We start from the raw sequence: 50,496 nt of genomic DNA, 5'->3' as shown, positions 1-50,496 counted from the left end.
GTAATCGCGGCGGTGAGCGTCGTCTTGCCGTGGTCTACGTGACCAATCGTACCGATGTTAACGTGCGGCTTGTTGCGTTCAAATTTCTGCTTCGCCATTATGATGCCTCGTTAAGAAATCATTACATAGGGCAAGCGCCCTAAGCTTCATGCACATGGGGCACAGCCCCAGCAACCGTACAATGTAGACCTAACACTCATGGGGATGGAAACTGGGCGACCAACAGGCATAGAGGGCTGCTGGCAGAAGGCGGGAAGACTGAGCCTCAGCAAGGGTCAACTCACCCGCACTAGTTGTGCCCAACCGTCCATCGAAAGCGGATGTCAGCACGTTATAGAGAGTCAAGGCCGACATATTGGTTGCATACGCACTGAGCAGCAGGCCAAGGGGCCGTTCGCTCAACAACTGAACACATTGAGCAACCAAGTGAGACATTTGCTCATGCAAGCGCCAGATTTCGCCTTTCGGGCCACGCCCAAAGACGGGTGGGTCGAGCAAAATCAGATCGTAGCGTGAGCCACGGCGGATTTCGCGGGCAACAAACTTTCCCACATCATCCACCAGCCAACGGATCGGGCGATCCATAAGGCCAGAGAGTTGTTGGTTATCCTGAGCCCAACGCAACGCCGGTTTGGAGGCGTCTACGTGGGTAACCCGAGCGCCGCAACTGAGCGCATAGAGGCTACTCAAGCCGGTATAACCAAAGAGAACCAAACAGGTAGGTTCCCGCCGTGTGGTCATCTGCCGCTTGAGCCAGGGCCAATGGGCACAATGCTCAGGGAAGACCCCCGTATGGCGGAAGGGTGTTAACCGAACCCAGAAGGCTAGATTGTCATGGTGCAACTGCCACTGTTCAGGCAGAGAGCGGTGAAACATCCAGGAACCGGGACTCTCATCACCGCCACGGGACTTTTCAAAGCTTGCATCGGCCTGCTGCCAAGCCGATGCGGGGAGGGTACTAGGCCAAATTGCCTGAGTTTCCGGTCGGATCAGGGTATATGGCCCAAAGCGTTCGAGTTTCATCCCTTGGCCCGTAGCGAGGAGCGTATACTCACTCCAGGGCGGGGGGGTCAAGAGATGTAGCTCGGGCAACTGCTTCATAATGAGCGACTAACCAGAGCTACGCTTCTCGATGATCTCTTTGGCGAGCGCATCGGGCAGCGGGGCATAGTGAGCAAACTCCATCGAGGATGTAGCGCGACCCTGCGTAGCAGAGCGCAGATCAGTGGTATACCCAAACATACTCGCCAGAGGCACAAAGGCACGTACCACCTGGGCATTACCCCGTGCCTCCATCCCTTCAACTTGACCACGACGCGAGTTGAGGTCACCGAGGACGGTACCAAGGAAATCCTCGGGCGTCGTGGTTTCAACCTTCATAATCGGCTCAAGCAGTTGAGGGCGGCCTTTACGCACACCATCCTTGAGCGACATCGAGGCGGCAATCTTAAAGGCCATTTCAGAGGAGTCAACCTCGTGGAAAGAGCCATCGTAGAGCGTCGCCTTAAGGTCAACAACAGGGTAGCCCGCCATCACCCCAGTCTGCATGGCCTCTTTGATGCCTTGTTCAACAGCGGGGATGTATTCACGGGGAATAGCGCCACCAACGATGCCATTGACAAACTCAAAGCCAGAACCAGCCTCTTGGGGTTCAAAGCGCAGCTTAACCTCTGCAAACTGACCCTTACCACCCGTCTGGCGAATGAAGCGGGTATGGATCTCAGCCCCCTGCGTAATCGTCTCGCGGTAGGAGACCTGGGGCTTACCCTGGTTCGCTTCAACCTTATACTCACGGCGCATACGGTCAACAATCACCTCAAGGTGGAGTTCACCCATGCCCTTAATGATCGTCTGGCCAGTCTCTTGATCGGTATAGACCCGGAAGGTCGGATCTTCTTCCGAGAGGCGATTGAGCGCAATGGCCATCTTATCCTGATCGGCCTTAGTCTTCGGCTCAATAGCCAACTCCACAACCGGCTCAGGGAAGCGGATGCTTTCGAGGACAATTGGCTTATCGGGATCGCAGATAGTATCGCCGGTAAAACTCTGCTTAGGACCAACCATTGCGGCAATATCACCGGCATAGACCGTGTCAATATCTTCGCGGTGGTTAGCGTGCATCTGCAGGATACGCCCAAGGCGTTCACGCTGACCACGGGTGGTATTGAGGACGTAGCTACCCTTCTCAATAGTACCGGAATAGACCCGGAAGTAGGCCAGCTTACCGACATAGGGATCGGCAACAATCTTAAAGACAAGGCCTGCAAACGGGGCTGCATCGGAGGTTTCGCGGGTAATCACCTCAGCACCCTCTTCGCCCATCACATGGCCGGGGAGCGTCCCGGCCACGCCGGGGCGATCAAGGGGAGAAGGGAGATACTCAGCGACCGCATCGAGAAGCTTCTGGACACCTTTATTCTTCAGGGCCGAGCCACAGAGCACGGGCACGAGTTTACCTTCGATGGTTGCCTTACGCAGACCACGTTTCAACTCATCAAGACTCAACTCCTCGCCCTCAAGGTAGAGGAGAGTCAATTCATCATCAGTTTCGGCGATCGCCTCAATCAGGTCAGCGCGCTGCTTTTGGGCTTGAGCGAGAACCTGTTCAGGCACATCGATCTCTTGAACGTCCTTACCAAGATCATCGTTATAGATGGTCGCACGCATCGTAAGGAGGTCAACCGTACCTTTGAAGGTATCTTCAGCGCCGATAGGCAACTGGATCACGGCAGGTTTAGCTCCAAGGCGACTGACGATCATCTCGACGCAGCGCTCAAAGCTAGCCCCGGTGCGATCGAGCTTATTGACAAAGCAGATACGGGGCACGCTGTACTTATCAGCTTGGCGCCAGACGGTCTCGGACTGAGGTTCAACCCCAGCGACCCCATCAAAGACCACCACACCACCATCAAGGACACGCAGCGAGCGTTCAACCTCAACGGTAAAGTCAACGTGGCCGGGGGTGTCAATAATATTAATGCGATAGAGCGTATCTCCGAGTTTCCACTGGGCGGTGGTAGCAGCGGAGGTAATGGTAATGCCGCGTTCCTGCTCTTGGGGCATCCAATCCATCGTCGCGGTGCCCTCATGGACCTCGCCGATCTTATAGGTGCGCCCGGTATAGAACAGGATACGCTCCGTCGTCGTGGTCTTACCCGCGTCGATGTGGGCAATAATCCCAATATTGCGTACCTTATCGAGCTCAAACTGGCGTGGCATACCGATTCTCATTCCTAGAAATCTATCGTAGCGCCTGCGGCAAGGTCTCAGAAGTTGTCTGAAAAGGCTCTGAACTGGTATTGGAGTGCCGGCTTCAGCCGGCTAAAGCCGGCACTCCAACGCATGCCCACTAACTTTTCAGACAGCTTCTTAGGGCTAGGGCTACAGCCCAAACCTCGTTTGTTGTTCCGTTTTGGCGGCTTCACCGCCAAAACGGAACAACAAACGCTCGCGTGGGAGAGGCTACGCCCCCCCCAAGCCCCACCGGGGGGCTTAACTTCATGCGTAGTACACCCCAGCCCCCGCGAGGGGCTAACGTAATTAGAGGCGACCATAGTGGGCAAAGGCGCGATTAGCCTCAGCCATCTTATGGACATCGTCCTTACGCTTAATCGTGCTACCTGTATTATTGAAGGCGTCAACCAACTCATTGGCGAGGCGCTCGTGCATAGGGCGACCACTGCGGCCACGGGAAGCAATGAGCAACCAGCGCATAGCAAGGGCATAGCGGCGGTCGCTCTTCACCTCAACCGGCACCTGATAGGTGGCACCACCAACACGCTTAGGCTTCACTTCAATCGAGGGGCTTGCGTTACGCAGAGCCTGCTCAAAGACCTCAAGTTGCGACTTGCGCGTACGCTCGGCGGCAAGGTCAAGAGCGGCATAGACAATGCGCTCAGCGACACTCTTCTTACCGCGCTCCATGACCTTATTGATAAACTTTTGAACCAAGACGCTATTGTAGCGCGCATCGGGCGCAGGAATGCGTTTTTGAATATCACCACGGCGGGGCATAGAACTACCTCTAGGTTATTTAGCGCTTCTTCCCAACGGGTTGGGCATTCTTCTTGGTACCATACTTAGAGCGGCCCTGCTTGCGCCCATTAACACCTTGGGTGTCAAGGGTGCCACGCACAATGTGGTAACGCACACCCGGAAGATCCTTAACACGACCACCGCGAATGAGTACCACCGAGTGTTCCTGGAGGTTATGGCCCTCACCGGGAATATAGGCGGTCACTTCAATCTGGTTCGAGAGGCGCACACGCGCAATCTTACGCAGGGCGGAATTGGGCTTCTTGGGGGTTACCGTTGCTACCTTGGTACAGACGCCGCGCTTTTGCGGCGAACCCTTCCCACGGGTAAGCTTCCCTTTCAGTGAGTTGTAGGTAAAACGCAGTGCGGGCGCCTTAGTCTTCTTCTCAACAGGCTTCCGCGGCTTGCGAACGAGCTGATTAATCGTCGGCATCCACAACACTCCTACATCTGATCACAACTTGACAACAAGGATAGTAAGACAAAATAATATCCGGGCCCTAGATCTGGTCGTGGCTGTTGCCACGCCTTAGAGTAGGCCGGTTTGGCACACAGAATATACATAGCGCACGTTTTGCGTGCGACGATACAGGAGTATAGCACCGTGTTGCAGGGTTGTCAACTGTTGACGTAGCCCAAAGCTTTAGGCAAAGATGTGATGATACTGGTAGAATAGCGACAGGGATTAAGGAGGGCATATGGCTGCAAACAAGAATGTCCGCCCGCGTCTGCTGGCGGTTTTAGCTCATCCTGATGATGAGAGTTTTGGCGCGGGGGGCACGTTGGCGCGTTATGCGTGGATGGGGGCACAGGTTGATCTGATCTGTGCAACAGGTGGCGAAGAGGGGGCAGCGGAGGATCGCTACTTGGTAGGCTATAGTTCACTGGCAGAGCGGCGTGCTGCCGAGTTGCAGTGTGCAGCTCAGGCATTGGGGTTGCAGCATGTGATTCGTTTGGACTACCGGGATTCGGGGATGGCAGGCACCCCAGCAAACCAGCATCCACAAGCCTTAGTGTCCCAACCACTTGCAACGGTCGTTGGGCGCTTAGTGGTACTCATACGGCAACTGCGCCCGCATGTCGTGATCACCTTCGATCCGATTGGGGGCTATCGCCACCCAGATCATATTGCGATCCATGAAGCCACAGTAGCGGCCTTTCATGCTGCGGGTGATCCAGCCTATCATAGCGAGGCTTTGCTCCCGTGGCAACCACAAAAACTCTACTATCAAACCTTTCCACGCCAGTTGTTGCGTACTGTTGTACGCCTCATGCCCTTCTTCGGCTATGATCCGCGCCGTTTCGGACGCAACAACGATGTTGATCTAGCGGCCTTGGCTAACGTAGATTTTCCGGTGCATGCACGGATTGACACCCTTGCCGTTATGGAAGCACGTATTGCTGCCGGGCGTTGCCATGCCAGCCAAGGGGGCGAAGGTTTCGCCCGCAGCCCCTGGGCACGTCTGATCCGCACCGTAGGCTTAGCCAGTGTTGAAACCTTCATGCGGGCCTACCCTGAAGCGCCCCCTGGTTTGCGCGAAGATGATCTCTTGGCGGGGGTTCGTTGGTAGCAGTGGGTGGTGCAATGCTCCACAGAAACCTAGAGCAATAACGCAATCCCGATAATCACCAGCGCGAGTAGAACGATCACTATCGTGATGATTACCAAAGGATGCCCTTGTTCAACCCGCTGTTGTTTGCTATAGGGTTTCAGATCAACATCAAGGAGGCTGCTGTAAGCACGTAGGGTGTAGCGCAATTCGGCGCGCGGAACATAGCCAAACTCCTCTTGCTCAATTGCCTGAAGAAACTCCCAACGCACACCACAGGCTTGGGCAGCGTCGTGGAGGCTGAGGCCGCGCTGCCGCCGAGCGGCGCTCAATTGGGCCCCCAGACGCGGCACCCGGCGCACTGGGGGCGCTTGGGTGCGTTGCTGCATTGGTGCAACTGACACAGAAGGATTATTCACCGGCGCATCAATGGCTGCCGGACGGGAACGCGATGCTACTGCATGAGTACGGCGTAGCACCGTCTCGATGCGTGCAATAAGCTGATTCTGGTTAAAGGGCTTGCCCATATAGTCATCGGCACCGCCAGTTAAGCCGCGCACGACATCATCATCGCCATCTTTGGCAGTGAGCATAATGATCGGAATGTTGGAACTGGAGCGAATTTGACGACAAAGATCCCATCCGCTCATCTCTGGCATCATGACATCAAGCAGAATCAGATCAGGCTGACGACGGGCCAACGCCAGCATCGCCTCATGAGCGCGTTGGAAGCTGGCCACTTCATAGCCCGCCCCGCCAAGTTGATATTCAAGCAGCCGACAGATCAGCGGCTCGTCGTCAATGACCATGATGTGGGCGTTCATAGAACCTTCCTATCATGCACAAGCAACTCGGCAGCCCAATGGCGGTGCAGCGGGTGCTGTTCAGGGGCTAGGGCTTGGCTGGCAAGCCAAGCGCGGGCAGTTTGGCTATTTGGGCGCTTGCTGTGAGCTATCGCTCCCAAGCTGACGACGCAATGCCAGCGTAACAGCAGCGCGGCATTGCTCTCGGACGCAAGGACGGTAGCAAGACTGGTGATTGCTTCAGCACTGCTTGCTTCACGTAAAATCACGGCAGCCGCCAAACGCAATTGATCGGCTTCGTCATTCGCGGCGACAAGCTGGGCCACAATGGGCGCATCAGGATTTGTACGCCCAACATGCTGCAACATCTGGAGCCGCAAGGCTAACGGATCGCTCATATTGGTCAGTGGATCGCTCAAGCGCGGATCATCGGGATGTAGCGCGGCCAGCGCGGTATAAGCCTGGAAGCGCAACGGTGGGATGCTGGCCTCAAGGTATTCGTAGAGCAGAGTGAGATAGGCTGAACCTTCAAGCTGCAAGAGGGCAATCACGGCAGCAAGGCGTACATTAGGGGGCGTTGTAGGACTCTGGCTGACACGCACCAACAAGGGCGTACTATTCTGGTCGTGTAGCTCAGCTAGTTCTTCAATGCAGGCAATTGCCTCCACACTATCTTCACTCTGGATGGTGCGGAGCAGATAACCCAAGGCCGTACTATCACCAGCACGGGCCAAAGCACACTGCAAAGCGGTCTTGAGCAGTGGGGCCATGCGTTCGGCGCGCAAAGCCTGGCGCAGCGTCACCTCTGCTTCAGCATTGAGGGTGGGAGGTAGCAGCGTAGCCGCACTGTGACGCAACGTGACAGGAGCGTCCTCATCGGCAGCAATGACCACCAGCAGGGCGTAGGACTCCGTATCCGCAAGACGTGCCAATGCCCTCACAGCCGCCATACGGAGTTGCAGATCGCCAACAGGATCGCGCGCAAGCTGGCGGAAGAGCGGGAGAGCCATAGTATCGGAATGGTGCGCCAACACGTCAACAAGCTGTATCTGAAGCAACGGCTCATCAGCACCCAAAGCCAAACGCTCACGCAGCACATCGCGGCTACGCTGATCGCTGCCCAAGATTTCCAGTGCAAGCCAGTGCAGTTCCAAACGCAGATCGGGATTAGCAAGCAGCCGATCCAATTCGCACCCCGGATCGCTCAGATGCCCCAAGGCATGAAGTAAGGCCCGCGCAACTTCATGCCGCAGCTCGTCGGCTAACGCTTGACGCACCATAGCCAACACTGGTTCGTGCAGTTGCACTACTGCGCCAAGCTGCACCAGCGCAGCCGCAGCGGCGCAGGCCAAACGAATGGCATGGCGTTCGGCCAACTCATCCAAACAACTAGGCGGATCAGCCAAGGTTTGGCCCTCAGCAAGCGCATCAAACAGCTTGATCTGAACATGCTCCGGCAGATCAAGTTGTGGCCAGACACTGCCGGGGTTATCGTTCAGGCTCGGAACCGCCCGCAACCAAGCCTCGCGGAGCAACGGTATCATACGAGGACTCAGCATGGCCCGCAGCGCCGCGAGTGCCACTGGTGCGCCACTCTGCCCCAAGGCAGCGATGATGATCTCACCCAAACGGGGATCGCTGGCCTTACGCCGTAGCCCTGCAACGAGCGCTTCAGCCGCCGCATCGCAGCAGGTGGGACGTTGCGCCAACTCACCCAAGGCTCCCGCCACTGCCCGGCGCAACAGTGGGGCCGTCGGGCCACACAGCAGGTGGGCCAACTCCGGCAGTGCTGCTACAATCCCTTTACGCCCAAGTTGCCATGCTACTGCGGCCCGCAGTGCTCCTGGAAGCTCGGTGGTAGCCAAGAGCCGCCGCAAGACCAGGGCATCACCAGAGCTACGTGCAGCGACGTGATCCAAAGCCTGCAAGCAAAGATCAAGCGGCAATTGATTGGCAACCGTAGCCCGCAGCAACAGTGCCGTGCCACCCTGGTGGGCGATGCTCGCCAAGGCATCAAGGAGTGCACGCTGACGCGCTACATCATCATCTGGCTGGGCCAACATGCGCCCAAAGGCGGCTAAAGCCACAGCGGGTTTGGCGTGGGCCAAAACAGCCAAGGCAGCCTGCCGCACCAGCGGATCGGCATCATAGACCGCTTGCTCAACCATGGGCAGACTATCCACCACCACAACTGCGAGGGCGCGCAACTCGGCGGGCAAGCGCACATCGGCCAGCAGCAAGGCCGCCACTGCTGAACGTCGTTCGCCCGCAGTCTGATCAGCCAGTAAGTGTTCGATAGCGCGACGCAAGGGCTGTTTGGCCAGCAGAGCCCGCGCCTCGCCACCTCCAACAGCGGCAAGATAGGCCCGTGCCGCGAGAGCCAGCGCATCAGCATTGACAGGCACAGCCTGCAACTGCATCAATTCAGAGGGGGCCAACACCAGACTATCCACCACCGTCCAACGCAAACCCGCCGTCGTCTGCGGATGATCAATCAAGCTCAACCAGAGTTGACGGGAATGAGGCAACACCCGCACAACATCATTGAGCAGCGCCAAGCTCCGCAATTCATCAACATGGCTCGCTGCGGCCAACAACGCTGGCAGCACCGGCACAAGCTCATGCAGCAGACTCCGCGTAGATGCGGGCAGATTGGGATCAAGCAAATATTCCACTAACCGTAGACCATACTCAGGGGCATAGTCGGGGTAGGCCCGTGTACAAGCAACCAACACCCGTAGCTGTAACTCTTCAGGGCCACGCTGCCACAGCAGATCCTGCAACGCGCACGGATCTTGCAGTAACCCTAAGGTCAAAGGAGCCACCGCTACCTGATCGTGGAGCGGGAGATCGGCTAGAGCTTCAAGCGCTTCCCCACCCGCAAAACCGCGTGCCAAACGATAATGGCGCAGCAACGCCCGCCCAATCGTCAACCCAGTCCAATAGAGGCGCGAGCGTACGTTGGGCTGGGTTTCAGAGGGATCAGCCTGCGCCAATAGACGTTGTTCTTCAATCAACGGTTGGATGAGCGCAAAGGCGTGAGCATAGAGCTGCGCACGGGAACTTGGCAAGCCACCGAGCGGATAGGTGAGGGCCATGAGGGCGAGATCGGCGAGGCTCGGTTGGGGATCAAAACCCGGCAAGGTTACCAGATCAGCCAGCGACACATTGGTAGCATGTTCAGGCAACAGGTGCGCTAACAACACAGCTACAGCAGTAGTTACAGGCTTAGAGCTATGCAACGTATCAAGCAGCGGCCAAGCTTCATCAGGCGGCAGTGCAATCACAAAGCGCAACGCGGGCCAATGCACAGCGGTAGTGTGTAAAAATTGCTGCCAGATTTCGCGCCGCACCGGGGGCAATAATTCCCAGTTATCAAAGAGCAACACCCCTGGATGCTTGCCATTGGCATAGCTACTCGGCAAGCCTACATGGTTCATCAACGCCGCCAGCACATCATAGGGCGAACGAGTAGCTACATCCATCTCTTGCAGCGGCACATAGAGCGTTGGGGCATCATCGTTGGACTGAGCCCAATGAACCAACGTCTGCATCAACGCCAAGCTGCGCCCACTTGCAGGCGGCCCATAGAGCGCCAACGAGTTTTGAGTCGCCCGGATTGCCGCCGCATCAGGCAGCGGCGCAAGACCCAATGGCAGATCAAGCAGTTGCTTCAACAACTGGCTCACCGGCTCATGGGCCAGTTGAGCCCTCAATCTTGTGCGATAACGTTGCGCCACGCGCTTACGTGGCAAGAATGGTAGTTGGCTCAAACTTAGCATAAGTGGCTCCCCGATCACGACAGGCATAACAAGACCTGCATGCATGCGAACGGGAGTTGTAGCCTTGATGGTTGAACAGGAGATTACAGGAGGGTGACGGAGTAGCGGTATACTTTTTGTCCCCTTGACAAAAACACCCGTCTGGGCGTATAATCCACCTAAGTGTCACATGTACAATAGGCCGTGCGGCTTGTTTCCGCAGGACACTTCGTGTCACTACGACACGAAAACAAGTCGCACGGTTTTTCTTCTCGCTTGTATTAGTGTTCTTTAGACACTAAAAAGGTTACACCAATGGCGCTTCAGCTCTACCACGATACCGGCACAACCGCCGCGAACTTGGTTGCAGAAATTACGGCTCTACGCACGCAACGGCAGGCGGTGATCCTTGCCCACAACTATGAGTATGGCGAAATTCAAGACCTCGCCGACTATGTGGGTGATTCGCTGGGCATGGCTCAATATGCAGCCCAAACCGCTGCACCTGTTTTGGTTGTCTGTGGGGTGCATTTTATGGCCGAAACAGCCGCGATTCTTTCGCCAGAAAAGACCGTGCTTATCCCCGATCCAGAGGCTGGTTGCTCGCTTGCCGCTTCGATTGATGCCGAGCAGTTGCGCGCTTGGAAGGCTGAACATCCCGGTGCAGTCGTCGTTAGTTATGTAAACACATCTGCCGAAGTCAAGGCTGAAAGTGACTATTGCTGCACCTCCGGCAACGCTGAACGGGTCATTCGCGCTATTCCTGAAGATCGGCAGATTCTCTTTCTCCCCGATATGTTCTTGGGCAGCTATTTGCGCCAGCAGACCGGGCGCGCCATGGAGATCTGGGCGGGCGAATGTCACGTCCATGCGGCTATTCGCCCCACTATGGTTGAACAGCAGCGCAGCGCCCATCCCAAGGCTGAGTTTCTCATTCATCCCGAATGTGGCTGTGTCAGCAGCACGATGCACTACCTTGCCACCGGCAAGATCAGCGCCGATGGTACCCATATTCTCTCCACTGAGGGTATGATCAGACACGCCGCCGCCAGCAACGCTTCGCAGTTTGTTATCGCCACTGAGATCGGCGTACTCCACCGCATGCGTAAGGCCAACCCCGAGAAAGAGTTTTTGCCCATTGATGAATCGATTAGCTGTAAATACATGAAGCTGATTACACTCGAAAAGGTACGCAATAGCCTGCGCGATCTCACCCATGTGGTCAGCGTTGAACCCGCTTTGGCTGCCCGCGCTCGTGGTGCGATTGAGCGGATGATTGCGCTATAGGGATGGTTCGTGGCGGCTTTGCAGTTTGCGAGGACGCGAAGATACGAAGATGCGAAGCTCTCCGCCTCGCGCATCCTCGCAAGATTGTAAAGTGACCTTTCGCTCTTCTGAAACCATCCCTGTAAACTAGAAAGTCACCCCATGCTTTCCCCCCATGCCCCACGCTACGCGCTCGATCCCTTACCCCAACCAGTCACCACCCGCTCTAGCACCATTCTGGTATTGGGCGCTGGAGCGGCAGGTTTGAGCGCAGCCTTGGCAGCCGCCGCGTCTGCCGATGTGTTCGTCTTGGCGCGTGGCGATCTGCCTGCGAGCAACTCTGCGCTGGCCCAAGGTGGCATCGCAGCCGCCCTCGATCCCTCCGATACTCCTGCGGCCCATATTGCCGATACACTCATCGCTGGCGCGGGGCTCTGCGATGAAGCTGCGGTGACGACGCTGGCCTATAGCGCCCCGGCCCTCATGCGCGAATTGGCCGCCGCTGGGGTTCCCTTCGCCCGTCATGGCAACGACCAGTTTGCCCTTGGTTTGGAAGGTGGCCACGCGACCCGCCGCATCCTGCATGTTGGTGATGCCACTGGTCTCGCTGTCACCGGCATGCTGCTCGCCGCTGCCCAAGCGCATCCACGCATTACCCTGCTGGCCGGTTGGCAAGCAGCCGATCTGCTTGATGCCAACGGACAGATCATTGGGCTCCTCGCCCGCGCCCCCGATGGCCAGTGGCATCACCTGCTTGCCCAAGCCACCATCATTGCCAGTGGCGGTGCAGGTGCGCTCTATGGCCTCACCAGCAACCAGCCGACCGCCCTCGGTGAAGGGATTGCCATGGCCTATCGGGCTGGGGCCGAGGTGGCCGATATGGAGTTTATCCAGTTTCATCCCACCGTCTACCAGACGCAGAGCGGCGCAGGCTTCCTAATCAGCGAAGCAACCCGAGGTGAAGGTGCGATCTTGCGGACACCCGCAGGCGGACGCTTTATGCCCGCCTATGATCCCCGTGCCGAATTGGCCCCCCGTGACATTGTGACTCGCGGGATCTATGCGGCAATGAGTCGTGCGGCGAGCGACCACGTTCTCCTTGATCTGACCCACCTGCCTCGCACTGTGATCGAAGCCCACTTCCCTACCATTTGCGCCCGTCTGCGCAGCGAAGGGCTTGATCCTGCCACGAAGCCCATTCCGGTCGCCCCTGCAGCTCACTACCTCATGGGCGGCATCCGCACCAATCTTGACGGAGCCACCAATCTGCCCGGCCTCTTTGCTGCCGGCGAAGCGGCATGCACCGGCGTGCATGGCGCCAATCGCCTCGCATCCAACTCGCTGCTCGAATGTCTCGTCTTTGGACGGCGGGCTGGCCTTGCGGCCTTGCATACAACCCAGGCACTGCCTAAACCAAAGCTACACAGCACCAGCGCCCCGCATCCAAGCTTGCAGCCGCCCACCGCCTGGCGAGAACAACTCGCTGCCCTCATGCACCACGCTGCTGGCCCACTCCGCGACGGTGCTAATCTACGCGCAGGTAGCGAAACATTAAGTCCATGGCCGCTGCAAGCAAGCCCCGAACATCCTGAGTACCTGACTGCCGCCAATGCAACCCTTGTGGCCCGTATGATCCTCACTGCCGCCCTCTACCGCCAAGAGAGCCGCGGGGGCCACTTTCGTAGCGACTTCCCCCAAGCCCATACCCATTGGCAGCAGCACAGCATCCTTCGCAACGGACGCAAAGCTTCCCGTGTTCATCTGCTACACCCCGACCCAACGCTAGCCCACGCCGCTGATTAGAGTTTAGAGGCTGTCTGAAAAGTCTATGGGCTGGCACTGGAGTGCCGGCTAAAGCCGGCACTCCAACGTGTGTCCTCAGGCTTTTCAGACAGCTTCTTAGGAAAGGATGGGGCTACGCCCCAAACCCCGCTTGTTGTTCCGTGTTGGCGGCTTCGCCGCCAACACGGAACAACAAAGCACCATCCCCGGATAAATTCATGCATGAACTGCCACCAGACCTGATCAAAACCATCGTTAGCCAAGCGCTCGCTGAAGATATTGGGACTGGCGACCTCACGACGCTCAATGCCATTCCGTCTACGGCCCAGGCTGAAGCCCAGTTTGTCTTCCGCGAGCCAGGAGTGGTGTGCGGGTTGCCTCTGGTAGAGGCCGTCTTCGCGGCCCTCGCTGCAAACCTCGTTGTCACGCGCACCATCGCTGAGGGTAGCAAGGCCACAGCGGGCCAAACGGTTGCTACAGTGGCAGGCCCAGCCCGTGGCATCCTCACTGGTGAACGGGTAGCCCTCAACCTCTTCCAACGACTCAGCGGCATCGCCACCCTTGCCGCCAACTATGTCGCTGCTGTCGCAGCTACCCCCGCTCGCATCCTCGATACGCGCAAGACCACCCCCGGCCTGCGGGTACTCGAAAAGTATGCCGTGCGCATGGGCGGGGCCACCAACCATCGCTTTGGGCTCTACGACGGCGTGATGCTCAAAGATAACCATCTCGCCATCTTGTCCCAACAGGGCATTGACCTGACTAGCGCCATTCAAGACCTACGCACCCGCGTCGGCCCAATGGTCTGCATCGAAGTCGAAGTCGAGAGTGCTGCCGCCGCCGCCCAAGCTGCCGCCGCTGGTGCCGATATGATCCTGCTCGACAATATGCACCCCGCACAACTGCGCGAAGCTGTCGTTGCAATTGCCGGACGTGCCCGCTGCGAAGCCAGTGGCGGTATCACCCTAGACAATATCCACGCCATCGCCACAAGCGGCGTAGACTATATCAGCATCGGAGCGCTCACCCACAGCGCCCGGGCGCTTGATATTGGCCTTGATGCGATTGCAGATTGTAGATTGTAGATTGTAGATTGCCGAACAAGGCGTCGCAATTGCCAGCGCAACAAAATTTGCATCATCCTAAAACCTATGCTATAATCCTCAGCGAGTTGAGGACGTGGCCCCATCGTCTAGCGGCCTAGGACGCCACCCTCTCAAGGTGGAGATCGCGGGTTCGAATCCCGCTGGGGTCACCAAATGAGCATCACGGGCCCGTGGTGTAGCGGTTAACATGCAGCCCTGTCAAGGCTGAGATCGCGGGTTCGAACCCCGTCGGGCCCGCCACAAGGCGGCAGCAAAGCTCACGTTCACGTGGGCTTTGTTGATTCATGGAGTCTGCTGTGTCCTCCTCCTTCCCGCACCTCACCTATCTTGTGCCCGCCCAACATAACGGCGTCCCTCTCGTTGAGCTTGCCTACAACCTAGCGGGCGAGCGGGGCCGCTTGGCGGCTGAACGCGGCGGCGCTTGGCTCGATAACCGCCGTCTCACCGATCCCCAGCACATCCTAAACGCCCATACCACCCTTGTGCTGCGCTTTCCGCCTGAGCAGGGTTACGATCACGTTGAACTAAACGCCAACCATCTGGCTTTTGAAGATGAATGGCTGCTGGTGCTGCATAAACCTGCGGGTTGGTATGTCAATGCGGTGCCGTGGGATACCTACGGCACCATTGTGGCTGCACTGCACCGCTTCCTCAGTGTCCGCGACGGGGTTGCCCCACCACTCCATCTTGCCCACCGGCTCGACCGTGATACCACTGGTCTGCTGCTCCTAAGCAAGCATCCCGCCGCAAATGGGCCGCTGCAAGCCGCCTTTAGCCAGCAGCAGGTCTATAAGCGCTACCGCTGCCACTGTGCTGGCCTGCCTCCTTGGCAAGCCTATGAGTTGCGTACCGGCCATGGGCGCTCGGCCCACGGACGCTGGCGCATCTATCCGTTAGAAGAGGTAGGTCACCAATTGCCCCAATGCGGCGGACGGGTGCGCTTGGCCCATACAAGCTTCAGTGTCAAGGCCCAGTTCACCCAGAGTGCCCTCGTGTGTGCCTATCCCCACACTGGGCGCACCCATCAGATCCGCTTGCATATGGCAAGCCTTGGACTACCACTGCTGGGCGATACGCGCTATGGTGGCCCCGACCACTATCAAGGGCAACCCCTCAGCGGCCACCTCCTGCATGCCGCCGAACTAAGCCTCAAGCATCCCATCACCGGCGCAACCCTAACCTTGACCAGCCCCTTGCCTCCAAGGGTCGGCTGGTTGCAAAGGAACACCTAATGCGATAGCCGATAGCCGATAGCTGAAAGCCGAACATGGCGTCCCAATGTGCTAGGTTGTCATTGAGCATGCGGCATGTTCAACAAGAATTGGCGGAATCTATGAGCGAAGCTACCCAACTACCCACCCAGCAGCAGCGCGTCGGACGGCGCTTAGGACTTGAACCCTACTACACCGTCACAGCCCAAGATAGCGCACAACTCGAACTCACATCGCGCCCAGAGGTCAACCGAACCATGGCGCTCACCACCATAGGCATTGGCACAACGCTGGTAATCTTGGGTCTCAGCCTTGCCATCAGCGGCATCGCAAGTGCAATCGCTGGCGCAGGTTTTGGTGTCGCGGCCATTGCCGCCGTGCTTGCCGGACTGATCGGCGGATTTGGTTACCAACGCATCATTGGCGGCTACGCAATCCTCACCACCCACAACCGCATCACCTGTGATCGCAATGCTGGTACCATCACCTTCTGGCAAGACAGCAAGATCGGACGTGCCCGCGAACAGCGGATCTTCTTCGCCCAGATCAACGGCCTGCGCCTGCGCCGTCGCCCCCTCGCCGTAGGCTGGCCACTCCGCCGCATCACCCCCATTGTCGCCCTCGAACTGACCATCAATGATCAAATCTGGGTCATTGACAGCGCCAACGACCCTGAAGCCCTGCGTCCAGCCGCCGAAGGGTTTGCGCGTATGCTTGATCGGCCCTTGCAGAGTGCATGAGGCGAAGACGCAAAGGCGCGAAGACGCGAGGACGCGAGGACGCGAGGACGCGAGGACGCGAGGATGCGAGGACGCGAGGACGCCAAGACGCCAAGACGCCAAGACGCGAAGATGCGAAGATGCGAGGGCTTGCGCCTCCTCGCCTCCTCGCCTCACGCATCCTCAAAGCGAAGGAGGCGAGGGCTTGCGCCTCCTCGCCTCCTCGCCTCACGCATCCTCAAAGCGAAGGAGGCGAGGGCTTGCGCCTCCTCGCCTCACGCATCCTCACAGCCCACCACTAGCTCATGGTACCGGCTGGCGCGACTCAGGGTAGACAATCCCTGCCTCAATGCCCCACTGATACCAGTTATTTACAAAGTCGGGCATCGAGAGGAAAATACCTATCGCACCAGTGACCCCACAGAGCCACGCGAACCAGAAGGCCCAAAGGTGGATCGAGTAGGCATTCGCATTGAAGCCCATGCACCAGCGCCAGAAGAGTTGGGCGCGCTCGGTACCCGTACCAGGTGCCTGCATCTCGTCCCACTCCTCGTGGGCCGCATACTTCTCAAGCGCCCAGATCGTCCCGGCGTGCATTGCCAGCAGCACTGTCGAACCAAGCAGGAAGAAGATCGAGAGCATGTGGAACGGATTGTAGTAGAAGTTTCCGTAGCGCACACTCACATTGTTCGTCCAGTCGAGCAGCGCCTTGAGGCCGTGGGGCGGCGCTTCCGACCAGTCACCCATCCACATCGGGCGAATGATGTAGATCACAAGGTAGAGAATGATCGCACCCGTGAAGCCATAGGCCAAATAGGGCTTGATCCCCAAGGTACGCGCCCGCGTAAGCAGGAACATGAACCACGCAAGAATCGAGATGGTCAAAAAGAAGGTGGTAATCAACCACCAGCCACCCTGCTGCAACGGCGGGAAGGAGAGGCCATAGAAAGAGGGTGGTGGATCAATCTGGAGTACGAAGAAATACTTCGCAAACGCAATCGGGTTCCAATTGACCTGTGCAGCCATCACGGCCAGCCAAATGAATGTAAAGAGACCACCCGTAATGTAGGCAAAGACATTCCAGAAGCCCAAGTAGGTCGGGCCAATCTGGCTATCCATGCCAAAGTTCTCAAGGATCGGCAACTCAACCGCTTTACCGATGCGTCCCTTCGCTCCAGGCCCCAGTTCAAGATCAGTGGGGATCGGGTTCATCGTCGCCATAAGCTCGCTCCATACTTGATGAAGGGGGCATAGGGGCAACTACTGCCCCTCACCACATCCTAAACCAATCGTCTACACTCCGCTCCACCAAGGTAGCGTATTCCAGAAGTTCCAGAAACTCACCCAGTCATTTACGACCCAACCCGACAAGAGGATGCAGAGGTTGGCCGAGAGCACCCCACCACACGCGAAGACGAAACCGAGGCGATGGATGCCCGATTCGCCAATCGAGTAGATGATGGCATCGCGGAAGAAGATATTCTCGATGTCGCCACCTTCAGGCCCACGGTACTGTGCTGCACTCAGGATCAGCGAACCGTGGCAGGCCAGCAACCATGTCGAACCAAAGAGACCGCAGATGCCAATGGCGTGGAAGGGATTGTAGAAGAAATTGTTGTAGCGATAGCCAAAGTTAGACACCCAGTCCAAGTGTGGCATCACGCCCAAGACAAAACCTTCGTGCCACATGCCCATAGCGATGGGACGAATAATTTGGAGCGTACACCATGCCGAGAAGACAACCCCATAGGCAACCGCAATGTGGTAGCCCATGTTCAGCTTCATGCTAATGTCAACCTGGCGCATAAACCAGCCAAAAAAGGCAATCGTGGCAAAGAGTACCGTCATCTGCCAGAGAAAACCTGGCTGCCCCGAACCAACCAAGGCTAATCCGACCTCGGCGGGCGGGGGGTCGATCCGTCCGGCAAAGAAGTTCTGAGCGAGCGAATAGGGCCCACGTACAACTGTTGCGTAGAGGTAGAAATAGACGCCGAAAATGATGCCTAACACCGACACAAAGCCCCAAAAACCGACATAGAAGGGGCCGACCCAGAAATCGAAGGGATCATACTTGAACAGAGAACTAAACGTGGTGCGACCTTTGATCTTGTACTCCGGCTCCATCTCCTCAATGGTGCGACCCCCAGGCACACGCGTTGCGCGTGCCCCATCAACGACAGTGAAGCCAAAATCGGGGAAACGCGGATCCTTTGCTTTGGTACCGCTCATAGCGGGCTCCCTTTCCAGACGACTCGGCGGACGGGACTATCTGACCCTCGTCAGGGGACATACTAGGGGCTTTGTTGCAAGAAGGCAAAAAGATGCAACGCTCACGGAAAGTATAATACGCCACAATATCGTTGTCAAGCAATGATGTTGTGCCCAATTTCTGCACCGCAAAGCGTAAAATAGGCGTATCTAGCCCTTTAGCCTTGCTTAAACCTCTGCCCCTTTCGTTGCATATAGACAACTTAAGCAAGCCACAGCCTTGCCTATGTTGGCGAAGCCTCGCCAAAAAACCTCCATTTTGTTCCGTGTTGGCGGCGAAGCCGCCAACACGGAACAAAATGGAGGTTGGGGCTTGCCCCAATCCCCGCCGCAAGGCTTAACGTAAAGTACGCCACACGACTAGCCCTAGTAACAGACTAACCCCCAGGCTCAAGCCTAAGACCATCTGAGCGCCCGCTGGCGGGCCCCATTCGCTCAGTACGATGCCCATGGCCGGTGGGATCAACGCCCCACCCCAGTTGCCAATCCCTAAGGCTAGTGAGGTTGCCGCTCCCCGCCCCTTCGTCACCGACGCAACCAGAGCCATAATGGTCGGGAAGATTGGCCCCCCCGCCAAGCCGATGATCAGCAAGGCAAAAACGGAACGTGGCGCATCGCCAATGCTCAACGCAAAAAGTATTGCCCCGCTGAGCAGCAGGGTGCCTGCCATCCCCAAGAGTTTCAGCGCACTCAAACGCAAACCCAAGAGCGCCCCCAAGCCTCGCCCCAGCGTCAGGGCCAACCAAAACCCCGAGAGCGCAAAGGCTGCATGCTCAGGTGTCATAGCTGCGCCACGCTCCAAATAGACCGCCGCCCAGCCGCCGATGGCGATCTCGGTGCCACTATAGACCAACAGCATCAAGCCTAGCAACACCACCAAGCTCCAGGGTGGGGTAGCACTACCCATTGGTACCGTATTCCCGCCCGACGCAGTCTCGGCTGCGCGGCTAATCAGCGGCAACAAGAGCAGCAACAGCCCGGCACCAACCCACAGCGCCAGCAGCGACGATCCGCCTCGTGCTTGGCTCCAACCCGCGATCAGGGGGCCAATGATTGATCCTACGCCAAAGAAGAGGTTGACCAAATTCAGGGCAGAAGCACCACGCGGCCCAAAGAGGCGCGGAATGAGGACACTCCCCGCCGCCAAGATCGCCCCAAAGCCGACACCCCCTAGCAGCGCAAAACTCAACAGGCTGATCAGACTGCGACTCAGGCTCTCGCCCAGAATGCCGCTGCCCATACAACATGCCCCCAGCGCCAGCAGGGTACGCTGACCATAGCGACTACTCAGGTGCGGGGCAAACAACTGGACAATGACCGTCCCAATTGAGAAGGACGTAAAAATACTGCCCACCAGGGCCACATCTTGGGCAATATTCAGCGCCAACGCGGTCATGTTGGGCCCAATCGCGGCAAGCGCCAAACCAGCCGCGAAATAGACCGCACACATCAGGATGAGCGTGCCTACAGCATTGAACCGAGGCATCTCAAGAGACCTGAGCGGTCGGACGCCGCGCCGTCCGCGCTGCTCGCCGTAGATCAATCTGCTCTGCATAGAGCCCACTGATCCGGCGCGCAATCGTCCCCCAGCCAAACTCCGCCGCACGAGCCCGCGCTGCATCCCGTAGCCGTGCCGCTTCATCTGGATGATCGAGCAGATGCGCCAGCAGATGCGCCAGTGCCTGATGATCATCAACCGGAAAGAGCAGACCACTACGACCATCCTCAATCGTCAGCGCCAGCCCACCTGCTTTTGAGGCGACGACTGCCGCACCAGCGGCCATCGCTTCCAAGGCAACCATCCCAAACGACTCATAGTGTGAGGGCACCGCAACCACAGCAGCAGCAGCAAAGTAGGCAGGCAATAGATCCTGACCTTGTGCGCCAACAAAGCGCACCCGTTCCGCCACCCCCAACTCACGGCGGAGTGCATCAAGCCGTCGCTGCTCACTATTCCAAGCGTGGGGCCGATCTTCTGGCTCACCACCCACCAACAGTACCTTGAGTTGCGCGGCCCACGGTTGCTCATTGGCTTGCAGGAGCGCCAGCGCCCGAATGAGCGCATCCATGCCCTTCAGCGGCTCCATACGGCCCACACAGAGCAAGAGCCGCTCATTTGTAGGCAAGTCCAAGCGTGCCCGCGCAAGCGCCTGATCCATAGGCTGGAAACGATTGAGATCAACCCCACACGGGATCACCCGAATCCACTCCGCATCTGCGCCATAATTCCACACCATCTGCGCCCGGTCGAGGGGTGTAGCCGCTACAACTGCATCCACTTCGTGCATCAAACGCCGCTCCAGCGCAATCCGCACACTGCTCTCCGTCTCCTCTTTGGAACGAGCCACACTATTCTTCATCGCGCCCAGCGTATGGAACATATGCACTACTGGCGTATCCCAACTACGCCGCAAACGCAGCGCCGCCTCACCCGAAAGCCAGTAATGGCTGTGAATGACATCGTAGGCAATATCTTCACCATCAGCAAAACAGCGCACACGATTCACAAATTCTGGTAGATAAGTCAAGATCCAATTTTTATCATACGGTGCAGCCGGCCCCGCATGCAAGTTGATCACCCGCACCCCACAAGCAATGGGCTGAATTGTCGGCAACGAGCGTTGTTGCGTTCGCGTAAAAATGTCTACCGGAATGCCACGGCCCCCCAACTCACGCGCCAATTCACGCACATAGACATTCATCCCTCCCGCCTCTTTACCCCCCAATGTGGCCAGAGGACTACTATGCACACTGATCATTGCCACTCGCACAGCGCAATTTCTCCTTAGAGGCTGTCTGAAAAGCTCGTGGGTACGTGCTGGAGTGCCGGCTTTAGCCGGCTAAAGCCGGCACTCCAGTGCGTGCCCACCAGTTTTTCAGACAGCTTTTTTGTTTACTTTTCACACAAAAAGAGGCGGGTACTCCCCGCCTCGCCCCAAGCACCCAGCTAATCCGCCAAGCGATAGCGCAGGAGGGCTAAAATGGCATAAAAACCTTGACTGGGCTTCATCTTCTTCCCCTCTTCGTAGGTGCGCCCAATGTAGCTGATCGGTACCTCAAGAATACGATAGCCCCGCTTGAGTACCTTTGCGGTAATCTCAGGCTCGAGCCGAAAATCGTTGCTCTCGAGCCTGAGATTACGAATGATCTCGGTACGCATCACCTTGTAACAGGTCTCCATATCCGAAATCCAGCAGTTGAAGAGAAAGTTGGTCAGAAAGGTCAGCCCCTTATTGCCTAGCGCATTCCAAAAATACATGCCCGTATGACTGCCCATAAAACGGCTGCCATAGACCACATCAACCCGTTTCTTGACGATTGGTTCAACGAGGGCATAGTAGTCATTCGGATCATACTCCAGATCGGCATCTTGAATGATCGTGATCTCACCACGCGCATGGGCCAAGCCACTGCGTACGGCAGCACCTTTGCCACGATTGACTGGATGGCTGATCACCTTCAATTGCGGATTACGCAAAGCTTCTTCACGCAGCACCCGGAGTGTCTCATCAGAGGAGTGGTCATCAACAGCGATGATCTCCTTCTCATAGTTAACCGCATAGACCCGCTCGAGGATCTGTGGGAGCGTTTCTGCCTCGTTGTAGCAGGGCATAATGATCGAGAGAAGGGGACGTTGCATAAGTTTAGTACCGTTGTAGAGTATAAAGGCAAGGCTGTGCCTGACGATAGCATACCTTGGGGGAGGATACGTGGATGCGAGGACGCGAAGCCTTCGCCTCTTCGCCTCACGCATCCTCGCAAGCAACCTTCGGCTTTTCTGAAACCTTCTCTTGGTTACAAACCATCTTGCAGACACAAAACGCGGAGATTGTACCAGAGCATGAGATGAGCGTCAATGTTACCGTAACCCCAGAACGGCACAAATCAAGCTACCATGTGCAACCAAACACGCTATAATATAGTCGTATCACTCAGAGCAATCAATAGGCAAGGGAGGGTTCATGTTTACCCATGTTGACCATATCGGGCTTGCGGTTCACGATGTCGAAGCAGGTATCGCCTTCTACACCCAAGCATTTGGGATCACCGAATGGGAACGCATCAGTCTGCCTGATCGCCACATGGCGGTGGGGGTGGCTCGCTTGGGCGAGACGCTGATTGAACTGATTGCCCCCACTTCCGAAGAGGCCGCCTTTGCCAAATTCCTGCGTGACAAGGGGCCGGGCGTGCATCATATTGCCTATCGCGTTGATGATATCGTTGCCGCGCTCGCTGAACTACAATCCCGTGGCGTGCCCCTGATTGATAAGACGCCTCGTCCCGGCATCCACAACACACTCATCGCCTTTATTCACCCTAAGGCTGGTGGTCAAGGCGTACTCACCGAGTTGGTGCAACACCAAGATCATTAGGGAAGGTTTGTAAGCACTTTACAGCTTACGAGGACGCGAGGACGCGAGGACGCGAAGCTCGCGCCTCTTCGCCTCACGCATCCTCGAACATCTGAAATCTTTCCTTAGCAGCACGTAGATCCTATGTCACTCGATGAACACGAGTACCGGCGGCTCCTCTGTAGTATGAGCCTAGGCTATACGGCCTACCATGTTTGGGCGCTCCAAGCACGCCGCGAGCGCAAGTTTAATATTGCCCGCCTCCTGGCTGCTGCTAGTAGCGTGAAGCGTATCCGCGCTGAATTGGCCTTCCGCGCCCTTGGTGAAGTAGGTAAAACCTCTGATAATGTCGCCCGTGCCTTGGCTGGCCTTGAACCGGAAAGCGTCGCAACCGGGCCAGTCACTGGTACGGGTGCCATTTCACGCGATCTGCTCAACCGTGCGGCCCGCGCCCTCGCCGAAGGCCGCGATCTGCTCGCCAGTGAACTAGACGATCTCTTTGTCTGTGGTGGCTGTGGTGAACTGATGGAGGGTCCAACCGACGCCTGTGCCATCTGTGGCACTGTCCGCGAGGGCTTTCAGAGCTTTCGTGCCGCTGAAGCAATGGGCAACCTTGGCCCCACATCCATCATGCGCCGCCTCGAACAATCCATCACTACGATCCATGCGCTGATGAGCGACATTGACGAAGAACTGCTTGCAGTGCGCGCCGTTGGGGGCTATTCGATCAAAGAACTGATTGGCCACCTCGCCGATACCGATGAGGTCTTCCGTGAACGCGCATGGCTCATTCTCGAACTTGATGAACCACGCCTGCCAGCCGCCCATCCACCCAAACTAGCCAAAGCGGAGGTCTATCGCACCCACCCCCTGGCCGATCTCTTTGAGCATTTCCAAAACAGCCGCCAACAGACCCTCGATCTCCTACGGGGCCTCACCGCTGCCGCTTGGCGGCGCACCGGCAACCATCCCATCTTTGGCATTGTGCCCCTCACCCACCAAGGCAATTGGGTAATCGAACACGAGCGCAGCCACCTCGTTGAGATGGCGCAACTCCGCCATGATCTGCTCCATCAGCACGATCAGTTCAATCCGCCGGTGCTTCCGCCGAATCTGGTCGCTGAGATTCTTGAGGGTGAGTAGGGGAAGGAGAACAGAGGAACGGAAGAACAGAGAACAGAGAACAGAGGAACGGAAGAACAGAACTTGACAGATCCATGCTGTTCCTCTGTTCCTTCGTTCTTCTGTTCTTCCCTCTGTTCCTCTAAAAATAACTACGCCCAAAGAGCCGCCGCAGGCGCTTGCGCGCCTCGGTGCGTAGCGCCCGGCCAAAGAGCGCGAAGAGGAAGAGCCCAATCAGCGTCAGTGGGCCTTGCTGTGGGCGTACCAGTTCGCGTAATGCCGCCGGATCACTCAATCCCAAGGGCGAACGGTCGCGCACCTCTACCCATAACGTGCCACGACACCACTCCCGCTCAACCCAAAAGAGTTCAGGCATACTACGCTGAAAAAAATAGTAGGCCGGATTGTACTCATAGAGATAATCGAAGAGTTCGCCAAATGGCTCCTCTGGCTCTTTCGGGTGGAGCACCAGCGTATCACCCACCAGATTGACATACCAGCGATGGAATGACCAGTGGAAGAGCCGTTCCGCCACCTCCGAAGGGCTTTGGATGTAGCCAGCCGCACATGTGCGCTCCAATTCACGCGCAAACTTCACTGGATCATCCATATGTTCAAGAATGTGCGAGCAGATGGCATAGGCAAACACCTGCTCACGGAAGGGCAAATGGTGTGCGTCGGCCACGACAAAAGGCCGATCAACCACTAGGTCGCCCCCCCGTTCACGGTTATCGCTCCCTAAGAAGCGATCCACCAGCACATCTGAACGTGGATTGGGATTATCACCACTGCCAATTTCAAGGACAAGACCAGTGCGTGGTGGGTTGAGCTTCTGGCGCATGGGTAGCTCCTCCAAAGTCGGTGGGCTGGCGATGGAGTGCCGGCTTCAGCCGGCTAAAGCCGGCACTCCACCGCGTGCCGCGTCATGTGGAACGGCACTAACACCCTTTTCAGACAGCCTCTCACATCCCTAGTTGAGATCATCACCCGACAGGCTATCGCGCAAGATCTCTAGGTTCTCGAGCGCCAAACCAGTCCCAATCGCAACACAAGAGGCGGGCTGATCGGCCACATAGCAGGGCACCCCGGTTACCTCAGTGAGCAATTCGTTGATCCGACGCAGCATCGCACCGCCGCCCGTCATCACCATGCCCTTATCAATGATGTCGGAAGAGAGTTCGGGGGGCGTCTCGACCAGCACAGCGCGCACCGCAGTCACAATCGCCTCAAGCGGCTCTTGGATCGCCTCAGTAATCTCGTTGGAGTCCACTTCGATGGTACGCGGCAACCCCGCCACTTGGTCACGCCCACGCACTTGGGTTGTAAGCGGGCGCTCCAGCGTCAAGGCCGAACCAATCTCGATCTTTACACTCTCGGCGGTGCGCTCACCGATCAACATGTTGTACTTACGCTTGATGTAGGCCGCTATCGCCTCATCGAAGCGATGGCCCCCAACCCGCACCGAGGTACTGACCACAATATCATTGAGCGAGATGACGGCCACTTCGGTAGTACCGCCGCCAATATCAATGATCAGATTGCCCGAAGGCTGGGCCACCGGAATATTGGCCCCAATTGCGGCAGCGAGCGGCTCGCGGATCAGATAGGCCCGCCCGGCCCCCGCCTCAAGGGCCGCACGGCGCACAGCACGCATCTCTACACTCGTCACCCCAGCAGGAATACAGATCATCACCTCAGGGCGGGCGACACGAAAACGCCCAGCCGACCGATTGATGAAATAGGTCAACATCGCCTCAGTGACGACGTAATCAGCAATTACCCCATTCCGCATCGGGCGTACCACCTCAATGCTCTCCGGCTCACGCCCAAGCATCGCCAGTGCCTCGGCCCCTACGGCCCGCACACGCCCATCACGCTTACTCAACGCAACCACCGAGGGCTCCGCCAGCACAATGCCGCGCCCCCGCACATAGACCAGCACATTGGCTGTGCCCAGGTCAATCCCGATCTTGCGGGCCATAATTACCCCTGATCTCAAAGCTCAGTGCCAACCCCTACAGGATGTTCACCAAGCCTCGTATTGCGAAGGAATGGTTCGGGGGGATGCGGCGAGCCTAGCCCTTCGCACCTCCCGTCAGACAGCAGTTCGCCGCAAGGCGAAACCATCCCGAACAGGCAAAACAGTTGGTATTATAGCGGATCTCTGCTTTTCCATGTGCAGGTAGGCTGGTAGCTTTGGGGTTGGGGCGGCGTAGCCCCAGAGCTATCTCAGAAGCTGTCTGAAAAGGGATTTCATGTCGTTGCACACGACGTGGCGTAAGTTGGAGTGCCGGCTTTAGCCGGCTAAAGCCGGCACTCCAACGCCAACCGCCGATCCATGCGGGAATCAGCCGAACGGCTTCAGGGCTTTAGCCGGCTGAAGCCGGCACTCCAACGCCAACCCATAGAATTTTCAGACAGCCTCTTAACAAAACCCCCCTGATCCAAAGGATCAAGGGGGCAACACCAACTCTGTTCTACCGCTCTACCGTTCTACCGCTCTACCGTTCTTCCCTAAGATCGCCCCTGGCGCCGCCCCGCCTCTTTGATGCGGGCGACCTGGAGGCGAACCATCTCTTTACGTAATTTTGCTTCGGCTAGAGCCATGTCCTGCTCAGATTTAGCGGAGGCGCGCTGCTCTTCAGCGAGGCGCACAGCGGTCTCTGCGCGCGACTCGTCAATCTCATCGGCGCGCTCGACCGTGTCGGCCAGAATGATGATGTTGGTCGGTAACACCTGCATAAAGCCGCCAGATACGGCAAAGGGCGTGCGCTCGCCACCTTTGACAATGCCCAATTCACCGGAGGTGAGGATTGAGAGCAGGGGCGCGTGGCGCGGCAGGATGCCAACCCGCCCTTCGCGGGTTGGCGCACTGACCATATCCACATCATCGGCAAAGACTTCGCGCTCAGCCGTGACGATCTTTAGATGGATTGGCATAGACGTTGTCTCTCTCTGGTTGCGTAACCGGCTTGCGCTACGCCTTCTGGCTCTCAGCAAAGGCAGCCAATACCTCGTCGAAGTCACCCTGCATGTAGAAGTAGGATTCGGGAATATGGTCGCCCTCACCCTCAAGCACACGCTTGAAGCTCTCGACCGTCTTCTTCACGGGCACATACTTACCAGGACGGCCTGTGAACTGCTGGGCCACGGTGAAGGGCTGCGAGAAGAAGAGTTCGATTTTGCGTGCCCGCGAGACCGTCAGCTTGTCTTCGTCGCCCAACTCTTCCATACCAAGGATGGCAATAATATCCTTGAGATCTTTATAGCGCTGGAGCACCCGCTTGACATCCTGGGCTACGAGGTAGTGTTCATCACCAACCACATTGGGATCAAGAATGCGGCTCGTTGAGGCCAGGGGATCCACCGCCGGGAAGATCGCACGCTCGGCGATACTACGCTCAAGCGAGATGGTCGCATCGAGGTGGGCAAACACCGTGGCTGGCGCTGGGTCGGTATAGTCGTCGGCGGGCACATAGACCGCCTGCATCGAGGTAATCGAACCCTTCTTGGTCGAGGTGATGCGCTCTTGCAACTCACCCATCTCAGTGCTCAGGGTAGGCTGGTAGCCCACCTGAGAGGGCATACGCCCAAGCAGCGAGGAGACCTCAGAGCCGGCCTGCACAAAGCGGAAGATATTATCTACAAAGAGCAGGATGTCGCGCCCCTCATCGCGGAAATATTCCGCCATGGTGAGGGCGGTCAAGCCCACGCGCAGACGGGCACCGGGCGGCTCATTCATCTGCCCAAAGACCATAACGGTCTTATCGAAGACGGTCGAGGTGTCGTCAATGCGTGAATCGCGCATTTCAGCGATCAGGTCATTACCCTCACGCGAGCGCTCACCCACGCCTGCAAAGACGGAGTAGCCCGACTGCTCTTTGGCGATATTCGCAATCAACTCCTGGATCACCACCGTCTTACCCACCCCGGCACCACCGAAGATAGCGGTCTTACCACCACGGGTAAAGGGGGCAACCAAATCAATCACCTTGATGCCGGTCTCAAAGACCTGCGCCTCAGTGCTCTGCTCCTCAAAGGAGGGCGGGAGGCGATGGATCGGGCGACGCTCGACCGAAGCATCCACTGGGGCTTCGCCGTCAATCGGGGTACCAAGGACACTAAAGACCCGTCCGAGGGTTTTGGGGCCAACGGGCACTGCAATGGGCATACCGGTATCATAGACCGGCACACCGCGCTGCAAGCCATCGGTAGAACCCATAGCGACCGCCTTGACCATACCATCACCAAGCTGCTGCTGCACCTCACAGACCAGCGGATCGCCCTCTTCAAGCGGAATCTCAAGGGCGTTATAGATCTCAGGAATATGGCCTGGGAAGCGACAGGTCACCACCACGCCGATAATCTCAAGCACGGTGCCCTGTTCCTTCTTACCGTTCGTCATCGTCATGCTCTCCACGTCTATCCATCAGCCAGCGCAGCCGCACCGGAGGAGATCTCACTGACCTCCTTGGTGATCGCCGCCTGACGGGCCTTATTGAAGCTCAGGGTCAAATCGCGCACCAGATCTTTGGCGCTCTTGGTCGCATTACGCATCGCTACCATCTGGGCCGAGTAGAAACTCGCAATCGACTCAAGAATAGCTTGGTAGATTTGGGTTTCAACATAGCGCGGCAGCAATTCGCTCAGGATTTCCTCTTGACTCGGTTCGTAGGTAAAATCAAGGCGACTACCACCACTCGATTCAGGCGCTTCTACGGGTACCAACTTCTTGAGGTTTGGGCGCTGCACCAGCGTATTTACAAACTCGCTATAGATCAAATAGACTTCACAATACTCACCCGTCTGCACACGGCTCAGGGCAGCGGTGGCCACACCCAAAATCTGTTCAAGCTTTGGGGCATCGCCCAGTTTAATCGCCTCAGCCTGCAAGTTTTGGCCTGTGCGTGCAAGAAAATCACGCCCCTTCTTCCCATAGGCATAGGTATCAACCGTGCGGCCCAACTGCTGCTGCTCGATAATAAAGCGCCCAACGCGACGGAAAATATTGGAACTGAGGCTACCAGCCAGACCACGGTCAGGCGTGACCACAATCAGGGCCACCTTGCCCGTATCGGGCTTGACCTCCAACATCGTACCCTTGCGTCCCATCCCAATCGAGCGATTGGAGAGCTCGCCGATCAGATTTCGCATGCTATCGGCATAGGGACGGGTTGCCATAACATTACGCTGTGCCCGGCGCATCTTTGAGGCCGCGACCATCTCCATGGCCCGCGTAATCTGGCCCACATTCTTCACCGAGCGGATGCGCCGTTTAATTTCGCGGCTGCTCGCCATCTGAGACTCCTGAACGAATGAGCAGCGGAGGTGAGGAACAGGAGAACAGGAGAACAGGAGAACAGAAGAACAGGAGAACAGGAGAACAGGTTGTTCGGTTGTTCGGTTCTTTCGTTCCTATGTTCTTCTGTTCCTTCATTCTTCCGTCCTGTTCCTCTGTTCCTCTGCTCTTCTGTTCTGCTAGTAGTTACTCGTCGCCTTAAATTCTTTAATCGCTCCCACCAAGGCGTTCTTCACCTCATCGGAGGGGAACTTCTTATCGAGGCGATTATCGCGCACGAGGGTACGCACCTCGGGGTGGGCGGTCTTCATAAACTCAAGGAAGTCATCACGCCAGCGGGTAATCAACTCCACCGGCACATCCTCAAGAAAACCGTTGTTAGCGGCATAAAGAATGGCAACTTGGTCTTCAATTGGTAGCGGATTGTACTGCGGCTGCTTGAGCAATTCCTGCAAACGCTGGCCGCGTTCAATCTGGGCCTTCGTGGTGGCATCAAGGTCGGAGGCAAACTGCGCGAAGGCCGCGAGGTCGCGGAACTGCGCCAATTCACCCTTGAGCTTGCCGGCCACCGAACGCATTGCGCGGGTCTGGGCCGAGGAACCGACACGGCTCACCGAGATACCAACGTTCAACGCGGGGCGCTGGCCGGCATTGAAGAGATCCGCCTCAAGGTAGATCTGACCGTCGGTAATGGAGATAACGTTCGTCGGAATAAAGGCCGACACGTCATTGGCTTGGGTCTCGATTACCGGCAACGCCGTCAGCGAACCTCCGCCGAAGTCGGCATTGAGCCGGGCGGCACGCTCCAGCAGGCGCGAGTGGAGGTAGAAGACATCACCGGGGTAGGCTTCGCGGCCCGGGGGACGGCGCAGCAGCAACGAGACCTGGCGGTAGGCCACCGCGTGCTTCGAGAGATCGTCGTAGACAATCAGCGCATCCTTGACCAACTTGCCATCGAGTTTGACGCCATTCTCCATGACCTCCTCACCCATCGCACAACCGGCATAGGGCGCAATGTACTGGAGAGCCGCCGATTCAGAGGCCGAGGCAGAGACGATAATCGTATACTCAAGGGCACCATACTTCTCAAGAATACCCACAACCTGGGCAACCTGAGCACGGCGCTGGCCAATTGCGACATAGATACAGACCATCCCCTGGCCCTTTTGGTTGAGGATGGTATCCACAGCGACCGCAGTCTTCCCCGTCTGGCGGTCGCCGATGATCAACTCACGCTGACCACGGCCAATCGGGATGAGGGCATCAATCGCAACAATACCCGTCTGGACAGGGGTATCAACCGATTGGCGGGTGATCACACCGGGGGCAATGCGATCGACTTCGCGGTAGCCACTGGACTGAATCGCCCCCTTGCCATCAACAGGCTGACCGAGGGGGTTGACCACCCGACCAAGCAAGCCCTGGCCAACCGGCACAGAGATAACCCGCCCGGTGGAGGTGACCATATCGCCCTCTTCAATGGACTGATAGTCACCAAGAATAATCGCGCCGACGCTATCCTTCTCAAGGTTGAGGGCATAGCCAAAAATCGACTCAGCGCGGCCCGCCTTGGGTGGAAATTCAATCAACTCCGAGGCACGTACCTGGTCGAGGCCATCAATACGCACTACGCCATCGCCAACGGAGGAGACGGTGCCAACGTTGACTTGACGTGGCTTAAACTCAACCCCGGACGTAATTCCCTGCTTGAGCCGAGTAATCAGCTCGTCAGTTATTGCCATTGCTAACGCTCCATACGGATGGGTGGATTAACCTGCGAGCATATTGCGTTGAATTGCGCTGAGACGACTACGCAAGCTATTATCGAGGACTTGGTCACCCACACGGATAATCAAACCACCGATGAGCGAGGGGTCAACACTAAAGTTCACCGCCACTTCCCCATAGCGTTTACGTAAATCAGTACGAATACTTGTCTGCTGGCCTTCACTCAATTCAACGGCACTAATCACACTCGCATCAAGTGCCTGGCCTGCCGCACTACTCACAAAGGCGGCGAAGGCGGTAACGATGTCATCAATGTGGTCAAGTACCCCCTCTTTGGCGAGGCCGTGGAGGAAATTACGTACTTGAGGCATAGTCTGGGGCGAGAGCGCCGCATCAATCTGTGCGCCAGCATCGTTGCCAGTAACCCCCGCCAGTTTAGGTGCCACATCGTGCAACTGGTCGAGGGCGGTACCGACAAGCGAGTCGTAGAACGCACCTGCAATCGCCCGAGTATCAACTTTTTTTGCCATAAGATATAGTTCTCAGCCTAGTTGTTCGTCCCGCACAAGGATTGACGGACGACTAGTTGCGACGATCAAGCGCAGCAAGTGACTCAGCGATCAGCTTATCGTGGCCACGCGACTTCAACTCAGAGGCAAGCACCTGGCTCGCGGTCAACGTGACCAACTCAGCAATCTTGCCTTTAGCCTCACGCAGCAGGGCATCGCGCTCTTGGACTGCGGAGACCCGGGCTTCATCACGAACCTTATCGGCCTCACGGCGAGCTTGTGCGATAATCTCAGACTCTTGGGACTTCGCACGTTCTTGGGCCTGCGCGACAATCTTTGCAGCTTCTTGGCGCGCCTTGGCAATCTCGGCATCATAGTCGCGCTTGGCATTGGCCAGTTGCAACTTCACCTGCTCTGCGTCCTTCAAACTCTGCTCAATGCGTTCGGTGCGACTATTCAGCATCTTCAAGACCGGCTTGTAGAGGAGGTACCAAAGCAAGCCGACGACGACGCCAAAGTTCAGCAACTGTGCAAGGAACAGCCACGGGTTAAGACCTAATGCTTCCACCCTCTAACCTCCGTACCTAGCAGGCTGCTTAACTAATTACGCCGAACGCGATCATGAACGAGATGAGCAGACCGAAGATGGCCAGCGCCTCAGTAAAGGCAATGCCGATGAACATATAGGTCACCAGCGTATTCTGCATCTCTGGGTTACGGCCCATCGCCTGCAAGGCCCCCGCCACGATGATACCAATACCAATACCGGGGCCGATGGCAGCGAGGCCAATCGCGAGGGCAGTGGCGACGAGATTCAGACCTTCCATGTTCTCCAATCCTCCTTAAAAATCAGTTGCTCACGATGAGCGTATGACCCGATGGTGTAGTTGTGGGTACGAAAGAGAGCCTGGGCCTACACCATAACCCTAGTGGGCGTGACCCTTCGCCTCACCGTGGTGTTCATCGTCATGATCGTGACTAGTGGTCGCAATACTGAGGAACGCCATGGTCAAGAGCGCAAAGACAACCGCCTGGATGAAGCCAATGAAAATCTCAAAGACATAGATCGGCATTGGCACAATCAATGGCACCAAGAAGATGATGATCGCAATCAGCACCTCACCAGCGAAGATATTCCCAAAGAGACGCAAAGCCAAGGCAATGGGCTTCATAATCTCAGAGATAAACTCAATGATGCCGACGAAGGACATAATGCCATTGAGATTGAAGAACTTGCTCAGATAGCTCAACCCCAAGGTCTTAAAGCCCCAGTACTGAAAGAAGCCAAAGGAGATCAGACCCAGGGCAAGGGTAAAGTTGAGGTCGGTGCTGGGTGGACGCCCAAAGGGAATCAGGGCATAGCCCGGAGCGCAGGTGGTGTATTCGTTATTGTACTCTGGATACTTCGGCACACACCCACCAATTGAGGTCGCACCAGGGATCAACCCCGACCAGTTGGAGACCAAGACATAGAGGAAGATGGTTGCCACCAGGGGGAAGGCGCGATCAACAAACTTGGGGCTAATGTTGCGGAAGATGTTGTAGAACGCCTCAAGGATGACCTCCATCACATTCTGCAAGCCGCGAGGCACATCCTGCATCTTGCGGGTCACCAAAAGCGCCAAACCAATCAGGAAGACATCAACCACCAACATCATGAGCAGAGAGTTGGTGAAAGGAATCCCCGGAGTGATCTGGAAGAGCGCTTCGGCTGCTACTTCTACGTGGGGATCACCACTATACATGAGAGGGCGACTGATGACCGCTACTACAATCATCACAACGATGGACAACAGGATACGCATTCGCAGTGACAACGCCATACCTCCTACAGAAATCCGATCGGCAATTGAGGCAACCTAACAGGCAACAACTTTTCACAACAATAACTGCCTTACTGCATGAGGGGATGAAAACGACACCGTTTCCCTATGAGTAAGCCAGAACAGAAGTTCGTTACACTCTTCACAATAAGAATAACACAAGTACCCCTATTGTGCAAACGCGCCAGACGTGGGCGATGGACATGTTAGCTTCCGTGCTGATGACCGTGCGGAGTATACCATATGCTCATCTTTGGGGCAAGTCGTTTTTTGTGTGGTTGTGGCGGCTACGCCGCCACAACCACACAAAAAACAAGCTTGGGGGGTAGCGTAGCTACCCCCCAAAGCTTACTACTTATCAAATGCTTCGCGCAACTCCCGAATGGATCGTTTTGCATTAATCCAAACAGCACCGATTTTAGAGCTTGCTACCTTCTTGTTAAAGACCAGCACCAGCAGGAAGCGTTGCATCACATCGAAGCAGTAGAGATCAATATTGACCCCCTCGTGGATGTAGACACTAGTGGCGTCCTCTTCGCGCAGTTGGCGCGCTACTTCGCCGGTGGTCGAAAAGCCAGTAGAGAGGAGCGGTAAAACGATCATCATGGGCAGATTACTCGCGGTGCCTACTTCAACCAGCACCATGCCAGCGCGGTCGGTGAGCATGACGCTCTGCGTGCCAAGATCTTTGGAGAGTTGGCCCATGACCGAGCGGATGATATTGATATTCTTTTCCGTTACAACCAAGTTGGTAGCGGTATTGCGCCACGCACTAGGGGCTTCTTCGGGGGCAGCCGGTTTTGCTTCTGGCGCAGGCGCAGCCCGAGCGGCAGCGGCCCGACTACGGGCAGCGAGGCCACCTTTAGATGCAGAGGAGGATGAGGAAGAGGAACTCGTAGCCGCCGCCTCGCGCTCGGCGCGGCTCGGTAGCGTCACGCGGGCAGGCGTAAACTCACGCCGCTCGCTACTGCTACTGGCGGCAGACGATGCCGCTGGTGGCAGGGGCGGGGGCGGCGGGGCACTTGTGCCTAAACGCCGTCTGCGGGGTGGCTCTGGTTCAGGCTCAGGTTCGGGTTCGGGTTCTTCGGCTGCTTGTTGTGCCGCCGCCTGAACAGCGGCCTCGGAGGCGGCCTTGAGGGTAATCCGCAACTCATCGGGCGCGATTGAGCCATAGAGAAAGCGGAAGACCCCAGCCGCTTCGGCTTCAGCACGGGCCGCATCATCGTTTGCACTATAGAGAACAACCCGAGTTGGTACCTCAAAGTTGGGCAGAATCTCGGCCAACTCTAGGCCACTCATGCCTTGGAGTTCCATCTCGGTCAGCAGGGCCTCCGGCGGATTGGTACGTAGTTCCCATAGGGCATCATTTGGTGAACTGAAGAACTGAATCTGCGCCTCATCACCCAACTGACCCGCCATGTCCCGCAGCGGTGCACCCTCATTTGCGACCACCATCAGTCGATAGCTCATACCGTTTCTTCCACTCCATAACTACATTTAACGGGCCGCACCAGTTCTACCGTTTTGTGTAGTATACCCGATGGGAGTTACCATAGTACCGTTAGCTCACCACTTCAACACATGTGCGTGGAAACCAAGCGCTTCCTCCGGCTGCAAAGCTTACTTCCACGGCAACAACGCGGATACCGGAGGACAGAGACCGCGGGGCGGTTGGCAACGAGCGTACCGTCGCAAGTTGCCCGAGGCATTTGTGGTCGAGCAGGCGTACAGTAGCACCCACACGCAACGGCAGCCGGGGTGGTTCAAGTTGCCCCGTCCCAGCACGCAGGAGCGGAATGATGACCCGCGGGCGACGCAACGGACGACGGAGGCTGGTCTGCCCATCAATGAGAACTTCTTGACGATCTTGGGCACTCAGGAGCTCAAAGGTCGCATGGTTCATGGGCCGCACACCAAAGCCTTCGGTAACGACAATGGTGAGTTGCGGTTCAGACACTTGTGGCCACTGCCAAGTTTGTAGCCCCGTCTGCCAACCAGCAAGCTGCTGCACGCCGAGGAAGGCGCGCAGTTCGTGTTCTTCGATGCCGCCAACAATGATGCCGCGCACCTGTTCTTGTACGGCGCGACGTAATGCCTCGGCGCTGATACTAGACCCGCAAATAAGGATAGCATAGGCGCTCTGAGCATCAATCTGTTGCGGTTGAATCTGCTCATGTGGTTCAAGCGCCAAGAGGCGCAAAACTCCGCTACGTTCTTGGCCCATACCGAAGGCACCATAGATCTGTGCGGCAGGCGTTTCGAGGATCACGCCCTCATAGGGAATCACATCCATCACCAAGCCGCGCATAGCGGCCAGGAGCGTCTGTTCAACCGGATCGGGCGCAATCGTCACATAGCCCGTTTCGCTATCTATGTCGGCAATCATGCCGCTTACCGGCACCGAGCAACTACGCCCAAAGAGCCCAGGCGCACGGGCCAAGACATCATCGAGCTTCACCTTGACGCCCTTTTTGTGGCGCATCGCCCGAAGTACACCACGCGGCGGAATCCCAAGTTGACGCGCAACATTGATGATTTGGGGGTTCACCGGCTTGAGTGTGCGCGCAATGATGTCTTCGGGTTCGACACGACTACCCTGGCGCACCAAAATTTCACCGGGGTAGGGCAGGCGGCGCTCAACACGAACCATCGTGCTGTTCACGATTGGTGGGATACCTTCGGGATTGAAGAGCGTCATAGCTGCGCCGTGAGTATGAGGTGAAGTGTAGGTCGGGGCGATACCCGCCCCTCCATTGGCTTGATTATAGCATAGACTATGCTATACTCAACCCGATACCGAAAGATTACTGGCGTATGTTCGCATATACAAAAGACTCTGTCTCTCTCTGCCCTTGTGGTAACAAACGCTGTGTCCTCTTCTAACCAACTCGCCTACCGTATCCGCCAATTCCAGCGGGCGGTGGGGGCGCGGCTTACGCCCGCAGAGGTGGCGTTGGTTGCAGAGTTGCTCACTCCGGGTGAGTGGCGGCTCTTTATGGCGATGCCGCTCTATGACCGCCGCCATTGCTTGGATGTCTATGGTACGTTGTATGCGGCGGGTCAGCGTGATCCTGTGTTGTTGCGGGCAGCATTGATCCATGATTGTGGTAAGGTAGATGATGCCGGGCGACCAATGGGTTTGAGCTGGTATGTGTTAGCCACGATCCTCAAACGCATGCCTGGCCTCTACCTCGCGGTAGCACGAGGGCTCAATCCAGTGGCCATATATGCTGAACATGCATGGCGTGGGGCACGCATGGCCGCTGCTGCCGGCAGCCCCCCGGAGTTGGTCACAGCCTTGCGCCACTACCACGATCCGCAGCCCTCTGGCTATGCCGCCCTGCTCAAATGGGCCGATGATCAACACTAGATGTACCAGATTACGCTCCCTGCCTTCTCTGGCCCGCTCGACCTCTTGTTGAAGTTGATCGAGCGCGAAGAGTTGGATATTACGACGATTGCGCTGGCTCAGGTGGCCGATCAGTACCTCGCCCATGTTCGCTCACTGGCCGCCCCTGAACCACGGGCCTTGGCCGAGTTTGTGAGTATGGCAGCGCGGTTGTTGCTGATTAAGTCGCGGGCTTTGTTGCCGCGCCCAACCCTAGATAGCAAGGTGGTGGCTACCGCAGACCCCGATGCTGAGGCGTTGGCGGCGCAGTTGCGCGAGTATCGGCAGTATAAGGAGGTTGCGCGTCTGTTGCGGGCATGGCAAGAAGAGGAACGGCAGAGTTTTCTCCGTTTGGCGCCCATGAAGGTTGAGCTTGAGCTCAAACCTGTGCCGGTGCAGCATACGTTGGGCGATCTGATTGCGGCACTACAACGCCGGATTCAATTGACTCTGCCAATCGATGAGGCAACGGTGATCAATTTGCAACCTCGGCTTACGGTCGCTGAGGTGGGCCAGCGGGTGCGTGAACGCCTGAGTAGGCAGCCGTGGTGTAGCCTGAGTGAACTGTTGGGACCGCAGGTCTGCCGCGAAGATGTGATTGTGACCTTTTGGGCGGTCTTGGAGTTGCTGAAACGCCAAGTTATTACGCTTGAACAACCAGAACTTTTTGGGCCGATTAGTTTGGGACGGGGTGCCGCCTATGAGCCAATCGCAACCATTGGTGAGCGCAGCGTTGCCCTTGGGTGATCTGCTGGCGCTTGGGAATCAGTTGCGTACCGATGATGCCCCCGATCAGTTGTTGCACGAAGTGGCTGAAGCGCTCCGGCGTATCGTGGCGAGTCCGCAGGTCTATGTGAGCTTACGCAACATGGATACCGATGCGCTAGAGGCTCTGGCCTTCGCAGGGGTAGATGCGGATCAAGAGCAGCAACTGCGGGCTGAAGTGCTGCCACCAAGTGTCTACCAAGAGCTTTTGCGCCCTGAGCGACGTGTGGGTGAAGCCTTTTTGCTGCCCGCCACCGAGACGGGTGAGGCTTCGTTGCTCTTGGTGCCGCTGCGCGGGCGGGCCGAGCGGCTGATTGGCTTGGTCTTTATTAGCCTGCCCCCCGATACGGCGGCGCTGGAACCAGCGGTGCTGTCGGTGATTGCCGCGCTGACGCGCCAAGCGGCTTTGGCGGTCGAGAATGTGCGCTTGGCCGAGCGCAGTGCCCGGCTGCTGGCCAAGGAGCAACTGCTAGCGGCCTTGGGCCGCGATGTGAGTAGTACACTTGATCTGCAACAGATTCTGGAGCATACCGTACACCGTTTGCACACTGCATTGGGCAGTGGGGCAGTGGCGCTGCTTGATGATCATGGCATGATCGAGATCGCTGCGGCAGCAGCGAGTCAGGCGCACCTCTTGGGGCGGCGCTGGACGCACAGCGAGGGCATGCTGGGCTGGGTAGTGACCCACGGACAGACTTTCTTTGCCAATGATGTGGCCGCGATGCCTGAGTTGCAGTCGCCTGATGCAACGATGGCAGCCTGGATCATTGCGCCGTTGCGCAGTGGCGGCCAGGTGATTGGCATGATTCTGGTAAGCTCTACGAAGGCTCATGCGTTCACCTATGGAGATATTGATCTGATTGAAGCGATTGCGGCCCAAGTGGGCGGGCCAATCACCTCGGCGCGGCTCTACCGACGCGCCCAGGCGGCAGCAGTGCTTGAGGAACGCAATCGCTTGGCGCGCGAACTGCACGATAGTGTCACCCAGCAACTTTTCAGCATGATCCTCACGGCCCAAGCGGCGCGCGCCCAGTTGGAGCGGAATCCCCAGCGGGTGCCAGGGCAACTTGAACGACTCCAAGAGACCGCCACCGCCGCGTTGGCCGAGATGCGGGCGTTGATCTTTCAGTTGCGCCCCCCAGCCCTGCGCGACCAAGGCTTAGTTGCGGCACTCCAGCAGCAAGCCCAACTGCTGGCCCAGCGCGAGGGGATCAAGATTGGCTTGAGCGTCATTGGCGACGAACGGTTGGCCAGTGGGATTGAACAGCCCATTTTTCGCATTGTGCAAGAGGCGCTCAACAATGTCTGCAAGCATGCTGGTGCATGCAATGCCCAAATTACGCTAGAATTAACGAACGAGAGCATTACTGTGCGGGTGTATGATGATGGCGCAGGCTTCGATCCTGAAGCAAATCCAACCAGCATCGGGCAACAGTTGGGCCTCCTTGGTATGCGTGAGCGCGCCGCCGAGCTTGGTGGTAGCATAGAACTCAACTCTGCGCCAGGCTGTGGGACAGAGGTGGTCGTGCGCGTGCCGCGTTCATGAGAGGCTGTCTGAAAAGTCTATGAACTGACGTTGGAGTGCCGGCTTCAGCCGGCTAAAGCCGGCACTCCAACATGTGCCCACTAGCTTTTGAGACCGCTTCTGAGCAAACAATGATTCCTACCAAACTTACCCTCAATAACTTCATGTGCTACCGCGCCGATGCGGCGCTCGGTGACCCACCAATGCTCGATTTTGCGGGACTGCATATCGTCTGCCTATCGGGCGAAAACGGGGCTGGCAAGTCTGCGCTACTTGATGCAATCACCTGGGCGCTCTGGGGGGCAGGCCGGATGGCTGATGACGACCTGATTGCCCAGGGTCAGAACGAGATGAGTGTGGAGCTTGAGTTTGATTTGGCGCAACAACTCTACCGCGTGAGTCGTCGCCGCCAGCGGGGCGGGACGAGTAAGCGCGGCACGGCAACGGCGGGCAAGAGCCAGCTTGATCTCCAGATCCACGGTGAGCAGGGCTGGCGGCCCTTGGCTGAGACGGGGGTGCGTGAGACCCAAACGGCGATCAACGGGTTGCTGCGGATGTCCTACCAGACCTTCATCAATGCCTCCTTTCTGCTGCAAGGGCGGGCTGATGAGTTTACCTCGCGAACCGCTGCCGAACGCAAGCAGGTCTTGGCCGACATTCTTGATCTGGGCGAGTATGATGCGCTCGCCACCCGCGCCAAGGAGCGTGCAAAGGCGTTGTCGGATCAACTCATCGGGTTGCGCGGCGCCATTGAGCAACTGCAGAGTCAGGCGGCTGAATTGGAGACCTGGCGCGGGCTTTTGGCGCAGGCCGAGCAGACGGTTGAGCAGCAGAACGAGGCTTGTACGCAGGCCGAGGCGCAGCAGGCTGAGGTCGTACAACAGTTAGCGGCGCTCAACCATAAGGCAGAACAGCGCAGCGCACTGCTGCGCGAGCTGGCAGCGTTACGCCAGAATCAAGCACAGCGCGAGCGAGAGTTGAGCGAACTGCGGGTGCGCATTGGCCAAGCGGAGAAGTTGATCGCGCAGCGCGAAAGCATTGAGGCCGGGTTGGTCGCTTTGGCTACTGCGCGGAGCGCCTTGGAACAGCTTGATCATGTGCGTGACGAACATACCACCCTGGCCCAGCAGCAGGCCGAGTTGCGCCAGCAGTTCAGTGAGGCCAAGGGGGAGCTACGCAAAGAGTTGGGGATGCTTGAGCAGCGTCAAAGCCAGTTGGAGCAGCGGGCGGCCCGGCGCAGCCAACTTGCGACTGAGTTGCAGCACATGGCGCAGCAGTTGGAAGATTTGGTGCCACAGGCGCTTGAGCAGGAGCGTTTGAATAGCGAGCGCCAGGCGCTGGAACAGCGCATTGACCAATTGGCAGAACAACAACGCCTCCATGATCGGCTACAAGCCCAGGTGCAGCAGCAGCAGCAGACGCTGGAGGCGGCACGGGACGAGCGGCAGCGCAGCATTGCCGCCCTCGAACGCCAATTGGCCGCTGCACCACGCTGGCGCGAGGAGTTGGACAAAGCCCGAGCGGCGGAACAGGAACTGGCCCGCATCGAAGCGGAGTTGCACAAACTGCGCAGTGGCGAGCAGGCCGAAGTGGATGGCCTCAGCCAACAGCGAGCCGAGAGCGGACGGCTCAAGACGAGCATTGACAAGCTCAAGGCCAACCAGAAGATTCTAGCCGATGCCGGAGGTGCCTGCCCGGTCTGCCGCAGCGATCTGGGTGAAGCGGGGATTGCCCATGTGCAGACGCACTACAACGAGGAGCTAGAGAGCTTACGGGCGGCCCAAGCGAGCAACAAGCAGCAGATCAGCACAGGAGAAGCGCAGCTCAAACAGACACGCAGCGCCATCGCGGCGCGAGAGCAGCAGCTTGGCGAACTGCGCCGCGTGGTGGCTCAGATCGAGCCACTTGAGAGCCAGTTGACCCAAGCTGAGGTTTGGCAACGTGAACATGCAGCCGCCACCCAGCGCTTGGGCGAACTCCAGGCCCAACTAGCGGCGCGCAGCTTCGCGGCGGAAGTCCAAGCGGAATTGGTTGGCGTCCAAGCCCAACTGGCGGCACTAGGAAATCAGGCCGACTTGGTGCGGCAGCGCAAGCAGCTTGACCAGCAGCTACGCAAGCTAGAGCAGCAACTGCGCCAGCGCGATCAGCTTGAGGGCCAGCGCCAAGCGCGGCAGGAGGAGTTGGAGCGCATTGAGGGCGAAGTGAGCGACCTGCCTGCGCTGCAAGCCCAGGTTGTGCAGTTGCGTCAGACGATTGAGCAGAACGATTTTGCCCACGAGATTCGTCGTGCCGGGGAAGAGGTCGGTCAAGCGATTGCCGCCTTGGGCTACAGCAGTGAGGCCCACACTGCGGCGCGTGAGCAGGTACGCGACCTAGAGCGCTGGCGTCAAGCCGAGCAGGAGTTGCGTCTAGCCGAGCAACAACTCGCAGCCGACCGTAAGCTCTTCAGCCAGAGCGAAGAGCTCCACCAGCGTGATGCAGCCAGCATCGAGCAAGGGACACGCGCCGATGCACGCTTAGAGCAAGAGCTACAGGCGCTACCGCGTGTTCAAGCGCGCAACACACAGGTGCAACAAGCCCTCGCTGATGCGCGTCGCCACCTCGAAGTGGCACGCAACGACCGGGCGGAGAAGGCGGCCCATGTGCGCCGCAGCGAAGCGGCGGCCAGCGAACTGGCCCAACGGCGCAGCGAAGAGCGCCAGTTGGTGGAGCGCCAGGGCATCTTTGCCGAACTGAGCGAATCCTTCGGCAAAAAGGGCGTGCAGGCCATGCTGATCGAACAGGCCGTGCCCCAGATCGAAGACGAAGCCAACCGCCTGCTGGGGCGCATGACCGACGGCCAGATGCATCTCAGCTTCGAGATGCAGCGCGAAACCAAAAAGGGCGACCCGGTTGAAACCTTGGAGATCAAGATTGCCGACGCACTAGGCACGCGCATCTACGACGCCTTCAGTGGAGGCGAAGCGATGCGGGTGAACTTCGCGGTACGGATTGCGCTCTCGCGCCTCTTGGCTCGTCGGGCCGGGGCGCGCCTCGAAACCCTCGTGATTGACGAAGGCTTCGGCGCACTCGATGCGTTAGGGCGCGAGCGCATGGTTGAAGCGATTACCAGCATCCAGGACGACTTTCAGCGCATCATTGTGATCACCCACATTGACGAATTGAAGGATCGTTTTCCAGTACAGATTGAGATAACGAAGACTGCTACGGGATCGCGGTGGGATTTACGTTAGATAAGGATATAGAAACGAGAAAATAGAAAATAGATTTGCGGCATCAGGATACGCTGAATGTCTCCAGACGATAACGTGGTCTGCAAGTATACCTATAAGGAGTAGAAAAGTCTTATGTCCAAAAATATCCTCATCGGCGGTGGCATCGCATTGGTGCTTGTGATCGGCGTCATCGGCTTTATCGTCTTTCGGCCTACGGCAGCACCGAGCGGCCCGATGACGGCGGTGCCCTTGACGGCACCCACGGCGGAGCCAGCAGCGGCAACGACGGAAGCGGTGGAACCAGAGGATAGCGCAGCGCCAGAGCAGGCGGAAGAGCCGCAGGAAGCGCCAGCGCCAGTTGGTGATGCGGCAATCTTTGAGCTTGTGCCCGAGGAATCGGAGGCGCGCTTCTTGATTGACGAAGTGTTGCGCGGCGATCCGATAACCGTTGTAGGCGTAACCAGCCTCGTCGTGGGGCAGATCGCGGTAGATGCCGAGAACCCAAGCGCTTCGCAGGTCGGGATCATCCAGATCAACGCACGCGATCTAACGACCGACAACGAATTTCGCAATCGGGCGATCCGCAACAACATCCTCGAGACGGATCGTTACGAATTGATCAGCTTCGCGCCTAGTGCAATCAGTGGCATGCCAGATCAGGTCGCGGTGGGCGATAGCTTCGACTTTATGCTTGATGGCGAGCTCACGATCCGCGATGTAACCCTGCCGGTCAGCTTTGCGGTAACCGTCACTGCCACGAGCGAGCGCGAATTGCGGGGTCTCGCGACAACCAGCGTGTTGTACCGCGACTTCGAGCTACGCATCCCGGAAGTACCCTCGGTGGATCTGGTCGAAGATGAAGTGCGTTTAGAACTGGAATTCGTAGCGCGATCGTTATAGCAGTGATGAGTGACAAGTGAGGAGTGACAAGCGGAATATAGCGCATACCAATGGACTTTGGCATGGATTCGCTATGCGACATGTTCAACGGTAATTGGTATGATAGCCAACAATACCAAGGGAAGAACACCTATGGCCGAACAATCCTTATGGCAACGGATCATGAACGCCATCGAACAGGAATATGATCGGCGCATCCGCGCAGCGAGCCTGATCACCGAATATGGGGCCGGACATCACGGGCATGAGCATGAAGACGAAGATGACGGTGAGGTCGCGGAGATCATGAACGTGCCACGCGGTACACGCATCGGACGCGAGTAAACACCCAAAACCTTTGTTAGCGCGAACAAGTCCTGGACCGCGACGCTTGGCTTCGACAGGCTCAGCCAGCATCGCGGTGGCTGGGAACCCAAGGCTTCTTCGCGCTAACAAACCATTCCCCCCCTTGTGGACAAGGGGGGGATATGCTATACTCTATAATGACATATAAGTAAAAATAATATATCTATTGCATTGTCTTCTTATACTCATTGCATAAAGTGACACACACGAACCAAGGAGGTGAAACCGCAATTTAGCTGAACAAAGCCAGAAAACGCGCCTTGCATAGCCTGTGCAGTCGTGGTACAATTTATCTATATGCCATAACGTGAAACAACCCCTAACAGCGGAGTTTACCGTGGATGTAAAACTAGAGAAACCACTTGCGAACGTGGGCGTCGCTACCGTCCAGCCCACCAAGCGGAATGCCGAGCGTCAGATCGTGACCTACTGGATCATTTCGACGATCATCGGAGTGCCCATCCTCTACGACTGGCTGTTATCGTGGAACGTTCCAGCGACCTTGAGTCAACCGTGGCTCGTCTTCTACCTGATTGTCTCGTTGGCCTTGGGCCAGACCCTCTATATTTTGGTGGCACGCCATGGTGGACGCCCGATCCACTGGGGTGCATTGAGCATTTTTGCGATTGGTAACGGCATTGCCGAAACCTTTGCCTTTGCGGCAGTCTACCGCGTTGGGGCGATCATTGGGGCCGCCGTGGTTGGCAGTTTTGCGCCAGGTGCAGCATCATTCGCTGGCTTTGTGCTGGGCCTGATCTTCTTCATGATCTATGGTGGGCTGATCCACGCCCTCTTCTGGATGCATGTGCTTCCGCCCCACCTCGATGACAACCCACGCTCACAGCGTATTCGCAAGTACCGCCCCTTGGCCGAAGTGGCCCTCGTGTTGGGTTGGGGGCTCTGCTTCTGGCTCTTCGAGGACATCTGGACGGTCATTGTACTCCACACCATCGTGGATATTGGCTTAATGCTGTTGGTACGTCCTGCCATCTTTGGGGCTAAGGAAGCGCCGACAGGCGATAGGCACTAGGCGAGGTTTGAAGAGGAACAGAGGATTACACCACAGAGGCACCGAGGGCACAGAGAGATTGGCAGTAGGAGCGTCAACTCTGTGTTCTCGGTGTCTCTGTGGCGAGGTTTGAAGAGGAACAGAGGATTACACCACAGAGGCACCGAGGGCACAGAGAGGTTGGCAGTAGGAGCGTCAACTCTGTGTTCTCGGTGTCTCTGTGGTAAATTCTCTCTATACCTCGCTCTACTCCCGCTCCTCCTGCGTCAGGATCGCACCACGGGCGCGGGCGCGGATGAAGGCCGCAACGCAGTCGGAATCGAGTTCGGTGCCAGCGATGCGTTGCAGAATAGCAACCGCTTCGTCGCCGGAGCGAGCTGGACGGTAGGGGCGATTGCTCGTGATCGCATCGAAGACATCAGCGACCGCAACAATGCGGGCAATCGTTGTAATTTCAGCGCCTCTGAGACCAGCCGGGTAGCCATGACCATCGATCCGCTCATGGTGCTGCGAGAGCGCGGGCCCGATGTTGCGTAGCAGTTCCAGTTCGAGCAGGCCATTCTCTTCTAAAAATTCTAAGCCATAGGTGGTATGGCGACGCATCTGACGAAACTCGGCATCGCTCAACGCAGTACGCTTCTTGAGGATGCGGTCGGGTACGCGGATCTTGCCCACATCATGGAGCTTACTGGCGATGCGGATGCGGTAAAGTTCGTCGCCGGTGATGCCAAGTTCCTCGGCAATAGCCACCGAGAATTCACTCACCCGCTGGCTATGCCCACGGGTGTAGGGGTCTTTGAGATCAATAGCCCCCGTGATGGCATCAATGATCCGATTGGAGAGTGTATCCACATCACGGTAGAGTTGGGCCAAACGAATCACCGTAGCCGCTTGGCTGGTGAGTGACTGAAAGACACTCACATCTTCGGCATCGAAGGCTCGCCCATCACCGGGATTGAGCGCTTGGGCTCCCCCGATAATCCGCGACTCGATACTACCCCGTTCGCCACCGAGTTCGATACGCGGTGCCCGCAGCGGCACACAGAGCAAGGCCCGCGTCGTAAAACCGCTGTTGGCATCAATCTGGCGGTAAAAGCGGGTATCGTTGGCAACATCGTTGGCAATGAGCGTTTCGCCGGTAGCTACAACATGGCCAATGAACCCATGGCCTTCAGGTACTCGTTGGGCTACCATATGTTCATGGTTCTTGCCGGTAGCCACATGCAACACCAGATCGCCCCGGATGGGATCACGAAGCCAAATGGATGAGGCTTCAACATTGAGCAGATCGCAGGCATGGCCCATAATTCGATTGAGCAGATCTTGCTGATCGAGTGTCGTCGTAAGCTGTGAAACGATCTCGACCAACGCCTCTTGGCGCCGCCGCCGCCGTTCACTCTCGACCAATAAGCGTGTCTTTTCGAGTTCAGTCACGAGGCGAGCGCAGATGAGATCAAGAACCGCCAACTCTTCAGGATCATCACAGCACTGCGGATCAAGATTGAAGATCTGCACCACCCCTAGCGGTTTCCCACGCAACATCAGAGGCAGGCAGTAGAGCGTACGCAAGTTGAGTTGGGCCATTTCGCCCACGTCAGCATCCCATCTACGATCATTGACCACATCATCAACAAAGATGGGCTGACCCTGACGCAGGGCCAAACCAGCAATACCCCGCTCAGCACTAAAACGCTTACCCGTAAGGCGCTGACTAGCGGCATTGCCCTTCACCACCATAAAGATCAATTCATGGTGCTGCTCGTCATAGAGATAGAGCGTACCAGCCTCACCCTCAGTAACCCGGATCAGCAAATCGAGCATCTGATCGAGGAGAGCGTCCAGCTCAGTACTCGCCGCAATCTGATTGGTCTGCTGGATAATGTCAACAATCTGCTGAATGCTTAGTTGCTTTGTTTGCATAGTGAGTTTGCGGGCCAGAGCCCTACCTGCATGTTCTGAGAAGCTGTCTGAAAAGCTCGTGGGCACGCGTTGGAGTGCCAACTTTAGCCGGCTGAAGCCGGCACTCCAACGCCAGTTCATGGACTTTTCAGACAGCCTCTGAGATAATGAATTAACTCATCAGGATCACCGGCGAGGGCAATCGGCATACCTACGGCTGTGGCAATCTGCTCGCAGCTATAGTCATCAAGCGTCGTCACCCCTTGGTAATCAAACATGACCCGGGGCAAGAGCGCGTGGGTTGCACCACTGGCCCGCAGGGCAGGAATGACATCCTGGGCAGTCAGTAGACCAGAGACGGTCACCGTGTCACCAAAGAACTGATTGATCACAGGCACAACCTGAGCTTCGAGACCAGCGATGCGGTTGAGGCGTGGCACGATGGTATTGAGCAAGGGGGCAACCAGGGTGCCGCAGACGAGCGCAAGGCGGGTTGGTTGTTTCAGTTTGGGGGGCAGGCGGCGCTGCAAGCGGCGCCATGTGTCTAAAAAATCGCGCACCATACCGACACCATTGGAATATTGAGGCATCTGGTCGTAGTAGCGTGCGGGCGGCAACGGGCGTCCGGCGAGGAGAAAAAACTCATCGCTAGGATAGACGAAGGTCTTACGCAATTGTTTACGACAGGTAGCACCAAACTCCTCGATCAGATCAACGACCTCTGCCGCCTCATTGGGTGTAAAGCAACGCAGAGGAACGTTTGCCGCTGCCCCAAGGCGCGAACAGAAGCCCAGGGAGGGCTCGTTTGCGTGAACCGCAATAGCAGCTTGAATGGTACTAGGGCGTTCCCCATTGAAGCGCAGTTTCGTAAGACCAACTGGAACTACCGCGATAGATTGCACAATTGGTGCCAAAGCGATCAGATCGGCGATACTCTGGCGCAACACGGCCCCATCGTTGGCCTGGGGGCAGACGACAATCTGGGTATGAACCTCAATCCCAAGCGCACCGAGGCGTTGAATCTGCTCGCGCACATCGGGCAGATCGGGCTTGCCCAACATCACCGAGCGCCAAAAGGGATCGGTCGCATGCACACTGATATGCAAAGGCGACAAGCGTTGTTCAGCAATCCGCTGCCAATCGGCCTCACGCAGATTGGTAAAGGTCACAAAGTTATGGTAGAGAAAGGAGAGCCGGTAGTCATCATCTTTCACATAGAGGGTCTTACGAAAACCTTTCGGCATCTGGGTGAGGAAGCAGAAGGGGCACTTATTGGTACAGGTACGCAAGCGATCAAAGAGCGGTTCAGCAAACTCGATCCCAAGTTCAGCGTCGGGGTCTTTAGTGAGTTGGTAGGTCTGTTGCGTACCATCAGCGTGGCGCACCAAGAGACGCACCTGTGCTTCTGCAATGGCAAAGCGATAATCAATCACATCGCGCAGGGGCTGATCATCAACCGCAACGAGATGATCACCGGGGCTTAGGCCCAGATCGGCGGCAAGGCTATGCGGCGCAACGGCGGTAATCAGACCACCTGCGAGGCTGGTTTGGAGAGCAGAGGTATACACGGTATAGGTTTAGTTGTTTAGGGTTTAGAAATATATTGCTTAATTATAGCATATGGGCGCAGCCTCTCCTAGAGAACCTTTTTTCTCTCGTGTTGGTGGCTTCGCCACCAACACGAGAGAAAAAAGGTGATGCGTAGCCTCCCCCAACACCTCAAGCGGGCGAATTTGGTCAAAAATGGTTGAAAACTGGCTGCACAGCAAGGTAATTGCTGGTATAATTCCAGTCAATCGGTTGTAGTAAGTCAATATGGCTCGGGCGTTTGGCGTGCCGGGCAGACAAGGAGGTCGAAACATGGGCAGTCAGCGTGAGGTTGTCGTGCTGAGTGGAGTGCGTACAGCCATTGGTTCCTATGGGGGAAGCCTAAAGGATCTGCCACCATCCGAACTCGCTGCCATGGTTGTCCGCGAGGCGATTGCCCGTGCGGGGATCGAGGCCAAGGAGATTGAGCAGGTTGTCTTTGGGCATGTGATCAATACGGAACCCCACGACATGTACCTAGCGCGGGTCGCGTGTGTCAAAGGTGGGATTCCGGTTGAAACCCCGGCCCTCACGCTTAACCGTCTTTGTGGCAGTGGTTTGCAAGCGATTGTGTCGGCAGCCCAGACGATTCTGCTCGGTGATACCGATGCGGCCATTGGTGGTGGTGCTGAGGTGATGAGCCGCTCGCCCTATAGTGTTCCGGCGATGCGCTGGGGCGCACGCATGAATGATGCCAAGCTGATTGATATGATGGTTGGCGCACTCTCTGATCCCTTCGATGATTGCCACATGGGTATCACTGCTGAGAATGTGGCCGAAAAGTGGAACGTGAGCCGCGAAGATCAGGATGCCTTGGCGGTGGTGAGCCATACGCGGGCGGCGGCTGCAATTGAGGCGGGCAACTTCAAGAGCCAGATTATGCCTGTGGAGCTAAAGGTAAAGAAGAGTACCCAGATCTTCGATACCGATGAGAATGTACGCGGCGATGCGAGTGTCGAGAAGATGGCCAAGCTGCGCCCGGTCTTTAAGAAGGATGGCAGCGTGACTGCGGGCAATGCCTCGAGCATCAATGATGCCGCTGCCGCTGTGGTTCTCATGGAGCGTGGCGTTGCCGAGAGCCGTGGTTACAAGCCGCTGGCGCGGCTCGTGGGCTATCAGGTCGCTGGGGTTGAGCCGAAGTATATGGGCATCGGCCCGGTTCCTGCGGTCAAGCAGTTGCTCGAACGCACCGGCATCGCCATGGATGCGATTGATCTATGGGAGGTCAATGAGGCTTTTGCTGCCCAGGCTCTAGCCGTCTGCCGTGACCTCAACCTGCCCGATGATAAGACCAATCCCAATGGCAGTGGCATCTCGCTGGGCCACCCGATTGGCGCAACCGGAACGATCCTAACGGTGAAGGCGGTACACGAGTTGCAGCGCACGGGCGGACGCTATGCCCTGGTTACGATGTGTATCGGTGGTGGCCAGGGGATCGCGGCGATCTTTGAGCGGATCTAAGACGCGGAGACGCGAAGACGCGGAGACGCGGAGACGCGGAGACGCGGAGACGCGGAGACGCGGAGACGCGGAGACGCGAAGACGCGGAGACGCGGAGACGCGGAGACGCGAAGACGCGGAGACGCGGAGACGCGGGCGTACATCCCGCGTCTCGCATCCCACCTCTCGCCCCACTGGGCACTTACATACCATAGGTATAGTGCGGCACTAGGTCGTACCTAAACTCAATGAGGAGGAGACTAATGGGTAAGTTGGACGGTCAGATTGCAATTGTAACGGGCGCGGGACGCGGAATCGGACGGGCGATTGCGATAGCGTTAGCTGCGGAAGGTGCCAAAGTTGCGGTCAACTACAATAGTAGCGCCACCGCTGCCGATGAGGTTGTCGCGCAGATCAATGCCGATGCTGGCGAAGAGCGGGCGTTTGCGATCAAGGCGAACGTCAGTGATGCTGAACAGGCCCGTAGTTTGATCAACACCGTCCACGAACGCTGGGGCCGCTTGGATATTATGGTGAATAATGCGGGGATTACCCGCGACCGCTCGATCCGTAAGATGAATGATACCGATTGGCTTGATGTGATTCAGACCAATCTGAATGCGGTCTTCTTCTGCACCACGGCTGCGATGCAGCATATGACCAACCAGAAGCATGGTCGGATCATCAACATTAGCTCGATGAACGGCCAGACTTCCGCATTCGGTCAGGCGAACTATGGGGCCAGTAAGGGTGGGATCATCGCCTTTACCAAGACGGTTGCGCTCGAGTTGGCCCGCTTTGGGATTACGGTGAATGTGGTGGCGCCTGGCTTTACCATGACCGATATGTTTGCGAAGGTGCCTGAGAAGGTGCAGGACGATATTAAGTCGCGGATTCCGCTGGGCCGCTTTGCAAGGCCTGAAGAGATTGCAAAGGCGGTGGTCTTCCTGGCCGCTGATGCCGACTATATCACTGGAGCGCAGATTAACGTGAATGGTGGGGCGTATATGTGAGGCGTGAGGCGTGAGGCGTGAGGCGTGAGGCGTGAGGCGTGAGGCGTGAGGCGTGAGGCGTGAGGCGTGAGGCGTG

Annotated in this window: 43 protein-coding genes and 2 tRNA genes; 19 read left to right on the top strand and 26 right to left on the bottom strand. The window is 57.3% G+C overall.

Annotated elements, in window-relative coordinates:
- The 5 genes from CJ255_RS08775 to rpsL all read right to left on the bottom strand — a co-directional run.
- The coding region (locus CJ255_RS08775; RefSeq protein WP_133117003.1) for a GTP-binding protein at positions 1-98 on the bottom strand (98 nt) is incomplete at its 3' end.
- Between the two features lie 91 nt (positions 99-189).
- Positions 190-1,101, bottom strand: coding sequence for a class I SAM-dependent methyltransferase (locus CJ255_RS08770; RefSeq protein WP_097643725.1), 912 nt, complete (start codon positions 1,099-1,101; stop codon positions 190-192).
- Between the two features lie 9 nt (positions 1,102-1,110).
- Positions 1,111-3,219, bottom strand: a complete 2,109-nt coding sequence (gene fusA / locus CJ255_RS08765; RefSeq protein ID WP_097643724.1) for an elongation factor G — start codon at positions 3,217-3,219, stop codon at positions 1,111-1,113.
- A gap of 321 nt (positions 3,220-3,540) precedes the next feature.
- On the bottom strand, positions 3,541-4,014 hold the full coding sequence (gene rpsG, locus CJ255_RS08760; protein ID WP_097643723.1) for a 30S ribosomal protein S7: 474 nt from the start codon (positions 4,012-4,014) through the stop codon (positions 3,541-3,543).
- A 19-nt stretch (positions 4,015-4,033) separates the two neighbouring features.
- Positions 4,034-4,468 (bottom strand): 30S ribosomal protein S12, encoded by a 435-nt coding sequence (gene rpsL, locus CJ255_RS08755; protein ID WP_097643722.1) that lies wholly within the window; start codon positions 4,466-4,468, stop codon positions 4,034-4,036.
- A gap of 265 nt (positions 4,469-4,733) precedes the next feature.
- Between rpsL and CJ255_RS08750 the strand changes: the two genes are divergently transcribed.
- Positions 4,734-5,606 carry a PIG-L family deacetylase gene (locus CJ255_RS08750; RefSeq protein WP_097643721.1) on the top strand — a complete coding sequence of 291 codons (873 nt, stop codon included), beginning with the start codon at positions 4,734-4,736 and terminating at the stop codon, positions 5,604-5,606.
- A gap of 29 nt (positions 5,607-5,635) precedes the next feature.
- Here the strand turns inward: CJ255_RS08750 and CJ255_RS08745 are convergent, their stop codons facing one another.
- Positions 5,636-6,409 carry a response regulator gene (locus CJ255_RS08745; RefSeq protein ID WP_097643720.1) on the bottom strand — a complete coding sequence of 258 codons (774 nt, stop codon included), beginning with the start codon at positions 6,407-6,409 and terminating at the stop codon, positions 5,636-5,638.
- A complete protein-coding gene (locus CJ255_RS08740) occupies positions 6,406-10,170 on the bottom strand; it encodes a HEAT repeat domain-containing protein (protein WP_124681874.1) in 3,765 nt (1,254 codons plus the stop codon). The genes CJ255_RS08745 and CJ255_RS08740 overlap by 4 nt, the downstream gene beginning before the upstream one ends.
- Before the next feature lie 294 nt (positions 10,171-10,464).
- Here CJ255_RS08740 and nadA point away from each other — a divergent pair, with 294 nt between their 5' ends.
- The 7 genes from nadA (at position 10,465) to CJ255_RS23470 (ending at position 16,254) form a co-directional block, all read left to right on the top strand.
- Positions 10,465-11,436, top strand: a complete 972-nt coding sequence (nadA, locus tag CJ255_RS08735; protein WP_097643718.1) for a quinolinate synthase NadA — start codon at positions 10,465-10,467, stop codon at positions 11,434-11,436.
- A gap of 141 nt (positions 11,437-11,577) precedes the next feature.
- A complete protein-coding gene (gene nadB, locus CJ255_RS08730) occupies positions 11,578-13,218 on the top strand; it encodes an L-aspartate oxidase (RefSeq protein ID WP_097643717.1) in 1,641 nt (546 codons plus the stop codon).
- A gap of 197 nt (positions 13,219-13,415) precedes the next feature.
- A complete protein-coding gene (nadC, locus tag CJ255_RS08725; protein WP_097643716.1) occupies positions 13,416-14,282 on the top strand; it encodes a carboxylating nicotinate-nucleotide diphosphorylase in 867 nt (288 codons plus the stop codon).
- A 96-nt stretch (positions 14,283-14,378) separates the two neighbouring features.
- Positions 14,379-14,455, top strand: a tRNA-Glu gene (locus tag CJ255_RS08720).
- Between the two features lie 12 nt (positions 14,456-14,467).
- Positions 14,468-14,543, top strand: a tRNA-Asp gene (locus CJ255_RS08715).
- A 56-nt stretch (positions 14,544-14,599) separates the two neighbouring features.
- Positions 14,600-15,535, top strand: coding sequence for an RluA family pseudouridine synthase (locus CJ255_RS08710; protein ID WP_245863274.1), 936 nt, complete (start codon positions 14,600-14,602; stop codon positions 15,533-15,535).
- Positions 15,536-15,636: 101 nt separating this feature from the next.
- Entirely contained in the window at positions 15,637-16,254 is a 618-nt protein-coding gene (locus CJ255_RS23470) for a hypothetical protein (protein WP_097643714.1), read from the top strand.
- A 282-nt stretch (positions 16,255-16,536) separates the two neighbouring features.
- Here the strand turns inward: CJ255_RS23470 and pufM are convergent, their stop codons facing one another.
- From pufM to CJ255_RS08680, 5 genes are all read right to left on the bottom strand, one after another.
- Entirely contained in the window at positions 16,537-17,454 is a 918-nt protein-coding gene (gene pufM, locus CJ255_RS08700; RefSeq protein ID WP_097643713.1) for a photosynthetic reaction center subunit M, read from the bottom strand.
- A gap of 72 nt (positions 17,455-17,526) precedes the next feature.
- Positions 17,527-18,462 (bottom strand): photosynthetic reaction center family protein, encoded by a 936-nt coding sequence (locus tag CJ255_RS08695; protein WP_097643712.1) that lies wholly within the window; start codon positions 18,460-18,462, stop codon positions 17,527-17,529.
- A 376-nt stretch (positions 18,463-18,838) separates the two neighbouring features.
- The gene (locus CJ255_RS08690; protein ID WP_165774626.1) at positions 18,839-19,987 is read right to left on the bottom strand and encodes an MFS transporter; all 1,149 of its coding nucleotides are present in this window, start codon (positions 19,985-19,987) and stop codon (positions 18,839-18,841) included.
- Between the two features lies 1 nt (position 19,988).
- On the bottom strand, positions 19,989-21,272 hold the full coding sequence (locus CJ255_RS08685) for a glycosyltransferase (RefSeq protein WP_097643710.1): 1,284 nt from the start codon (positions 21,270-21,272) through the stop codon (positions 19,989-19,991).
- A 176-nt stretch (positions 21,273-21,448) separates the two neighbouring features.
- Positions 21,449-22,141, bottom strand: coding sequence for a glycosyltransferase family 2 protein (locus CJ255_RS08680; protein WP_097643709.1), 693 nt, complete (start codon positions 22,139-22,141; stop codon positions 21,449-21,451).
- A gap of 322 nt (positions 22,142-22,463) precedes the next feature.
- On the opposite strand from CJ255_RS08680, the gene mce reads away from it, so the two are divergent.
- Positions 22,464-22,874, top strand: coding sequence for a methylmalonyl-CoA epimerase (gene mce / locus CJ255_RS08675; protein WP_097643708.1), 411 nt, complete (start codon positions 22,464-22,466; stop codon positions 22,872-22,874).
- A 123-nt stretch (positions 22,875-22,997) separates the two neighbouring features.
- Positions 22,998-23,996: a DinB family protein gene (locus tag CJ255_RS08670; protein ID WP_097643707.1), complete on the top strand. Its 999-nt coding sequence runs from the start codon at positions 22,998-23,000 to the stop codon at positions 23,994-23,996.
- 121 nt (positions 23,997-24,117) lie between these two features.
- On the opposite strand, the gene CJ255_RS08665 is transcribed toward CJ255_RS08670, so the two are convergent.
- The 12 genes from CJ255_RS08665 to CJ255_RS08610 form a co-directional block, all read right to left on the bottom strand.
- Entirely contained in the window at positions 24,118-24,816 is a 699-nt protein-coding gene (locus CJ255_RS08665; protein WP_097643706.1) for a class I SAM-dependent methyltransferase, read from the bottom strand.
- Positions 24,817-24,945: 129 nt separating this feature from the next.
- Positions 24,946-25,956: a rod shape-determining protein gene (locus CJ255_RS08660; RefSeq protein ID WP_097643705.1), complete on the bottom strand. Its 1,011-nt coding sequence runs from the start codon at positions 25,954-25,956 to the stop codon at positions 24,946-24,948.
- 533 nt (positions 25,957-26,489) lie between these two features.
- Positions 26,490-26,915, bottom strand: a complete 426-nt coding sequence (locus CJ255_RS08655; RefSeq protein ID WP_097643704.1) for a F0F1 ATP synthase subunit epsilon — start codon at positions 26,913-26,915, stop codon at positions 26,490-26,492.
- Between the two features lie 37 nt (positions 26,916-26,952).
- On the bottom strand, positions 26,953-28,380 hold the full coding sequence (atpD, locus tag CJ255_RS08650) for a F0F1 ATP synthase subunit beta (RefSeq protein ID WP_097643729.1): 1,428 nt from the start codon (positions 28,378-28,380) through the stop codon (positions 26,953-26,955).
- A 17-nt stretch (positions 28,381-28,397) separates the two neighbouring features.
- Complete coding sequence (locus CJ255_RS08645) at positions 28,398-29,273, bottom strand: F0F1 ATP synthase subunit gamma (RefSeq protein WP_097643703.1); 876 nt, start codon at positions 29,271-29,273, stop codon at positions 28,398-28,400.
- Positions 29,274-29,453: 180 nt separating this feature from the next.
- Positions 29,454-31,016, bottom strand: coding sequence for a F0F1 ATP synthase subunit alpha (gene atpA / locus CJ255_RS08640; protein WP_097643702.1), 1,563 nt, complete (start codon positions 31,014-31,016; stop codon positions 29,454-29,456).
- 27 nt (positions 31,017-31,043) lie between these two features.
- Positions 31,044-31,532, bottom strand: a complete 489-nt coding sequence (atpH, locus tag CJ255_RS08635; protein WP_097643701.1) for an ATP synthase F1 subunit delta — start codon at positions 31,530-31,532, stop codon at positions 31,044-31,046.
- A gap of 52 nt (positions 31,533-31,584) precedes the next feature.
- Positions 31,585-32,079: a F0F1 ATP synthase subunit B gene (locus CJ255_RS08630; protein ID WP_097643700.1), complete on the bottom strand. Its 495-nt coding sequence runs from the start codon at positions 32,077-32,079 to the stop codon at positions 31,585-31,587.
- 28 nt (positions 32,080-32,107) lie between these two features.
- Positions 32,108-32,338 carry an ATP synthase F0 subunit C gene (gene atpE, locus CJ255_RS08625; protein ID WP_097643699.1) on the bottom strand — a complete coding sequence of 77 codons (231 nt, stop codon included), beginning with the start codon at positions 32,336-32,338 and terminating at the stop codon, positions 32,108-32,110.
- A gap of 99 nt (positions 32,339-32,437) precedes the next feature.
- Complete coding sequence (gene atpB, locus CJ255_RS08620) at positions 32,438-33,328, bottom strand: F0F1 ATP synthase subunit A (protein ID WP_097643728.1); 891 nt, start codon at positions 33,326-33,328, stop codon at positions 32,438-32,440.
- Between the two features lie 357 nt (positions 33,329-33,685).
- A complete protein-coding gene (locus CJ255_RS08615; RefSeq protein WP_097643698.1) occupies positions 33,686-34,804 on the bottom strand; it encodes a response regulator in 1,119 nt (372 codons plus the stop codon).
- A gap of 91 nt (positions 34,805-34,895) precedes the next feature.
- The gene (locus CJ255_RS08610) at positions 34,896-36,032 is read right to left on the bottom strand and encodes a hypothetical protein (RefSeq protein ID WP_097643697.1); all 1,137 of its coding nucleotides are present in this window, start codon (positions 36,030-36,032) and stop codon (positions 34,896-34,898) included.
- 171 nt (positions 36,033-36,203) lie between these two features.
- Between CJ255_RS08610 and CJ255_RS08605 the strand changes: the two genes are divergently transcribed.
- From CJ255_RS08605 to CJ255_RS08575, 7 genes are all read left to right on the top strand, one after another.
- Positions 36,204-36,704, top strand: a complete 501-nt coding sequence (locus tag CJ255_RS08605; RefSeq protein WP_097643696.1) for a hypothetical protein — start codon at positions 36,204-36,206, stop codon at positions 36,702-36,704.
- Positions 36,705-37,469 carry a segregation and condensation protein A gene (locus CJ255_RS08600; RefSeq protein ID WP_097643695.1) on the top strand — a complete coding sequence of 255 codons (765 nt, stop codon included), beginning with the start codon at positions 36,705-36,707 and terminating at the stop codon, positions 37,467-37,469.
- On the top strand, positions 37,423-39,033 hold the full coding sequence (locus CJ255_RS08595) for a GAF domain-containing sensor histidine kinase (protein ID WP_097643694.1): 1,611 nt from the start codon (positions 37,423-37,425) through the stop codon (positions 39,031-39,033). Before CJ255_RS08600 ends, CJ255_RS08595 begins: the two co-directional genes overlap by 47 nt.
- A 110-nt stretch (positions 39,034-39,143) precedes the next feature.
- A complete protein-coding gene (locus CJ255_RS08590) occupies positions 39,144-42,245 on the top strand; it encodes an SbcC/MukB-like Walker B domain-containing protein (RefSeq protein ID WP_097643693.1) in 3,102 nt (1,033 codons plus the stop codon).
- Positions 42,246-42,359: 114 nt separating this feature from the next.
- Positions 42,360-43,127 carry a YceI family protein gene (locus tag CJ255_RS08585; protein ID WP_097643692.1) on the top strand — a complete coding sequence of 256 codons (768 nt, stop codon included), beginning with the start codon at positions 42,360-42,362 and terminating at the stop codon, positions 43,125-43,127.
- Positions 43,128-43,226: 99 nt separating this feature from the next.
- Complete coding sequence (locus tag CJ255_RS08580; RefSeq protein ID WP_245863272.1) at positions 43,227-43,451, top strand: hypothetical protein; 225 nt, start codon at positions 43,227-43,229, stop codon at positions 43,449-43,451.
- 358 nt (positions 43,452-43,809) lie between these two features.
- Positions 43,810-44,502, top strand: coding sequence for a hypothetical protein (locus tag CJ255_RS08575; protein ID WP_245863270.1), 693 nt, complete (start codon positions 43,810-43,812; stop codon positions 44,500-44,502).
- A 225-nt stretch (positions 44,503-44,727) separates the two neighbouring features.
- On the opposite strand, the gene CJ255_RS08570 is transcribed toward CJ255_RS08575, so the two are convergent.
- Together CJ255_RS08570 and CJ255_RS08565 are read right to left on the bottom strand one after the other, a co-directional pair.
- Complete coding sequence (locus CJ255_RS08570) at positions 44,728-46,401, bottom strand: GAF and HD-GYP domain-containing protein (RefSeq protein WP_097643726.1); 1,674 nt, start codon at positions 46,399-46,401, stop codon at positions 44,728-44,730.
- A gap of 116 nt (positions 46,402-46,517) precedes the next feature.
- Positions 46,518-47,948 (bottom strand): DUF512 domain-containing protein, encoded by a 1,431-nt coding sequence (locus tag CJ255_RS08565; protein WP_097643690.1) that lies wholly within the window; start codon positions 47,946-47,948, stop codon positions 46,518-46,520.
- A gap of 292 nt (positions 47,949-48,240) precedes the next feature.
- Here CJ255_RS08565 and CJ255_RS08560 point away from each other — a divergent pair, with 292 nt between their 5' ends.
- Together CJ255_RS08560 and CJ255_RS08555 are read left to right on the top strand one after the other, a co-directional pair.
- Entirely contained in the window at positions 48,241-49,428 is a 1,188-nt protein-coding gene (locus tag CJ255_RS08560) for an acetyl-CoA C-acyltransferase family protein (RefSeq protein WP_097643689.1), read from the top strand.
- A gap of 242 nt (positions 49,429-49,670) precedes the next feature.
- Positions 49,671-50,420, top strand: coding sequence for a 3-oxoacyl-ACP reductase family protein (locus CJ255_RS08555; RefSeq protein ID WP_097643688.1), 750 nt, complete (start codon positions 49,671-49,673; stop codon positions 50,418-50,420).
- Positions 50,421-50,496: the final 76 nt, after the last annotated feature.

The sequence above is a fragment of the Candidatus Viridilinea mediisalina genome (assembly GCF_002532535.1).
GTDB classification, from domain to species: domain Bacteria; phylum Chloroflexota; class Chloroflexia; order Chloroflexales; family Chloroflexaceae; genus Viridilinea; species Viridilinea mediisalina.
Note: the sequence above shows the minus strand (reverse complement) of the source record. Positions and strands in the feature narration are given on the sequence as shown.

Excerpts from the sequence above, each read along its gene's own strand:
- atpD (WP_097643729.1), bottom strand. The coding sequence starts at position 28,380 with ATGACGAACGGTAAGAAGGAACAGGGCACCGTGCTTGAGATTATCGGC.
- CJ255_RS08590 (WP_097643693.1), top strand. The coding sequence starts at position 39,144 with ATGATTCCTACCAAACTTACCCTCAATAACTTCATGTGCTACCGCGCC.
- CJ255_RS08615 (WP_097643698.1), bottom strand. The coding sequence starts at position 34,804 with ATGAGCTATCGACTGATGGTGGTCGCAAATGAGGGTGCACCGCTGCGG.
- fusA (WP_097643724.1), bottom strand. The coding sequence starts at position 3,219 with ATGCCACGCCAGTTTGAGCTCGATAAGGTACGCAATATTGGGATTATT.
- atpH (WP_097643701.1), bottom strand. The coding sequence starts at position 31,532 with ATGGCAAAAAAAGTTGATACTCGGGCGATTGCAGGTGCGTTCTACGAC.
- CJ255_RS08580 (WP_245863272.1), top strand. The coding sequence starts at position 43,227 with ATGATAGCCAACAATACCAAGGGAAGAACACCTATGGCCGAACAATCC.
- CJ255_RS08690 (WP_165774626.1), bottom strand. The coding sequence starts at position 19,987 with ATGCCTCGGTTCAATGCTGTAGGCACGCTCATCCTGATGTGTGCGGTC.
- CJ255_RS08600 (WP_097643695.1), top strand. The coding sequence starts at position 36,705 with ATGTACCAGATTACGCTCCCTGCCTTCTCTGGCCCGCTCGACCTCTTG.
- CJ255_RS08645 (WP_097643703.1), bottom strand. The coding sequence starts at position 29,273 with ATGGCGAGCAGCCGCGAAATTAAACGGCGCATCCGCTCGGTGAAGAAT.
- CJ255_RS08560 (WP_097643689.1), top strand. The coding sequence starts at position 48,241 with ATGGGCAGTCAGCGTGAGGTTGTCGTGCTGAGTGGAGTGCGTACAGCC.
- rpsL (WP_097643722.1), bottom strand. The coding sequence starts at position 4,468 with ATGCCGACGATTAATCAGCTCGTTCGCAAGCCGCGGAAGCCTGTTGAG.
- CJ255_RS08610 (WP_097643697.1), bottom strand. The coding sequence starts at position 36,032 with ATGACGCTCTTCAATCCCGAAGGTATCCCACCAATCGTGAACAGCACG.
- nadC (WP_097643716.1), top strand. The coding sequence starts at position 13,416 with ATGCATGAACTGCCACCAGACCTGATCAAAACCATCGTTAGCCAAGCG.
- CJ255_RS08740 (WP_124681874.1), bottom strand. The coding sequence starts at position 10,170 with ATGCTAAGTTTGAGCCAACTACCATTCTTGCCACGTAAGCGCGTGGCG.
- CJ255_RS08555 (WP_097643688.1), top strand. The coding sequence starts at position 49,671 with ATGGGTAAGTTGGACGGTCAGATTGCAATTGTAACGGGCGCGGGACGC.
- CJ255_RS08695 (WP_097643712.1), bottom strand. The coding sequence starts at position 18,462 with ATGAGCGGTACCAAAGCAAAGGATCCGCGTTTCCCCGATTTTGGCTTC.
- CJ255_RS08570 (WP_097643726.1), bottom strand. The coding sequence starts at position 46,401 with ATGCAAACAAAGCAACTAAGCATTCAGCAGATTGTTGACATTATCCAG.
- CJ255_RS08670 (WP_097643707.1), top strand. The coding sequence starts at position 22,998 with ATGTCACTCGATGAACACGAGTACCGGCGGCTCCTCTGTAGTATGAGC.
- pufM (WP_097643713.1), bottom strand. The coding sequence starts at position 17,454 with ATGGCGACGATGAACCCGATCCCCACTGATCTTGAACTGGGGCCTGGA.
- CJ255_RS08680 (WP_097643709.1), bottom strand. The coding sequence starts at position 22,141 with ATGCAACGTCCCCTTCTCTCGATCATTATGCCCTGCTACAACGAGGCA.
- CJ255_RS08655 (WP_097643704.1), bottom strand. The coding sequence starts at position 26,915 with ATGCCAATCCATCTAAAGATCGTCACGGCTGAGCGCGAAGTCTTTGCC.
- CJ255_RS08595 (WP_097643694.1), top strand. The coding sequence starts at position 37,423 with ATGAGCCAATCGCAACCATTGGTGAGCGCAGCGTTGCCCTTGGGTGAT.
- nadB (WP_097643717.1), top strand. The coding sequence starts at position 11,578 with ATGCTTTCCCCCCATGCCCCACGCTACGCGCTCGATCCCTTACCCCAA.
- CJ255_RS08750 (WP_097643721.1), top strand. The coding sequence starts at position 4,734 with ATGGCTGCAAACAAGAATGTCCGCCCGCGTCTGCTGGCGGTTTTAGCT.
- nadA (WP_097643718.1), top strand. The coding sequence starts at position 10,465 with ATGGCGCTTCAGCTCTACCACGATACCGGCACAACCGCCGCGAACTTG.
- atpE (WP_097643699.1), bottom strand. The coding sequence starts at position 32,338 with ATGGAAGGTCTGAATCTCGTCGCCACTGCCCTCGCGATTGGCCTCGCT.
- CJ255_RS08665 (WP_097643706.1), bottom strand. The coding sequence starts at position 24,816 with ATGCGCCAGAAGCTCAACCCACCACGCACTGGTCTTGTCCTTGAAATT.
- CJ255_RS23470 (WP_097643714.1), top strand. The coding sequence starts at position 15,637 with ATGAGCGAAGCTACCCAACTACCCACCCAGCAGCAGCGCGTCGGACGG.
- CJ255_RS08745 (WP_097643720.1), bottom strand. The coding sequence starts at position 6,409 with ATGAACGCCCACATCATGGTCATTGACGACGAGCCGCTGATCTGTCGG.
- atpA (WP_097643702.1), bottom strand. The coding sequence starts at position 31,016 with ATGGCAATAACTGACGAGCTGATTACTCGGCTCAAGCAGGGAATTACG.
- CJ255_RS08770 (WP_097643725.1), bottom strand. The coding sequence starts at position 1,101 with ATGAAGCAGTTGCCCGAGCTACATCTCTTGACCCCCCCGCCCTGGAGT.
- rpsG (WP_097643723.1), bottom strand. The coding sequence starts at position 4,014 with ATGCCCCGCCGTGGTGATATTCAAAAACGCATTCCTGCGCCCGATGCG.
- CJ255_RS08585 (WP_097643692.1), top strand. The coding sequence starts at position 42,360 with ATGTCCAAAAATATCCTCATCGGCGGTGGCATCGCATTGGTGCTTGTG.
- CJ255_RS08660 (WP_097643705.1), bottom strand. The coding sequence starts at position 25,956 with ATGGCCCGCAAGATCGGGATTGACCTGGGCACAGCCAATGTGCTGGTC.
- mce (WP_097643708.1), top strand. The coding sequence starts at position 22,464 with ATGTTTACCCATGTTGACCATATCGGGCTTGCGGTTCACGATGTCGAA.